Annotated in this window: 58 protein-coding genes, 7 tRNA genes and 1 pseudogene (2 of these 66 cut by a window edge); 27 read left to right on the forward strand and 39 right to left on the reverse strand. The window is 24.9% G+C overall.

The genetic code is table 11. The features are described 5' to 3' along the window. Together aroB and aroK are read right to left on the reverse strand one after the other, a co-directional pair. Nucleotides 1-42, reverse strand: partial view of a 3-dehydroquinate synthase gene (aroB, locus tag AB4W64_RS02765; protein WP_367677964.1) — the start only. The gene continues 1041 nt to the left of window position 1, outside the view; only the first 42 of its 1083 coding nucleotides appear in the window; it begins with the start codon at nt 40-42; its stop codon lies off the left edge, out of view. Between the two features lie 44 nt (nt 43-86). Next, entirely contained in the window at nt 87-608 is a 522-nt protein-coding gene (gene aroK, locus AB4W64_RS02770; RefSeq protein ID WP_367677965.1) for a shikimate kinase AroK, read from the reverse strand. A 460-nt stretch (nt 609-1068) separates the two neighbouring features. Between aroK and AB4W64_RS02775 the strand changes: the two genes are divergently transcribed. Beyond that, nucleotides 1069-1153, forward strand: a tRNA-Ser gene (locus AB4W64_RS02775). A 37-nt stretch (nt 1154-1190) separates the two neighbouring features. Here AB4W64_RS02775 and deoD read toward each other — a convergent pair. The 3 genes from deoD to AB4W64_RS02790 are packed head-to-tail and all read right to left on the reverse strand — an operon-like array spanning nt 1191 to nt 4817. Continuing rightward, entirely contained in the window at nt 1191-1901 is a 711-nt protein-coding gene (gene deoD / locus AB4W64_RS02780) for a purine-nucleoside phosphorylase (RefSeq protein WP_367677966.1), read from the reverse strand. A gap of 45 nt (nt 1902-1946) precedes the next feature. Continuing rightward, nucleotides 1947-3167 carry a phosphopentomutase gene (locus AB4W64_RS02785; protein WP_367677967.1) on the reverse strand — a complete coding sequence of 407 codons (1221 nt, stop codon included), beginning with the start codon at nt 3165-3167 and terminating at the stop codon, nt 1947-1949. Between the two features lie 54 nt (nt 3168-3221). Then, a complete protein-coding gene (locus tag AB4W64_RS02790; protein WP_367677968.1) occupies nt 3222-4817 on the reverse strand; it encodes a peptide chain release factor 3 in 1596 nt (531 codons plus the stop codon). Between the two features lie 366 nt (nt 4818-5183). Between AB4W64_RS02790 and ansA the strand changes: the two genes are divergently transcribed. Further along, nucleotides 5184-6197 carry an asparaginase gene (ansA, locus tag AB4W64_RS02795; RefSeq protein WP_367677969.1) on the forward strand — a complete coding sequence of 338 codons (1014 nt, stop codon included), beginning with the start codon at nt 5184-5186 and terminating at the stop codon, nt 6195-6197. Nucleotides 6198-6208: 11 nt separating this feature from the next. Here the strand turns inward: ansA and AB4W64_RS02800 are convergent, their stop codons facing one another. Further along, nucleotides 6209-6784, reverse strand: coding sequence for an NfuA family Fe-S biogenesis protein (locus AB4W64_RS02800; protein WP_367677970.1), 576 nt, complete (start codon nt 6782-6784; stop codon nt 6209-6211). A gap of 181 nt (nt 6785-6965) precedes the next feature. After that, nucleotides 6966-7481, reverse strand: a complete 516-nt coding sequence (gene ssb / locus AB4W64_RS02805; protein WP_367677971.1) for a single-stranded DNA-binding protein — start codon at nt 7479-7481, stop codon at nt 6966-6968. A 451-nt stretch (nt 7482-7932) separates the two neighbouring features. Here ssb and dnaB point away from each other — a divergent pair, with 451 nt between their 5' ends. The 5 genes from dnaB (at nt 7933) to hemW (ending at nt 12916) form a co-directional block, all read left to right on the forward strand. Further along, nucleotides 7933-9330, forward strand: coding sequence for a replicative DNA helicase (gene dnaB, locus AB4W64_RS02810; protein ID WP_367677972.1), 1398 nt, complete (start codon nt 7933-7935; stop codon nt 9328-9330). Nucleotides 9331-9642: 312 nt separating this feature from the next. Further along, on the forward strand, nt 9643-10602 hold the full coding sequence (gene gshB / locus AB4W64_RS02815) for a glutathione synthase (protein WP_367677973.1): 960 nt from the start codon (nt 9643-9645) through the stop codon (nt 10600-10602). Nucleotides 10603-10612: 10 nt separating this feature from the next. After that, the gene (gene ruvX, locus AB4W64_RS02820; protein ID WP_367677974.1) at nt 10613-11038 is read left to right on the forward strand and encodes a Holliday junction resolvase RuvX; all 426 of its coding nucleotides are present in this window, start codon (nt 10613-10615) and stop codon (nt 11036-11038) included. 67 nt (nt 11039-11105) lie between these two features. Next, entirely contained in the window at nt 11106-11756 is a 651-nt protein-coding gene (locus AB4W64_RS02825) for a YggS family pyridoxal phosphate-dependent enzyme (RefSeq protein ID WP_367678302.1), read from the forward strand. 29 nt (nt 11757-11785) lie between these two features. Further along, nucleotides 11786-12916, forward strand: a complete 1131-nt coding sequence (gene hemW / locus AB4W64_RS02830; protein ID WP_367677975.1) for a radical SAM family heme chaperone HemW — start codon at nt 11786-11788, stop codon at nt 12914-12916. A gap of 10 nt (nt 12917-12926) precedes the next feature. On the opposite strand, the gene trmB is transcribed toward hemW, so the two are convergent. Then, a complete protein-coding gene (trmB, locus tag AB4W64_RS02835; protein WP_367677976.1) occupies nt 12927-13646 on the reverse strand; it encodes a tRNA (guanosine(46)-N7)-methyltransferase TrmB in 720 nt (239 codons plus the stop codon). A 120-nt stretch (nt 13647-13766) separates the two neighbouring features. Here trmB and mutY point away from each other — a divergent pair, with 120 nt between their 5' ends. From mutY to murI, 3 genes are all read left to right on the forward strand, one after another. Further along, nucleotides 13767-14813, forward strand: a complete 1047-nt coding sequence (gene mutY / locus AB4W64_RS02840) for an A/G-specific adenine glycosylase (RefSeq protein WP_367677977.1) — start codon at nt 13767-13769, stop codon at nt 14811-14813. 21 nt (nt 14814-14834) lie between these two features. After that, nucleotides 14835-15068, forward strand: a complete 234-nt coding sequence (locus tag AB4W64_RS02845) for an oxidative damage protection protein (protein ID WP_367677978.1) — start codon at nt 14835-14837, stop codon at nt 15066-15068. 74 nt (nt 15069-15142) lie between these two features. Next, a complete protein-coding gene (gene murI / locus AB4W64_RS02850; protein ID WP_367677979.1) occupies nt 15143-15922 on the forward strand; it encodes a glutamate racemase in 780 nt (259 codons plus the stop codon). On the opposite strand, the gene sbcB is transcribed toward murI, so the two are convergent. Further along, nucleotides 15909-17354 carry an exodeoxyribonuclease I gene (gene sbcB / locus AB4W64_RS02855; protein WP_367677980.1) on the reverse strand — a complete coding sequence of 482 codons (1446 nt, stop codon included), beginning with the start codon at nt 17352-17354 and terminating at the stop codon, nt 15909-15911. The two genes, murI and sbcB, sit on opposite strands and share 14 nt — an antisense overlap. A gap of 70 nt (nt 17355-17424) precedes the next feature. Between sbcB and AB4W64_RS02860 the strand changes: the two genes are divergently transcribed. After that, complete coding sequence (locus tag AB4W64_RS02860) at nt 17425-17733, forward strand: DUF496 family protein (RefSeq protein WP_367677981.1); 309 nt, start codon at nt 17425-17427, stop codon at nt 17731-17733. 33 nt (nt 17734-17766) lie between these two features. Here AB4W64_RS02860 and AB4W64_RS02865 read toward each other — a convergent pair. Then, nucleotides 17767-17839 (reverse strand) — tRNA-Asn (locus tag AB4W64_RS02865). Between the two features lie 140 nt (nt 17840-17979). Between AB4W64_RS02865 and AB4W64_RS02870 the strand changes: the two genes are divergently transcribed. Further along, nucleotides 17980-18052: transfer RNA gene (locus AB4W64_RS02870), tRNA-Ile, on the forward strand. Nucleotides 18053-18193: 141 nt separating this feature from the next. Continuing rightward, nucleotides 18194-18838, forward strand: coding sequence for an orotate phosphoribosyltransferase (gene pyrE, locus AB4W64_RS02875; RefSeq protein ID WP_367677982.1), 645 nt, complete (start codon nt 18194-18196; stop codon nt 18836-18838). Here the strand turns inward: pyrE and dut are convergent. The 14 genes and pseudogenes from dut to pgi all read right to left on the reverse strand — a co-directional run bounded on the left by dut (nt 18835) and on the right by pgi (nt 35010). Next, a complete protein-coding gene (dut, locus tag AB4W64_RS02880) occupies nt 18835-19290 on the reverse strand; it encodes a dUTP diphosphatase (protein ID WP_367677983.1) in 456 nt (151 codons plus the stop codon). The two genes, pyrE and dut, sit on opposite strands and share 4 nt — an antisense overlap. 44 nt (nt 19291-19334) lie before the next feature. Then, nucleotides 19335-20081 (reverse strand): 3'(2'),5'-bisphosphate nucleotidase CysQ, encoded by a 747-nt coding sequence (gene cysQ, locus AB4W64_RS02885; RefSeq protein WP_367677984.1) that lies wholly within the window; start codon nt 20079-20081, stop codon nt 19335-19337. A gap of 43 nt (nt 20082-20124) precedes the next feature. Continuing rightward, nucleotides 20125-20577: a 50S ribosomal protein L9 gene (gene rplI / locus AB4W64_RS02890; RefSeq protein WP_367677985.1), complete on the reverse strand. Its 453-nt coding sequence runs from the start codon at nt 20575-20577 to the stop codon at nt 20125-20127. Nucleotides 20578-20624: 47 nt separating this feature from the next. Then, nucleotides 20625-20852 carry a 30S ribosomal protein S18 gene (gene rpsR, locus AB4W64_RS02895; RefSeq protein WP_367677986.1) on the reverse strand — a complete coding sequence of 76 codons (228 nt, stop codon included), beginning with the start codon at nt 20850-20852 and terminating at the stop codon, nt 20625-20627. 119 nt (nt 20853-20971) lie between these two features. Next, nucleotides 20972-21313: a 30S ribosomal protein S6 gene (gene rpsF, locus AB4W64_RS02900; RefSeq protein ID WP_367677987.1), complete on the reverse strand. Its 342-nt coding sequence runs from the start codon at nt 21311-21313 to the stop codon at nt 20972-20974. A gap of 167 nt (nt 21314-21480) precedes the next feature. Next, on the reverse strand, nt 21481-23655 hold the full coding sequence (gene rnr, locus AB4W64_RS02905; RefSeq protein WP_367677988.1) for a ribonuclease R: 2175 nt from the start codon (nt 23653-23655) through the stop codon (nt 21481-21483). 57 nt (nt 23656-23712) lie between these two features. Beyond that, nucleotides 23713-25002: an adenylosuccinate synthase gene (locus tag AB4W64_RS02910; RefSeq protein WP_367677989.1), complete on the reverse strand. Its 1290-nt coding sequence runs from the start codon at nt 25000-25002 to the stop codon at nt 23713-23715. 48 nt (nt 25003-25050) lie between these two features. Then, complete coding sequence (gene hflC / locus AB4W64_RS02915) at nt 25051-25980, reverse strand: protease modulator HflC (protein ID WP_367678303.1); 930 nt, start codon at nt 25978-25980, stop codon at nt 25051-25053. A gap of 14 nt (nt 25981-25994) precedes the next feature. Further along, entirely contained in the window at nt 25995-27203 is a 1209-nt protein-coding gene (hflK, locus tag AB4W64_RS02920) for an FtsH protease activity modulator HflK (protein ID WP_367677990.1), read from the reverse strand. 141 nt (nt 27204-27344) lie between these two features. After that, entirely contained in the window at nt 27345-28247 is a 903-nt protein-coding gene (miaA, locus tag AB4W64_RS02925) for a tRNA (adenosine(37)-N6)-dimethylallyltransferase MiaA (RefSeq protein ID WP_367678304.1), read from the reverse strand. 41 nt (nt 28248-28288) lie between these two features. Then, nucleotides 28289-30036, reverse strand: a pseudogene (gene mutL / locus AB4W64_RS02930) (DNA mismatch repair endonuclease MutL). Nucleotides 30037-30091: 55 nt separating this feature from the next. Continuing rightward, on the reverse strand, nt 30092-31252 hold the full coding sequence (locus AB4W64_RS02935) for a mannitol-1-phosphate 5-dehydrogenase (RefSeq protein ID WP_367677991.1): 1161 nt from the start codon (nt 31250-31252) through the stop codon (nt 30092-30094). Nucleotides 31253-31300: 48 nt separating this feature from the next. After that, nucleotides 31301-33211: a PTS mannitol transporter subunit IICBA gene (locus AB4W64_RS02940; protein ID WP_367677992.1), complete on the reverse strand. Its 1911-nt coding sequence runs from the start codon at nt 33209-33211 to the stop codon at nt 31301-31303. A 149-nt stretch (nt 33212-33360) separates the two neighbouring features. Next, nucleotides 33361-35010: a glucose-6-phosphate isomerase gene (gene pgi, locus AB4W64_RS02945; protein WP_367677993.1), complete on the reverse strand. Its 1650-nt coding sequence runs from the start codon at nt 35008-35010 to the stop codon at nt 33361-33363. Between the two features lie 271 nt (nt 35011-35281). Here pgi and orn point away from each other — a divergent pair, with 271 nt between their 5' ends. From orn to AB4W64_RS02960, 3 genes are all read left to right on the forward strand, one after another. Further along, entirely contained in the window at nt 35282-35836 is a 555-nt protein-coding gene (gene orn / locus AB4W64_RS02950) for an oligoribonuclease (protein WP_367677994.1), read from the forward strand. A gap of 89 nt (nt 35837-35925) precedes the next feature. Next, nucleotides 35926-36001, forward strand: a tRNA-Gly gene (locus AB4W64_RS02955). A 254-nt stretch (nt 36002-36255) separates the two neighbouring features. Beyond that, nucleotides 36256-36972 (forward strand): N-acetylmuramoyl-L-alanine amidase, encoded by a 717-nt coding sequence (locus tag AB4W64_RS02960; protein ID WP_367678305.1) that lies wholly within the window; start codon nt 36256-36258, stop codon nt 36970-36972. Nucleotides 36973-37066: 94 nt separating this feature from the next. Here AB4W64_RS02960 and rpmE read toward each other — a convergent pair whose 3' ends face one another. Next, the gene (gene rpmE / locus AB4W64_RS02965; protein WP_367677995.1) at nt 37067-37285 is read right to left on the reverse strand and encodes a 50S ribosomal protein L31; all 219 of its coding nucleotides are present in this window, start codon (nt 37283-37285) and stop codon (nt 37067-37069) included. 145 nt (nt 37286-37430) lie between these two features. Here rpmE and AB4W64_RS02970 point away from each other — a divergent pair, with 145 nt between their 5' ends. The 5 genes from AB4W64_RS02970 to AB4W64_RS02990 all read left to right on the forward strand — a co-directional run bounded on the left by AB4W64_RS02970 (nt 37431) and on the right by AB4W64_RS02990 (nt 41315). Next, nucleotides 37431-37655, forward strand: a complete 225-nt coding sequence (locus AB4W64_RS02970) for a hypothetical protein (RefSeq protein ID WP_367677996.1) — start codon at nt 37431-37433, stop codon at nt 37653-37655. A gap of 196 nt (nt 37656-37851) precedes the next feature. Next, nucleotides 37852-38382, forward strand: coding sequence for an ATP-dependent protease subunit HslV (gene hslV, locus AB4W64_RS02975; protein WP_367677997.1), 531 nt, complete (start codon nt 37852-37854; stop codon nt 38380-38382). An 11-nt stretch (nt 38383-38393) separates the two neighbouring features. After that, nucleotides 38394-39725: an HslU--HslV peptidase ATPase subunit gene (gene hslU, locus AB4W64_RS02980; protein ID WP_367677998.1), complete on the forward strand. Its 1332-nt coding sequence runs from the start codon at nt 38394-38396 to the stop codon at nt 39723-39725. Between the two features lie 219 nt (nt 39726-39944). Further along, nucleotides 39945-40436, forward strand: coding sequence for an Hsp20 family protein (locus AB4W64_RS02985; protein WP_367677999.1), 492 nt, complete (start codon nt 39945-39947; stop codon nt 40434-40436). A 114-nt stretch (nt 40437-40550) separates the two neighbouring features. After that, nucleotides 40551-41315, forward strand: a complete 765-nt coding sequence (locus AB4W64_RS02990) for a ferredoxin--NADP(+) reductase (RefSeq protein ID WP_367678000.1) — start codon at nt 40551-40553, stop codon at nt 41313-41315. 15 nt (nt 41316-41330) lie between these two features. Here AB4W64_RS02990 and epmA read toward each other — a convergent pair whose 3' ends face one another. Beyond that, nucleotides 41331-42308: an elongation factor P--(R)-beta-lysine ligase gene (gene epmA / locus AB4W64_RS02995; protein ID WP_367678001.1), complete on the reverse strand. Its 978-nt coding sequence runs from the start codon at nt 42306-42308 to the stop codon at nt 41331-41333. A 119-nt stretch (nt 42309-42427) separates the two neighbouring features. On the opposite strand from epmA, the gene coaD reads away from it, so the two are divergent. Then, nucleotides 42428-42925, forward strand: a complete 498-nt coding sequence (coaD, locus tag AB4W64_RS03000) for a pantetheine-phosphate adenylyltransferase (protein WP_367678002.1) — start codon at nt 42428-42430, stop codon at nt 42923-42925. Nucleotides 42926-43026: 101 nt separating this feature from the next. Here the strand turns inward: coaD and AB4W64_RS03005 are convergent, their stop codons facing one another. Together AB4W64_RS03005 and AB4W64_RS03010 are read right to left on the reverse strand one after the other, a co-directional pair. Then, nucleotides 43027-43596 (reverse strand): hypothetical protein, encoded by a 570-nt coding sequence (locus tag AB4W64_RS03005; RefSeq protein WP_367678003.1) that lies wholly within the window; start codon nt 43594-43596, stop codon nt 43027-43029. A 500-nt stretch (nt 43597-44096) separates the two neighbouring features. Then, complete coding sequence (locus tag AB4W64_RS03010; RefSeq protein ID WP_367678004.1) at nt 44097-44450, reverse strand: hypothetical protein; 354 nt, start codon at nt 44448-44450, stop codon at nt 44097-44099. A 224-nt stretch (nt 44451-44674) separates the two neighbouring features. Between AB4W64_RS03010 and AB4W64_RS03015 the strand changes: the two genes are divergently transcribed. Next, nucleotides 44675-45415 carry a class I SAM-dependent methyltransferase gene (locus AB4W64_RS03015; protein WP_367678005.1) on the forward strand — a complete coding sequence of 247 codons (741 nt, stop codon included), beginning with the start codon at nt 44675-44677 and terminating at the stop codon, nt 45413-45415. A gap of 81 nt (nt 45416-45496) precedes the next feature. Here the strand turns inward: AB4W64_RS03015 and AB4W64_RS03020 are convergent, their stop codons facing one another. From AB4W64_RS03020 to dapF, 3 genes are all read right to left on the reverse strand, one after another. Continuing rightward, complete coding sequence (locus tag AB4W64_RS03020; RefSeq protein WP_367678006.1) at nt 45497-46969, reverse strand: inorganic phosphate transporter; 1473 nt, start codon at nt 46967-46969, stop codon at nt 45497-45499. Nucleotides 46970-47108: 139 nt separating this feature from the next. Continuing rightward, a complete protein-coding gene (locus tag AB4W64_RS03025) occupies nt 47109-48329 on the reverse strand; it encodes an MFS transporter (RefSeq protein WP_367678007.1) in 1221 nt (406 codons plus the stop codon). A 28-nt stretch (nt 48330-48357) separates the two neighbouring features. Beyond that, on the reverse strand, nt 48358-49182 hold the full coding sequence (gene dapF, locus AB4W64_RS03030; RefSeq protein WP_367678306.1) for a diaminopimelate epimerase: 825 nt from the start codon (nt 49180-49182) through the stop codon (nt 48358-48360). 148 nt (nt 49183-49330) lie between these two features. On the opposite strand from dapF, the gene cyaY reads away from it, so the two are divergent. The 4 genes from cyaY (at nt 49331) to AB4W64_RS03050 (ending at nt 51528) form a co-directional block, all read left to right on the forward strand. Next, nucleotides 49331-49681, forward strand: a complete 351-nt coding sequence (gene cyaY / locus AB4W64_RS03035) for an iron donor protein CyaY (RefSeq protein ID WP_367678008.1) — start codon at nt 49331-49333, stop codon at nt 49679-49681. Nucleotides 49682-49796: 115 nt separating this feature from the next. Next, complete coding sequence (gene hemC, locus AB4W64_RS03040; protein WP_367678009.1) at nt 49797-50741, forward strand: hydroxymethylbilane synthase; 945 nt, start codon at nt 49797-49799, stop codon at nt 50739-50741. After that, the gene (locus AB4W64_RS03045) at nt 50738-51082 is read left to right on the forward strand and encodes a uroporphyrinogen-III synthase (RefSeq protein WP_367678010.1); all 345 of its coding nucleotides are present in this window, start codon (nt 50738-50740) and stop codon (nt 51080-51082) included. The genes hemC and AB4W64_RS03045 overlap by 4 nt, the downstream gene beginning before the upstream one ends. Beyond that, nucleotides 51076-51528: a uroporphyrinogen-III synthase gene (locus tag AB4W64_RS03050; RefSeq protein WP_367678011.1), complete on the forward strand. Its 453-nt coding sequence runs from the start codon at nt 51076-51078 to the stop codon at nt 51526-51528. Before AB4W64_RS03045 ends, AB4W64_RS03050 begins: the two co-directional genes overlap by 7 nt. Here the strand turns inward: AB4W64_RS03050 and AB4W64_RS03055 are convergent. The 8 genes from AB4W64_RS03055 to ilvD form a co-directional block, all read right to left on the reverse strand. Beyond that, a tRNA-Pro gene (locus AB4W64_RS03055) sits at nt 51507-51583 on the reverse strand. The two genes, AB4W64_RS03050 and AB4W64_RS03055, sit on opposite strands and share 22 nt — an antisense overlap. Nucleotides 51584-51599: 16 nt before the next feature. Beyond that, nucleotides 51600-51675 (reverse strand) — tRNA-His (locus AB4W64_RS03060). Nucleotides 51676-51701: 26 nt separating this feature from the next. Continuing rightward, nucleotides 51702-51775, reverse strand: a tRNA-Arg gene (locus tag AB4W64_RS03065). A gap of 161 nt (nt 51776-51936) precedes the next feature. Beyond that, nucleotides 51937-53196: a transcription termination factor Rho gene (gene rho, locus AB4W64_RS03070; protein ID WP_367678012.1), complete on the reverse strand. Its 1260-nt coding sequence runs from the start codon at nt 53194-53196 to the stop codon at nt 51937-51939. 140 nt (nt 53197-53336) lie between these two features. After that, entirely contained in the window at nt 53337-53663 is a 327-nt protein-coding gene (trxA, locus tag AB4W64_RS03075; protein ID WP_367678013.1) for a thioredoxin TrxA, read from the reverse strand. A gap of 129 nt (nt 53664-53792) precedes the next feature. After that, on the reverse strand, nt 53793-55820 hold the full coding sequence (rep, locus tag AB4W64_RS03080; RefSeq protein ID WP_367678014.1) for a DNA helicase Rep: 2028 nt from the start codon (nt 55818-55820) through the stop codon (nt 53793-53795). A gap of 63 nt (nt 55821-55883) precedes the next feature. Next, nucleotides 55884-57359 (reverse strand): ketol-acid reductoisomerase, encoded by a 1476-nt coding sequence (gene ilvC, locus AB4W64_RS03085; RefSeq protein ID WP_367678307.1) that lies wholly within the window; start codon nt 57357-57359, stop codon nt 55884-55886. Between the two features lie 17 nt (nt 57360-57376). After that, nucleotides 57377-57671, reverse strand: partial view of a dihydroxy-acid dehydratase gene (gene ilvD / locus AB4W64_RS03090; RefSeq protein WP_367678015.1) — the 3' end only. It continues 1559 nt past the right edge of the window; 295 of the gene's 1854 nt are visible here — the last part of the coding sequence; its start codon lies off the right edge, out of view; the stop codon is at nt 57377-57379.

Below are 57671 nucleotides of genomic sequence, written 5' to 3' on the forward strand. Positions count from 1 at the left end.
AGGATAACTACGTTTTCCTAGAATAACTTTTAACTGTTCCACAATTTTATTTACACTCCATTAATTGTTTATTCTAAGTAATTCATTTACATTTTTTCTAATAAACGAATTATATTAAAAGCTACAGATTTAGCATTTTGATTATCGGTCTTGACTGTAATATCTGCAATATCTTCATATAAAGGATTTCTTTCATGAGCTAGAGATTCTAATATAGTACGATTTGAAGTCATAACTTGTAATAGAGGTCTTTTTTTGTCTCTTTTAGTACGTATTAATTGTTTTTCAATTGTTGTTTCTAAATAGATAACAATACCACGAGCTGATAAACAATTACGAGTTTCTTTAAACTTAACAGATCCTCCTCCTGTAGCAAGTATAATACCTTGTTTTCTAGTTAATTCATTGATAATTTTTTGTTCTCTTAGACGAAAACCACTTTCACCTTCTACATCAAAAACCCAACTTATGTCCGCACCTGTACGTTTCTCAATCTCTTGATCAGAATCAAAAAATTCCATATTAAGTTGCTGAGATAATTGACGACCAATAGTACTTTTTCCAGCACCCATTGGCCCAACTAGAAAGATATTTCGTTTTTCTGCCATGTGTTTGTTATTAAAATCATTGGTTAATAATACCATTGCTCAGCATATTTTTGCTGGCAAGACATAAATATTAAAGTTAGAATAATATTTTTTCTAATCAATTGTATATATTTTTAAAAAATTTATTAAAAATTTTTTATACTGTGTTGAAAAATAAATTCTACATGAATACTAAAAATATATCGTAAAAATTTTTTATTATTTCATTAGTAAATTTTATCCTTTGATTAATTAAAAGTGTGATTTAATAATAAATACTTAAAAAAACATTCTATCAGAATCATAATTATTTTTTCTATCTTTCTTTTTTAAGAAAATATAAAATTTACAATTTTTTAATATTAAAAAATCTCAATAATTTATATTCAATAAACTTTCATTATATAAAACTTGACGTTTTTTCTTTTTTTAGTTTAAAATAATATCTCATAAAAATAAATTTTATTATATCATAGAATAAGGTGAGATGTCCGAGAGGCTTAAGGAACACGCCTGGAAAGCGTGTATATGGAAACGTATCAAGGGTTCGAATCCCTTTCTCACCAAAAAAATAATATAATTACATTTACTAAAAAATGTTTATTATTTTAATAAAGTTAATTGTAAAGCTATATTAATCATATTATCAAAACTTGATTCTCTATCTTTTGACGAAAGTTTTTCTTTTTTTAAAATATGATCAGAAACAGTACATATCGATAATGCTTGTGCTCTTAATTCCGCTGATACTGCATATATCCCAGAAGTCTCCATGTCCACACCTAGAATATTATATTTTTTTAAAACATCTAAAATATTTTTATCGTCACTATAAAAAGAGTCTGTAGTAAAAAAATTACCAACATAAACTTTAATATTCATTTTTTTTGCAATTTGCACTGCGTTGAAAAGCATATCGAAATCAGCAATAGCAGAAAAATCATGATTATTAAATCTTATTCTATTAACTTTTGAATCAGTAGAAGCTCCCATACTGATTACTATATCACGAAGATTAATATCTTCTCTGACAGTACCACAAGTTCCTATACGAATAATTTTTTTTACTTTATATTCAAGAATTAATTCTCTAACGTAAAGAGATGCTGATGGTATTCCTATGCCGTGACTCATAACAGAAATTTTCTTGTTATTATAAAATCCAGTATAAGCTAACATCAAACGAGTGCTGTTTATTTGAACATAATTCTCTAAATAATTCTCTGCAATATATTTTGCCCGTAAGGGATCACCTGGCATAAGCACTACATCTGAAAAATCATTTTTTTGACTATTAATGTGAGGTGTTGACACTAATTTTTTCCTTTTGAATGTAAAATGTAGTAACATGTAAAATATTTAAAGCATATTTTCACCGTATGCCATATTAGACAATAGAAAATACTTAGCAATAGTTTGTCCTATATCAGAAAAAGTTTTACGATGTCCAAGAAAGTTGGTCTTGATACCTGGCGCATAAATTAATATAGGAATATTTTCTCTAGTATGATCTGTTCCTTTCCAAGTTGGATCACAACCATGATCTGAGGTTAAAATCAATAAATCGTTTTCTTTTACTAAACTAATTATCTCTGATAATCGACTATCAAAAAATTCTAAACCTTTAGCATATCCAGAAACATCACGACGATGCCCCCAATTTGAATCAAAATCTACTAAATTAGTAAAAATTAGTGTATTATTTTTTGATGATTTTATTTCTCTAATAGTTGAATTGCAAAGTTCATTTAAACCGTTAGCTTTAATTTTTTTGCTAATTCCAACTCCAGCAAAAATATCAGAAGTTTTACCAATAGCAATTACTTCTCCTTTTTTTTCATCTATAAGTTTTTCCATTACAGTTGTTGAAAAAGGTTTTACTGAAAAATCACGCCTATTAGCTGTACGTTGAAAATTTAATGCATTTCCTATAAACGGTCTGGCAATTACTCGTGCCACTTTATATTGGTGCTTATCTAAAATAAAACGAATGCTTTCGCATAATTTATAAAGATCAGATAAATTAAAAAAATTCTCGTGACATGCTACTTGAAAAACAGAATCAGTCGAAGTATATATAATAGGTTTTCTTGTTTTAATATGTTCTTCACCTAAATTATTGATAATATCAGTTCCTGACGCATGACAATTACCAATAAAACCAGATAATTTTGATTTTTTTATAACTTCTTTTAAAATTAAATCAGGGAAACTATCATATTTTTTTTTAAAATAATACCAATCATCTAAAACTGGTACTCCTGCAATCTCCCAATGCCCTGAAGTAGTATCTTTTCCAGAAGATATTTCGCTAGCAAAACCATAACTAGCAATAATCTTTGTGTTTTTACTAAATCCTAAAGGAAATTTTCCTGTTGATTTTTTAGCTGCTTCTATTAAACCTAATTTTACTAGATTAGGGATATTTAAATTACCTTTTCTACCTACATTTGCTTGTCCTAAAAAACATTTCTCAGATATATGGCCAAATGTATCTGCACCAACATCATTAAATTGATTAGCATCAGAACTAAAACCTATACCAAAAGAATCTAGAACAATTAAAAAAACTCGTTTCATTATGACATGCCCAGAAGTTATTTTTGAAATAACTATTATTATATTTTTATAATATTACTGATCTTTCATTTTATCAAAAAAAATATCAGAATATTTGTTAACAACAATTGTTAAATTGGCATTATTTGGTGCTAAATATATTAAACTATTAGAAGCATCATATCCTAAATAAGCACTATTCTTTTTTATAAAATCACTGATACTTTTATTGTTATTGGATCTAATCCAGCGAGCAAGAACAATATTAACTTTCTTATATACAGCATTAATACCATATTCTATTCTTAAACGTTCAATAACAACATCAAATTGCAATATTCCAATAGCACCTAAAATTAAGTTATTACTGTTGATAGGACGAAATACTTGAATAGCTCCCTCTTCTGATAGCTGAATTAAACCTTTTATTAATTGTTTCTGTTGAAGAGGATTAGATAAACAAATAGAACGAAATATTTCTGGAGCAAAACTTGGAATACCAATAAATTTAAGATCTTCTCCCTGCGTAAAAGTGTCTCCAATTTTTATTGTGCCATGATTATGAATTCCTATAATATCACCCGGATAAGATTTTTTTATTGATAATCTATCTCCTGCTAAAAAAGAAAAAGCATCAGAAACAATCATATTTTTTTTAGTACGTACATGTTTTAACTTCATACCTTTTGTATATTGTCCTGAAACAATTCTCATAAAGGCTATTCGATCACGGTGTTTCAAATCCATATTAGCTTGAATTTTAAATACAAAACCTGTAAAATTTTTTTCTTTAGGTTCTACAATACGTTTATTACTTTTACGATGCAAAGGAGATGGAGCCCATTTTATTAAACTATTTAATAAATGATCAATCCCTAAATCGCCTAGTGCACTGCCAAAAAAAATAGGTGTTGAAATCCTTTTTAAAAAACTTTTATTGTTAAATTTTGAATATATGTTAATAATCAATTCTAATTCTTCATATATCTGCTTAGACAAGTCTATTCCAATATAATCGTTTAAAAATGCATTAGATGAATTAGAAAATTCTTTTAAATCTAAAAAAAAATGTTTTTTTAAATCTTTATTTTTATATAAATACATTATTTTATCATGAATATGATAAACACCTTTAAAATTTTTTCCGCAACTAATAGGCCATGTAATAGGAACACAACTCAATTCTAATTTCTGTTCAATTTCGTCTAAAATTTCTATTGGTTCTCGACTATCACGATCTAACTTATTAATAAAAGTAATAATAGGAGTATTATGAATACGTGTGACATCTATTAATTTTTTTGTTCTCTCTTCTACACCCTTAGCAGCATCAATCACAACTACACAGCAATCTACAGCAGTAAGAATACGATATGTATCTTCTGAAAAATCTTGATGGCCAGGAGTATCTAACAAATTTATTAAAATATTTTTATATGTAAATTGCATAACAGAAGTAGTAACAGAAATTCCTCGTTCTTTTTCAATATTCATCCAATCTGATTTGGCATATGTTCCGCCTCCTCTTCCTTTTATTGTTCCAGAAGCACGAATAGCATTTCCGAAAAACAACATTTTTTCAGTAATAGTAGTTTTTCCTGCATCAGGATGAGAAATGATAGCAAAAGTTCTTCTTTTTCTTAATTCCTGTTCATGATTCATATTAAACATATAGATACTCGTTAAAAATACTTTATATTTTAAATTTATAAAAAAAATTACTTGTATTAATGCGCAATAAATCTTAAAAATATATTTTAAACCATCTGATATAGATGACCTTGATTTATTTAAAAAAAATAGTAAAATTATAAAAACTTATAGCATAGATAATATCTATATTCTTCAAAACTTATCTTGAATATTTAATCAATAATTAGTTTTATTAACATCAAACTATTCATTTAAATATTTTTAAATATTAAAAAAATATATCAAATTTATTAAAAAAATTTAAACACAAATAATATTTAAAATATTATTTTAATATAGTTATTTAAAATACTATATAAACAAAATGATAAAAAGAGTTTCTGAATGAAGAAAAAATGTATATATATTGCATATACTGGTGGAACTATAGGTATGAAAAGATCAAAATATGGATATATTCCAGTTTCTGGATATCTTCAAAAACAACTTGTAAAAATGTCTGAATTTCATAATCGAGACATACCATATTTTACTATAAATGAATATCAACCATTAATTGATTCCTCTAATATGACACCAATAGAATGGCAAGTGATTGCTAACGATATTCAACAAAATTATCATAAATATGATGGTTTTGTTATTCTTCACGGAACAGATACAATGGCATATACAGCTTCTGCTCTATCATTTATATTAGAAAATTTAGAAAAGCCAGTAATTATAACAGGTTCTCAAATACCTTTATCAGAAATTCGTTCTGATGGCCGTCAAAATTTATTAAATTCTCTTTTAATGGCAGCAAATTATCCTATTAATGAGGTCACTTTATTTTTTAATAATAAATTATATAGAGGCAATAGAACGACTAAATCACATGCTGATGGTTTTGATGCTTTTTCCTCCCCTAATCTGGAACCATTATTAGAAGTAGGGGTAAATGTTCGCTATTTGTATAAAAAAAAAATAAAAAATCATGATAAAAAATTTAAAGTTTATCAAATCACACCACAACCTATTAGTATCATTACTATTTATCCAGGAATTTCTAGTAAAATTATTCAAAATTTTTTATCATATCCAGTAAAAGCATTGATTTTATGTACATACGGAATAGGAAATGCACCTCAAAATAGAGATTTTTTAAAAGAGTTGTATCTAGCATACAAAAAAAATATTATTATGATTAATTTAACTCAATGTATTTTTGGAAAAGTTAATATGCATGGATATGCAACAGGAAACTCACTTATAAAAGTTGGTGTCATTAGTGGTTTTGATTTGACAATTGAGGCAGCTTTAACTAAATTACATTTTTTATTAAGTCAAAATATTTCAAAAGAAAAAATTTGTCTTCAAATGCAAAATAATTTACGAGGCGAGCTTACACCTATTTAATTTTTTTATATCTAATAAAATGAATGTTTTCCATGTGAATGATCTGTATCATCCAATACTTTTTTTATTTCAGGAAACGTATTTAATATTTTTTTTTCTACTGTCTCTTTTAAAGTTAATCCAATCATTGAACATCCATTACAACCTCCACTAAATCGTATTTTAGCAACTTTTTTTTCGCTAACTTCGATTAATTCAATTTGTCCTCCGTGCATAGATAATTGTGGATTAATTTCTTGATTTAAAAAACACTTAATTTTATCTTCCAATGAAGATGATTTTTTAAAATTATTATTTTTAATATATGGTGCTTTTAATGTTAATTGAGAACTTATATTATCAATTAAAATGTCAATTTCTGCATTTTTTAAATATGGAATAATATCTTTATTAACATAAATAAAAAATTGATCGTATGTTAATTGAACGTCTTCTTCTTCTACCTCATTTTTTGGACAATATGCTATACCACATTCTGCACTTATTGTACCGGGATTAATAACAAATACTCGAATATGAGTACCAGAAGGTTCTTTTAATAAAAGTGATTGAAAATGTTTTTGTGCATTTTTAGAAACAGTAATCATTAGAATTATTTCAATAAAAAATATTTATTTAATAATATTACTAATTTATTTAAAATAAAACAAGATAATTTCAGAAAGATCTAAAATTAATTTTTATAAAAAAAGTTAAAAATAAAACTATCAAATATATGGCCCCATAACATGGGGGCTGTAATAAATAAAATGTTATAAAAAAAATATATTAAAATGGAATTTCATCGTCAAAATCTAATTCTGAAGAAACATCAACTGATTCTTTTCTAAAATTATTTTTTACTTTATTTTTTTCTAAATCTGTTTTATCTGTTTTTTTACTTTTAACGAAATTAATATTATTATCATTTGTTGACGATGTCTGTAAATTAGAATTTCGACTACCTAACATTTGCATAGTACCACTAATATTAACAATAATTTCTGTTGTATAACGCTCAAGACCATTTTGGTCTTGCCACTTTCTAGTCTGTAATGATCCTTCAATGTAAACTTGAGAACCTTTTCTAAGATATTCGCCTGCAATTTCAGCTAATTTACCAAATAAGACTATTCTATGCCATTCAGTTTTTTCTTTATTTTCTCCAGTATTTTTATCTTTCCAATTTTCTGAAGTTGCTAACGTCATGTTTACTACTGCATTACCATTAGGCATATAACGAACTTCAGGATCTTGTCCTAAATGCCCAATCAGAATAACTTTATTAACGCCTCTACTAGCCATAGTAAAACTCCACTTCTAAAATATTATATGAAGAAATAATAATATGTTTTATAAGATATTATAATACGTTGTAAATATTTTATTTAGTATGATCTAAACTATAAAAAATGCTATATTATTTTAAAAAAACGTCATGGTTCAAACCATTAAAAACTCTTGTTCAAAATTTATACTTACTATCAAAATATATAAAATACAATTATATTTAAAAAAATATAAAAAAACAGATAAAAAATAAACAATTAAAAAAATTATATCCTATTAAATACGATAAAAATAAATTCGAATAATCTATATATGAAATTTAATCATTAAATACATATGATAATTTTTACTTTCATGTTACAGATAGAAAAAGATAAAAACAATTAAAAAGAACTTAAATAGATTAATCCGTAGATAGTGTGTTATTGCAATATTACGATATAATTTTATAGAAATTAACTAAATAATGGTATATGCAATAAATATGGCTAAAAATAAATTATATTTAAATCAAATTAACAGATTAAAGATTCCACCGCATTCTTTAGAAGCAGAACAATCTGTATTAGGCGGTTTAATGCTAGATAATGAACAATGGGATACTGTTTCAGAACATGTTGTCGCAGACGATTTTTTCAGCAAACCACATCGTTTAATATTTCAAGAAATGCAAAAACTTCTTGACTTGGGATATCCAATCGATTTAATTACTTTATCTGAATCTTTAGAACAAAAAGGAAAATTAGAAAGTGTAGGTAGATTTTCTTATTTAGCTGAACTTTCAAAAAACACTCCTAGTACAGCAAATATTACTGCATATGCCGATATAGTTCGAGAACGCGCAATAGTAAGAGAAATGATATTAGTAGCAAATAAAATAGCAAATGCTGGATATGATACACAAGGTCGAAAAAGTGAAGAATTATTAGATTATGCAGAATCAAGCGTATTTAAAATCGCAGAAAAACGCTTTAAAAAAGATTCAGGACCAAAAAATGTTGAACAAATTCTTGATGAAACTGTGTCTAGTATTGAAAAATTATTTTTATCACCTCACGATGGAGTTACAGGAATTAATACAGGATATCAAGATTTAAATAAAAAAACATCAGGTTTACAACCTTCTGAACTAATTATCATTGCTGCAAGACCATCTATGGGAAAAACAACATTTGCAATGAATTTATGTGAAAATGCTGCTATGCTATATGATAAACCAGTTCTTATTTTTAGTTTAGAAATGCCTGGAGAACAAATTATGATGCGCATGTTAGCATCTTTATCTAGAGTTAATCAAGCACGAATTCGAACTGGACAGTTAAACGATGAAGATTGGTCACGTATGTCTGGAACAATTAACGTACTTCTTAAAAAAAAGAATATCTATATTGATGATTCTTCAGCATTAACTCCTAACGAAGTTCGTTCTAGAGCCCGTCGTATTTATCGTGAAAATAATGGATTAACTTTAATTATGGTAGATTATTTACAACTAATGCGAGTACCATCTCTTTCTGATAACAGAACTCTAGAAATTGCAGAAATATCCAGAACACTAAAAGCCTTAGCAAAAGAACTACAAGTTCCAGTTATAGCACTTTCGCAACTTAATCGATCTTTAGAACAAAGATCTGATAAAAGACCAGTAAATTCAGATTTACGTGAATCAGGCTCTTTAGAACAAGATGCAGATTTAATAATGTTCATATACCGTGACGAAATTTACCATGAAAATAGCGATTTTAAAGGAATAGCAGAAATTATAATAGGAAAACAAAGAAATGGTCCTATTGGAACTGTATGCTTAACTTTTAATGGACACTGGTCTAGATTTGATAATTATTCTGGTCATAAATATGATTAAATATTAAAAACATCTGTAGTGTTTTTAATCAACATTTTTATATTTCAGTTATTTAAAAAAAAATATAAATTATAATGATTAAAAAATATTTTTTTAATTATTTAATAATAAAAAAAATTGATTTTTTTTAAATAAATCCTTTAAATTTTATAAAACTACTGTTTATTAAAATAAGTTCATTAATATATTTTTAAAAAAATAAAAAAGTAATTAAAATAATATTATTTTAATATTAAATATATGACTACTTTAAATAAAATAAGAAACATCATCGCGTTATAAAAAAATTGTTCAATTAACAAGACTAAATATATGCATAATAAAAAAAGAATAAAAATTGGAATATTAATGGATTCTATTGAATCTATTAATATTAATAAAGATTCAAGCTTTGCAATTTTGTTAGAAGCACAAAAAAGAAATCATATAATTTATTATATGGAAATGAATGATCTTTATTTAAAGAAAGGAGATGCATATGCACGAACTCGTTTAATTAAATTAAAAAAAAATATAAAAGAATGGTATAACATTATTGAGGAAAAAAATGTTTTATTAAGTCAATTAGATGTAATTTTAATGCGCAAAGATCCTCCGTTTAATATCGAATTTATTTATGCAACATATATTTTAGAGCGAGCAGAAAACACCGGAGTATTGGTTATCAATAAACCTCAAAGCTTAAGAGACTGTAATGAAAAAATGTTTATATCATGGTTTCCTGAGCTAACTGTAAATACTTTAGTAACAAGAAATTTTTTAAAAATACGCAAATTTTGGGAAACATATCAAGACATTATAATAAAACCATTAGATGGAATGGGGGGTACTAGTGTTTTTCGTATTAAAAGAAACGATCCTAATTTTTCAGTAATTATCGAAACAATAACAGATTATGAAAAAAAATATTGCATGGTTCAGACTTATTTACCTGATATTAAAAATGGTGACAAAAGAATTTTAGTTGTAAATGGTAAAGCTATACCTTGGTGTTTAGCTAGAATTCCAGCAATTGGAGAAACAAGAGCTAACTTAGCTGCTGGAGGAAAAGGTAAAGTACAACCGCTTAGTCCAACAGATTGGAAAATCGTAAATCATTTATCTCCTATTTTAAAGAAAAAAGGATTGATTTTTGTCGGATTAGATATAATAGGAGATAAATTAACAGAAATAAATGTTACAAGTCCAACATGTATTTGTGAAATTGAAGCACAAAAAAAAATTTCTATTACAAGTTTATTATTGGATTATATTGAGAGAAAAATATTATAGAGATGATACAATGATAGTTATAGCATTTGATTATGGAATAAAAAATATTGGAGTAGCTGTTGGAGAAAACATAACAAGAAAGGGAAGACCTCTCAATATTTTAAAAACAAATGGTGGAAAACCAAATTGGAATGGCGTCAAAAATTTATTAAAATGTTGGGAACCTAAAATTATAATTGTTGGACTTCCATTGAATATAGATGGTACAAAACAAAACACAACAAAACAATCAGAAAAATTTGCTTACTTATTAAAATGTAAATTTAATATTTTAGTAACAATGCATGATGAACGTTTAACTACTGTGGAAGCTAAATCAATAATGTTTAATCAAGGTGGTTTCAAAGCACTATTAAAAAAAGAAAAAATTCATTCATTAGCTGCGGTAATTATACTAGAAAGTTGGTTAAGTCAAAATCTACTTAATATTCATTAAAATTAATAAAATAAAAAAGAAAAAAAATGAAAGATATTTATTTAAAATTTATTTTAATAAAAAAAAAATACAAAATATTATTGAAGAAAACAATCTTCCTTTAAAAAATATTAGAATCATAGCAGTAACTAAAAATCAAAATATTAATGTGATTAAAGAAGCAATATCAATAGGAATTAAAGAATTTGGAGAAAATTACATACAAGAAAGCATTATAAAAATACAAAAATTAAAAAATTATAAGAATATTACTTGGCATTTTATTGGTAAAATACAATCTAAAAAAACTAAATTAATTGCCCAAAACTTTCATTGGTGTCAAACAATTGATCGCAAAAAAATAGCAATTTTATTAAATAAACATAGACCTAAAAATTTACCTCGACTGAATGTATTAATACAAATTAATAGTTCTCAAGAAAAAAATAAAAATGGAGTATGTATAAAAGATTATAAACAATTAGCAGAAGAAATTTATTTAATGCCTCATCTTAATTTAAGAGGAATTATGGCAATGCCTTCAATTAATAATGATCCTATCATAAATAAAGTAGAATATAAGAAAATAAAAATTGCTTTTCAAGAACTAAAAAAACAATATATATCAGTAGATACTTTATCATTAGGAACTAGTTTTGATATAAAACAATCGTTACTTTCTACTAGTAATATGATAAGAATTGGACGCTGTATTTTTAATAAAGAAAAATCATTCTAATCTATATTAACTTTTAAAAAAATATTATTATGTGTAAATTGCCGCCTATTAGTCTATATATCCATATTCCTTGGTGCTCAAAAAAATGTGGATACTGTGATTTTAATTCATATGTAAGCAAAGAAATTATTCCTGAAAAAAAATATATTGAACATTTATTAAAAGATTTTGAAAAAGATTTACTTTTAATTTCAAAAAGAGAAATTAATACTATTTTTATTGGTGGTGGGACACCTAGTTTATTAAAAAGTTCATCTATAAACAAATTAATTATTGGAATTAAAGAAAGAGCATCAATTTCTCATACTGCAGAAATCAGCATCGAAGCCAATCCTAAAACAATGGAATATAAACGTTTTATCGATTATAAAAATTCTGGTATTAATCGTTTCTCTTTAGGTATTCAAACATTTAATTCACATTTATTAAAAAAAATAGAACGAACATATGATTCAAAAGAAGCAATAGATGCAATCAAAGAAACTAAAAAAATTATTGATAATATTAATTTAGATCTAATGTATGGTTTACCTGGTCAACGACTAGAAGATGCATTATTAGATTTAAAAAATACCATTCAACATAATCCATCGCATATATCATGGTATCAACTTGGCATCGAACCTAATACCGTATTTTATTCTAAAAAAATTCAACTTCCTCATGAAGATTTAATCTTTAAAATGTTAGTACAAGGAGAAAAATTATTAAAACAATCAGGATATCAAAGATACGAAATATCTTCATATTCAAAACCAAATTATCAATGTCAGCATAATTTGAATTATTGGAATTTTGGCGATTATATAGGAATAGGTTGCGGTGCTCACGGTAAAATTACTCAAAAAAATGGAAAAATGTTCAGAACAGTTAAAAACAAAAATATTAATGATTTTTTAGATGGAAATTATCTTAATTCTATAAATCAAGTTCTTAAAAAAGATCAAATTTTTGAATATTTTATGAATGTTTTTAGATTATATCAACCAGTTTTTAAAAAACATTTTAGAGAAAAAATAAATATAAATGAAATGATTATTGAAAAAAAAATTGCAATAGCCATAAAAAAAGGATTTTTAATTAACAAAATGAATTACTGGAATACAACAAAAAAAGGAAAATTTTTTTTAAATTATTTATTAGAAATTTTCTTAGACTAAAGACAATCTCTTAGTATTGTAACTGAAACATTAAATCAAAAATCTTATTACCTTGATCGCATCCTCTTCTTTCAAACTTAGTTATTATACGTGAAACAGGTCGTACGATAAAATTGTTTTGTTTTGATAAATTAATATAATTTGTAATATTTTTTATTTTTTCTAATATGTAAAAAGCATAATCTTCTGAATCAGTAGCAATATGTAATCTACCGCCAATAATCAATTTTTTAGATAAAGACCTTAAAAAATTGCTTTGTAATAGTCTTCTTTTATGATGACGTTTTTTTTTCCAAGGATCTGGAAAAAAAATTTGGACTGTTGATAAAGTTCGATTCATAATCATATTATCGATAACTTCAACCACATCATAATAAATAATTCTTAAATTTTTAATTTTAGAAATATAAGCAAAATTTAAACAAGATCCTATTCCTGATTTATATACTTCTATCCCCAAAAAATTTTTATTAGGAAAATTTTTTGCAGTTTGAACTAAAGACTCTCCTGAACCAAAACCAATCTCCAATACAATCGGAGCTGAACAATTGAAAATAGACAAAAAATTTAATTCCTTTAATTGAAAATCAATTCCAATAAAAGACCAATATTTTTCAATTGATTTCATTTGACATTTAGTAATACGACCTTTACGACAAACAAAACTACGAATTTGACGTAAAAAAGTACCATTTTGATCATATTGAGGTGTTATAATATTATTTTTCATATCTAATTACTGTTTTTATTTTAATTAAATTAATTTTTATTTAATTATACTAGAAAAGTATTAATATTTTATTTTTTTTAAGCTTAACTGTAAATTTTTACAAAAAATGGTTTTATTATAATGACAATATACTCTTTTTCACAATTAGTTATAAACTGGTACCATGAAAACGGTAGAAAAAATTTACCATGGCAAAAAAATAAAACATTATATATTGTCTGGATATCTGAAATCATGTTACAACAAACTACAGTAAAATCTGTTATTCCATATTTTAAAAAATTTATATCAACTTTTCCAAATATAAAATCTCTCAATAATAGCACATTAGATGAAGTTTTATATTTATGGAGTGGTCTTGGATATTATAGTAGAGCTAGAAATATTTACAAATCAGCTCAAATTATTACTAATAAATATGAAGGAATTTTTCCTAGTAATTTTTCAGATGTTATCAAACTACCAGGAATAGGGAGATCTACAGCAGGAGCAATTTTATCATTATCATTAAATTTTTTTTACCCTATCTTAGATGGTAATGTAAAAAGAGTTTTAATTCGATATTATGGCATAACAGGATCTGTAAAAGATAAAAAAATAGAAAAAAAGTTATGGTCTATAATAGAAACGATCGCACCAGTACATAATACCGGAACATTTAATCAGGCGATGATGGATATAGGTGCATTAATTTGTCTTCATAAAAATCCAAAATGTGGTATTTGTCCATTAAGTAAAAGATGTATTGCAAAAATAAAAGAACAATGGGAACATTATCCTTTAAAAAATACTAAAAAAATATTTACTATAAAAACATCTTGGTTTATTTTAATAAAATTTAACGATACATTTTGGATGGAAAAAAACACAAAAAAAGAAATTTGGAAAAATTTATTTTGTTTTCCAAATTTTGATACTAAAGAAATTGCACTAAATTGGTTAAAAGAAAATAAAATTAATACAAATAAATATGAAAAAATGACACCTTTTTTTCATAAATTCAGTCATTTTATTTTATATATTTATCCTATTTTAATTCAATTATCTTCTTTAAAATTTTATAAAAAAAATAAGATTGGCCTTTGGTATAATGTAAAAAAACCTCAACGTATAGGTTTACCGAAACCTGTGCAAACAATACTACACAATCTTATGAAAAATATTTAAAAAAAGGAATATAAAAAAATCATGTGTCGTATAATTTTTTGTACATTTCTAAAAGAAAAATCTGAAGGTCAAGATTTTCAAGTTTACCCAGGAACATTAGGAAAAAAAATATATAATGAAATTTCTAAAAAAGCATGGGAAAAATGGATAGTTCAACAAACAATTTTAATAAATGAAAACAAACTGAATATGTTTAACTTAGAAGATCGTAAAAAAATAGAAAAACATATGACGCTGTTTTTATTTAAGAAATAAATTTATACTGTATAAAATGATTATTTTTTTATATTTTATATAAAACTCTTCATCTATTAAAAAAATAAAAAAAAGTGCTTATATTTGATTCTGGTATAGGTGGTTTATCTATATTAAACCATATAAAAAAAATATTACCAAATATGAATTATATTTACATGTTAGATAATCAAGCTTTTCCTTATGGAAATAAAAAAAAATCTTTCATCATTGAAAGAAGTATAACAATTATTCAGACAATAAAAAAAAAATATCCTATTAAAATGGTCATAATTGCATGTAACACAGCAAGTACTATAGGATTATCTATTTTAAGGAAAAAATTTACTTTTCCTATTATCGGAATATTTCCTGATATTAAATCTGCCAAACAACTAACTAAAAATAAAATTATTGGTTTAATAGCAACAAGAGCAACTATTCATTCTTATTATACTAAGAACATAGTCTATCATAATGATGATAATTTTATTAAAATAATAGCTACAAATAAATTAGCTTTAATAGCAGAAAAAAAAATAAGAGGTGTCGTTGCTAAAAAAAAAGAATTACAAAAAATATTTAAAATATGGACTACTCTTTCGGTACAACCTGATACAATTATATTAGGTTGCACCCATTTTTTATTTTTAAAAAAAGAAATTAAAGAAATTTTATATAAATCTATCTATTTTATCGATTCAACAGAAAAAATGGTATGTGAAATTAAAAAATGTTTAAAACAATTAAATATAAAACAAAATATAAAAGAAAATATCATTTTTTATTCAAAAAAAAATGATAATTTTAAACAATTATTGTCTTGTTTAAAAAAATATTGCTTTCAAAAAATAAAATATATTAATTTAAATTAGAATATTTATCCAATAAATCCTTATACTTATCTAGACTATATTTCAATAAACAATTAAGCAAAATAATTTTTTCTGAATTAAAACAATATTTTTTTAATAAATCTTCAATTTTATTTTGATAGTTTTTTAATGAAACCGGTTGTATAATTTCAAAACAATGTTTTAACCATATCTTTTTTTCATCATTATTTAATAATTCAAAAAAATTACGAGCACGATAACGAAAAAACAAAATTTTTAAACGAGAATCATGAAAATCAAAATTAATATTTTTTAAAAAAATCGGTTCAGTCTCTCTAACAATTTTTATATTTTTTTTATCAGATAAATTAAAAAAAGAATCATAGATTTGCAAATCTACGTTTAAAGATTGTTTATTATTAATTTCTTGCGAAAAAATAATTTGTATCTTTTTAATAAAACCTTTATTTTCTTTTAAATATTTAATTTTTCTATGATATAAATCGATATTTATTTTTAATCTATTACAATCTTCTTTACGAAGAACTGTCATAGGTGCTAAAACAGGACAACGATTAAGATATAGTAATACTATACCTAAATTAAATAAATGTTTAATATTATTGTATTTGTAAGTTATTTTTTTACAGAATAATATTATTTTCTCTATATCTTTGAATAAATCAATAGAAATTAATATATTTCTATTATTTTTATGCCAAATTATAGGAATAATACAAGTCATATTATGACGCACAGAACCGAAATAACTAGAAACATACACTATTGGTTGATTATTTTTTAAATTAATTAATTTATATAATTCATTTTTTTTTCTATTTTTGAAAAAAAAATCGAATAATTTCGGTTGATTTTTTTTTATAAGTTTTGCTATTTTAATAGTAGCATGTACATCTGATAGGGCATCATGTGCATTTATATGTCTAATATTATTAATCTGTGTTAAATTAGAAAGTTTGAAGTTAGGTAGTCCTAATTCATTTTTAGGCCATTTTATACCATTTGGTCTTAAAGCATAACATGCTCGTATTAGGTTTAATAGATCCCAACGAGAATTACCATTCTTCCAACTCCATTCATAGGGATCAAAAAAATTTCTATAAAATATATTTCTTGTAATTTCATCATCAAAATTAATATTATTATAACCGATAACACAAGTATTCGGAACTGTTAAAATATCGTATATTTTTTTAGAAAAATAATATTCATTAGTCCCATATTTTTGTGTATATTGAGGAGTAATTTTAGTAATTAAAACAGAAATAGGATCGGGTAAATAATCATCTGACGGAAAACAATAAAAACACTCTGGATAATCAATTACATTTAAATTAATATCTGTTCTAATACATGCAAATTGAGCTGGTTTATCTAGTGATGTATCTATTCCAAAAGTCTCATAATCGTAAAACAAAAAAGTAGGTTCTTTTTCTTTAAAAAGTATCATTAGTTTTTTATTTTATTAAGTATAAATATCAAAATTTTAAAATTTAAAATAAACATAAAAGGTTTATAAAATGGCAGATACAAAAAAATCGTTTAAAAATGTGTTAGAATTTGTTCATAAATTTAGAAGAAAAAATAAAATTAAAAGAGAAATATGTGATATCGAAAAAAAAATTAGAGATAATCAAAAAAGAATATTACTTTTAGATAATCTTAGTCAATACATTACATCAGAAATGAATTATGATGAAATTAAAAAAATAATTTTTATGATGAAAAACGATTATGAAGATAGAGTAGATGACTATATTGTTAAAAGCGCAGAATTGTCAAAAGAAAAAAGAAATCTATCAAAAGATTTAAAAATGATTATTGATTAAAAATATATACAAATTTTAAAAAAATATTTTTTTCTCCCCTGACTGGACTCGAACCAGTGACATACGGATTAACAGTCCGCCGTTCTACCAACTGAACTACAGAGGAATATAAATATATATATCAAAATTTTATATACCTGTCAAACATATATATGAAAAATATTTTTTTTTAAAAAAAGTATAAAATTTTAAAAAGAACTGTAGATTATTAGAAAAAATTGATTTATAGTAAAGATAATAAAAAATGGCCCTTTAGCTCAGTGGTAAGAGCAGGCGACTCATAATCGCTTGGTCGCTGGTTCAAATCCAGCAAGGGCCATAATAATAAAATAAATAAAATAAAACTTAATTTCTACATGATATTATCTAATAAATATCATGGTATTTTAAATATCAATTAAAATATTAATATTTAGAATAACATTCTAAATTTTTTATGATGAATTAGGACTTAATTTTTATGGACTGGAAAAAAGAATTTATTGATTTTTCTTTTAAAAAACAAGCATTAAAATTTGGAGCATTTACATTAAAGTCTGGACGAAAAAGCCCTTATTTTTTTAATTCAGGATTACTTTCTACAGGTAAAGATATTATTAAAATTGGTGTATTTTATGCTCATTCAATTATAGAATCAAAAATAAAATTTGATATGCTGTTTGGAGCAGCATATAAAGGCATTCCAATTGTCGTAGCAACTTCTATAGCATTAAAAAATTACTATAATTTAAATATTTCATATTCTTTTAATAGAAAAGAACAAAAAAATTATGGAGAAAAAGGAGATTTGATTGGAAAAAATATTCAAAATAAAAAGATTATTATTTTAGATGATGTGATAACATCAGGTACAGCAATACGTCATTCGATTGATATAATTGAAAGAAAAGGAGCACATATATCTTCTATATTTGTACTTTTAGATCGCAAAGAAAAAGGAAAAAGAAATTTACATACTATCAATCATCTTACAAACAAAACAAGTTATAAAATTACTTCAATAATTACTATTGAAGATCTAATCTCTTATTTATTAGAAGATAAAAAATTAAAAAAACATATACCTGGATTAATAAAATATCGTGAAAAGTATGGTATTTATTAAGTAAGACCAGAATGACCAAAACCTTTTTTCGCACGCGATGTTTTATTAAATTTTTCTACTAAAGAAAAAGATGGCTTGATAATTGGAACAAATACTATTTGTGCCACTCTATCGTCCGGGTTAATATAAAAATCTTTTTTACTACGATTCCATAGAGATATCATTAATTGCCCCTGGTAGTCAGAATCAATTAAACCAATTAAATTTCCTAATACAATACCTTTTTCATGACCTAATCCAGAACGCGGTAAAATAAAAGCTGTAATATTAGGATTTTCAATATATATTGCTATTCCAGTTGGAACTAAAATAGTTTTGTACGCTCGTAATCTAGTCTTTTTTTCTAAACACGCCCTAAGATCTAAACCAGAAGATCCTGAAGTTGCATAAGTAGGAAACGAAAAATTTTTTTTTGTACGTAAATTTAAAATCTGTATTTGAATTTTATTCATAAAAAATTATATATTTCTTATTAAAAAAAGTTTCATAATAGTAATTATGCAGACGCATAAAAACCGGGATTCAGAAAAGAAGAACGAGAAGACAAACAATAATTTAAATCTGAACCTTTCCATGTCTTTACTATTCCACCAGATGCAACAACAAGAGCATGACCAGCAGCAGTATCCCAAATATAAGTTTCTCCAAATCGTGGATAAATTTGTGCTGTTCCTTCTGCAACTAAACAAAATTTCAATGAAGAACCTAAACGTTTGATTTTATAACTTTCAACACCATCTAAATAATTTTTTAATTCTTTATCAGGATGTGAACGACTAGTAATGAACGTCGAAATCTTAGATTTAGACACCTTAATATTTTCTTTAAAACCTAACTTTTTTTCCTTCCAAGACTCTTTATGATAAGAAGAATACAAAACGTCAAAAAAAGGAGCATATATTACTCCTAATACAGGCATCCCATCTTTAATCAAGCTAATATTAACGGTAAATTCACCATTTTTTTTTAGAAACTCTTTTGTTCCATCTAATGGATCAATCAACCAATAATCATTCCAATGACGACAGATATCAAAATTATATATTTCTTCTTCAGAAATAATAGGAATTTGAGGAGTAATTGAAAGAAGTTCTTTTTTAATAATGTTATTGGCTTCACAATCAACATTGGTTATAGGAGTGTTATCGGATTTATAAGAAACATCTATTAATTTTTCAGCATGATAAAATTTCATAATCACACTACCAGCAAGACGTGCTATTTGACAAATTTGATTTAACATTTTAAATTATACTTTAATGAATAACAACAGATTTTTTAAACAATTAATTTTTTGAAATTATGTTAACTATAAATTCTATTTGCACCTCATTATGTGGTTGAAATATTACTTTATGCTCTCCAATTTGACGTAATAAACCATTGGGTAAACGAATTTCTTTTTTATTTATTTTAACACCTAATGACGTCATTTCTTTTATAATATTTCTCACACCTATTGAACCAAATATTTTACCTTCTTTCCCTACTTTAGATGATATTATTATTGATCTGATTTTTTGAATTTTTTCAGCACGTGATTTTGCTATCAGCAATTTACTAATATTTTCTTTTTCTATTTTAATACGCTGTGCTTGAAAAGATTCAACGTTTTCTTTATTAGCTAAAATAGCTTTTCCTTTTGGAATTAAAAAATTTCTTGCATAACCCGATTTTACATTAATAATTGAGCCAGAATCACCTAGTTTATGAATTTTAGATAGAAGAATGATTTGCATTATTTTTTAATCTCTCTTGTGTGATAACATATAATATATAAAATATATTAACGATGTTGATCAGTATATGGTAATAAAGCAAGATAACGTGCTCTTTTAATCGCTTTAGATAATTGGCGTTGATATTTCGCTCTAGTACCAGTAATACGGCTAGGAACAATTTTACCACTTTCTGTGATATAATTTTTTAAAACAGTAATATCTTTATAATCTATTTCTTGTACTTTTTCTGCAGTAAAACGACAAAATTTGCGACGACGAAAATAACGTACCATTATATTACACCTCTAAAAATGGCAAATGTTATATTAAATTTATGTAATAGAAAAAATTAAAAATATATAGTTTCTGAATAAGAGTCTTTAAATATAAACACATTATCTATAAACAGATGTTATTTTTTTTCTTTTTTATCATCCTTTAGCTTCATGATAGGAGATAATTCAGTTATTTCTTTTTTCGTACTCATAATCATATTTCTAAGAATCATATTATTAAAACGAAACTCTGTTTCTAAAATATTAATAATTTTAGGATCAACTTCTATATTCATTAATACATAATGTGCTTTATGTAATTTATTAATTGAATAAGATAATTGACGTCTACCCCAATCTTCTAATCGATGTATTGTACCAGAATTTTCGTGAATAATTTTTTTACATTTTTCTATTATTAATGACACTTTATCACTTTGATCAGGATGAATCATCAATATTATTTCATAATGACGCATTTATAGTGCTCCTTTTGGATTTTTTAGCTTCCTTATCAAATAATATAGCTATTTCCCAAGGAAGCAAGGAACTTTTTTTAAATTATAGCTAATTTTTTATATATTATTTTACTTTTTAATAAAAATCAATATAATTTGATTATTTAATGATAAAAAAATACAAGTTTCTACATCAAAGATAATTCTATTTTTCTTTCATTTAAATTAACAGCACTAACTTTAACTTGTAAAGTATCACCAAGACAATAAGTATTTTTACTAGACTTACCTATTAGTTTAAGCCCTAAAGAATCAAAATAATAATCATCTTCTAAAGAAGCTATATGAACTAATCCTTCAATGAAAAATTTATTTAAACGAACAAAAAATCCAAATGAAGTTACATTAGAAATAACACCAGTTAATATATGACCAATTTTTTTATACATAAAATCACATTTTAACCAATCAACAACATTCCTAGTTGCCTGATCTGCACGTCTTTCAGTCATAGAGCAATGCATTCCTATTTTTTTCATTTCATTTGTATTGTAGAAAAAAGAATTAGAATTTTTTAAAGTAATTATTTTTTGTTTTGATAATAAATGTTTAATAACTCTATGTAGAACAAGATCAGGATAACGTCTAATAGGAGAAGTAAAATGAACATAACTAGGTAAAGACAAGCCAAAATGACCACAATTGTCTGGTGAATATACTGCTTGCTGCATAGAACGTAACAATATTGTTTGAATCATTTCATATTCAGGACGATTATAAATTCTTTTTAATAGATCCGAATAATGAATAGATTCTGGGTTTTCCCCTCCTGGTAATGTTAAACCTAATTTTTTTAAAAATGAACGAAAAGCAACAACATGATCTTTTTTAGGACGGCTATGATTACGAAACAAGACAGAATATTTATGTCGTTCTACAAAAGAAGCTGAAGCTATATTTGCTAATATCATGCATGATTCAATAAACTTATGAGCATCATTTCTAATGTTTGGATAAATATTTTTAATTCTTAAATTAGAGTCTAAAACAAATTTAGGAGCTATATTTTCAAAATAAATACCCTTTTTAGAAATATTATCTTTATCAAATATTTTTTGTAAACATGATAAATTTTTAATATCTTTTAAAAACTTTTTATATTTAGAGCATAAAAAAATATCATTGTTCCAAATTTTAAAAATTTCATTATATGTAAATCGTCCATGAGAACATATAATTGCTTCATAATGTTTATAACTAATTAATTCTCCTTTATTTGACAAACTCATTTCACATATTAAGCATAAACGCTCTTCATTAGGATTTAAAGAACACAAATCTGTAGAAATTTTTTCTGGTAACATAGGGATTACTAATGAAGGAAAATATATAGACGTACCTCTTTCTAATGCAGCTTTATCTAATGCAGTATTGGGTTGAATATAGTAACTTACATCTGAAATCGCGACCCATAAATTCCAACCTTCTTCGAAGTTTATTTTTTTTTTACAAAAAATCGCATCGTCAAAATCACAAGCATCTTCATCATCAATAGTAAAAAAAGGAAGATGCCTTAAATCAATGCGATTATTTCGATCACATAGATGTATTTTATTATTTATCATACATAATTGTTTTTCTACTTCTTTAGGCCATGAAAATGGAATAGAATATGTACGTAATGCTATATCTATGGCTAAATTAGTGCCCATTTCTTTTCCAAGAACTTCTACTATTAATCCTTTTATCTTATTGCTTCTTATAGGATGTTTTTTTAACTTTACAACTACAATAGATCCTATTGCAATACTTTCTTTAATAGATGAAGTGATAAGAATTTTAAAATTAAAACGAGTATCGTCTGGAATAACAAATTGTTTTTTATCATCAACATGATATCTACCAACAATTAAAGAAGCATTAGGTTTTAATATTTTTAAAAATCTTGCTGCACTGCGTCCTTTTCTATCTGAATTTATAACATGAGCTAAAATAACATCACCATGGATACAAGATTTCATTTGTTCTGATGATAACCAAAGATCATCCTGTAATGTTTCTGATCTAAGAAAACCATAACCATCTCTATGACCTATTACTTTTCCTTGAACTACTTGTAAATTTTCAGGAGTAATATAACAACGATTTCGAGTATATATAATTTGACCATCTCGTTCCATTGCTCTTAACCTTCGACGCAATGCTTTTTTTTCTTCCTGATTAATAATACCAAATTTTTTTTCTAAATTTTTCTGACTAATTAAATCTGTACATTTTTTTAACCAAGATATGATATATTCTCTACTAGGAATAGGATTTTTATATTTTTTAGATTCTCTTTTGTGGTAGGGATCTACTACCATATTTACTTCTCCATTTATATTATTTCATATTAATTAAATTATTTTAATTTATAATATTTATATTTTATTTTTAATAAAAATAATATCAGAACGATCAGGACCTGTAGAAATTAAATCAACAGGAATTTGTGTTATTTCTTCTATACGACTAATATAATTGCGCGCTGCATAAGGCAAATGTTCTAATTTTTTAATACCTAATGTTTGTTTGTTCCATCCTGGATGAGTTTCATATATTGGTGTTATATTTTCCCAATCATCTGAATCAGGAAATGTTATAATTTCTAAAGTTTTATTATTTTTATATGATGTGCAAATTTTTATTTCATTTAAACCATCTAATACATCTAGTTTTGTTATACATAAACCAGATAAAGAATTAATTTTGACAGCTCGACATAAAGATACTGTATCTAACCAACCAGTACGCCTTTTTCTACCTGTAGTAGAACCGAATTCATTACCTTTCTTAGAAAGATGTGCATCTATGCTATCAAAAAGTTCACTAGGGAAAGGGCCATAACCTACTCTTGTTGAGTACGATTTAGTTATACCTAGTATATAGTCTAAATTTTTAGGACCTACTCCTGTACCTGTAACAACACCGCCTACAGTAGTATTTGAAGAAGTAACATATGGATATGTTCCATGATCAATATCTAGAAAACTACCTTGAGCCCCTTCAAAAATAATCTTTTTATTTTCTTTAATAGCTTGATGTAAAATACAAGTAGTATCTTGAATCATATCATAAATTAAATCTATTGTTGGCAACAAGTTTCTTAAGACAACTTTATAATCAATAGATTTTTGTTTATAAAAAGATACTAATTGATGATTGTAATAATCTACTATCTTTTCTAATCGTATTGCCAATTTTTTTTCATCTTTTAAATCACCGAGACGTAAAGCTCGACGTGCTATTTTATCTTCATATGCTGGTCCAATACCTCTACCTGTAGTACCTAGTGCGTTAATACCTAATTTTTTTTCACGTGCTATATCCATAGCAATATGATATTCTAAAATTAAAGGAGAAGCATTAGAAAGAATAAGTCGCTTATTAACAATAATATTACGATATTCCAACATTTTTATTTCTTTTACCAATTCTAAAGGAGAAACCACTACACCATTAGCAATAATTCCAATGACATGACTATGTAAAATGCCCGATGGAATTAAATGAAGAATAATCTTTTCTCCATTTACAACTAAAGTATGACCTGCATTGTGACCTCCTTGATATCTTACGACATATGAACTATCCAGGGTTAAACAATCCACTATTTTTCCTTTTCCTTCATCACCCCACTGCATACCTAATATTACAATATTTTTATTCATTTTTAATCATACCTATTATATATCTTTGTATCTTAATATTAAGAAATCTTATTTTTCAATAGAAATTACTTTATTTATATATTTAAAAAATTCATTATCTGAACTAATCAACATAATATTTCCATTATTTTTAAAACTATTTTCGTAAGCACGTAAACTACGAATAAAATAATAAAAATCAGGTTCATTACTAAAATTTTCTGCAAATAATTTTGTTACTGCCGCTTCCCCTTGACCTTTAATAACTAAAGCTTCTTTTTGCGCTTTTGATAGTATTATAGATGATTTATAATCTGCTACTGCACGTAATTTCTCAGCTTTTTCTTGTCCTTGAGAACGTTGGCTTCTAGCAACAGCTTCTCTTTCTGCTCTCATGCGATTATATATTGCATCAGAAACCTCAAAAGGCAAATTAATTTGCTTAATACGAACATCTACAACCTGAATCCCTAACGCATTCATACTATTAACATTAATTAAAGATGCTTTCTCTGAATTAATAGTACCTTTATTTAAAGAATTTAACACATCTGTCGTTAATCTACCTCGAGAATCTGTAACAATTTCTTTTACATTAAGACAACCTATTTCAGAGCGTAATCGATCACTAAATTTTCTTTTTAATAAAACTTCAGCTTGAAAAATGTCCCCACCTCCAGTTGCAAGATAATAACGACTAAAATCATTAATACGCCATTTTATATAAGAGTCAACAATAAGGTCTTTTTTTTCTTTTGTAACAAATCGATCAGCCTGATTATCCATAGTGTGAATTCGTCCATCTAACATTTTAACCGTCTCTAAAAATGGAATTTTAAAATGTAATCCAGGATTATATACTAAAGTTTTTTGTTCATGATTCCGTAAAACTCGACCAAATTGAAGAACAATTCCACGCTCTCCTTCTTTAACAACAAAAAAAGAAGAAGAAAATAAAAGAATTAAAATACTTGATAGACAAATAAAAGCTTTATTCATATTCATTTTCTCTCTCAATTTTTAACAATACTTCGTATTGAATCAATACGACGTTGTTCTAAAATGCCGTTAGGAGATAATGAAGAAAAGTAATCAACATGTTTACCTTCTTTGGAAGCATAAGGATTATTTTTAATAAAATTAATGTTTCTTGAAACATTTTTATCTATTGATTTTATATTAGAAAAAAAATTATCTAAAGATAGAAAAAACATTGGATGATGTTGTCTATCAATTAATATTTTTTTATTTTTAGCCAATAATCTTTCCATTGATTCTATGTAAAGACGTTTTAAAGTTATTTTTTTAGCTTTTCTATATTCAGGTAAAATTTGACAAAAACGAGCTACTTCTCCTTGTGCTTCTAAAATTATACGTGATGAATATGCTCGGGCCTCTTCTAAAATTCTTTGTGCTTTACCATTAGCTTTAGGCTGAACTTCATTTGAATATGCTTCAGCTTCACGTACATATTGCTCACGATTTTCACGAGCTGCAATTGCATCATCAAAAGCAGCTTTAACTTCTTCCGGAGGTCTTGCTGTTTGAAAATTTACATCTAATATAGTTATACCCATTTTATATGGCTTAATTGTTTCTTCAATTTCTTTTTGAGTATCACTGCGTACTAAAGTCCTCCCTTCTGTTAATACTCGATCCATAGTTGAATGACCAATAACTCCTCGTAATGCACTATCCGTTGCTTGACGTAAACTATCATCAGGATAAATAACCGAAAAAAGATAATCAGCAGGATTAGTTATTTTATATTGTACATTCATTTCTACATGCACTACATTTTCATCTGAAGTAAGCATTACTCCTGAAGTTGCTAATTCACGTACACTTTCAACATTCACAGCTTTTACTTCATTGATAAAAACTGGTCTCCAATTTAATCCCGGCTGAACTAAATGACTAAATCTACCGAAACTAGTAATAACACCACGTTCAGCTTCTTTAATAGTATAAAAACCACTAATAGACCAAATGAAAAAACTTATAAATATTATTATTACACAAGAATGAATTGTTTTTTTAGATTGATTCGAAGAACTAGTTTGTTTAATAAAAACATTTTTTATACTGTATAAAAAATTTTTGATATCTAATAAAATTTTCTTTTTTTTATTCTTACTGTCTGGACAGTTTTTTTTATCACTGTTTTTATCCCCCCATGGATCAAGTTCAGGTTTATTATCATCGGGTTTGTTCCAGACCATCTTATACCTCATTTATTAGTTTTTTATATAATTATCTATTAAAAACATTGTTTTAAAAAATTACTTTTTTTTAAAAAAAAAAGTTAAAAAAAATAAATTCAAATAATATTTTTTCTATTCATTTTACTACATTTAAATACATTATTGATTTTTTTCTTGAAGTAAATTCAATACTTTTTGAACTAAAACATCAATAGGAGAGTCAGATAGCATTCTATTAACATTTTTCCATTTTTTTAACCATGTCAATTGATTTTTAGCAAGTTTTCTTGTTGCATAAATTATCTTATCAAACATTTCTTTGTAACTAGTTTTGTATTCAAGATATTCCCACATTTGACGATATCCTATGCATCGCATGGCAGGTAAGTTTATATGTAAATCTCCTCTAAAAAAAAGATTTTCTACTTCTTCTTGAAAACCTAAAGTCAACATTTTTTTGACACGACATTCGATTTTATTATTTAACCATTCTTTATTCGGGGGTATAATAGCAAACTGTAAAATATTATATGGTAATTTATAGTTATTGTTTTTTTTTAATTCTGTTACATTCTTTCCAGAAAGATAAAATATTTCTAAAGCTCTTAATAATCTTTGAAAATCATTTTTATGAATTCGTATGGCAGAGGCAGGATCTATCAACTCTAATTTTTTATATAAGAAATTTTTTCTATGATTGTTTTGGAGCAAATATTCACGAATTTTTATACTAGCTGGTGGCAAAATAGATAGTCCATTTAATAATACATTGTAATAAAACATTGTTCCACCTACAAGACAAGGTATTTTACCCAAATTAATAATTTTATCAATTTCTTTAAGAGCATCTTTTTGAAATTCTACAGCTGAATAATTTTCACTAGGATCTCTAATATTTAACAAACGATGGGGATGACGATATAAATCAAAAAGACTTGGTTTGGCTGTGCCAATATTCATTTCACGATAAATTAAAGCAGAATCTACACTAATCAACTCTATTGGTAAGTATTTTCTAAGATGAATAGCAAATTGACTTTTTCCACATGCAGTTGGTCCCATTAAAAATAAAACTAGAGGGATTTTTTTTCGGTTTTTAAAATTCATACTTTTAACATACATAACGCTGTATTAATATTAATTTTTTGTAACAATTTAGGTGGAGGATTTTTTAAAAATAAAGGAAAAAAATATTCAAGATCTAATAAAACTGACATGCCATCTGCATAATTCCAGTTTTTTAATTCCATAAAAATATGCTTATAAAACCAATTTATGATATCTGAAATTAACACTGTTTCTTTAAACAATAAGAATACAAAAAATTTTGATATCAATATATTAATATTATTTTTTTTAAAAAAACAAGGGATTGAACTTAAAATAATATATTTTTTTTTAAAAATTAAATTAAATCCAAATTTCCACAATACTACTTTGTTTTTAAAAAATATGCTGTATTCTTTAGAGGTAAGATTAATTTTAATATTAGTCAAGATATATTTAGGTATTATTTTTTCATTGATATTTATTTCTAATTGATGCTTTTTCACAATTCCTTGAGCAAAAGGAAATGAAATTAATGAAAAGTTATCATCATGAACAATTAAACCATAATACTTATGAACAACTATTAATAAGTTTCCAAAAGAAAAACAATCTTTTTGTTTATATTTTTTAGATATAAAACTATTATCTTTTTTTTTATTCCATTATTATTTTGAGATAAAACATATTTTTTAGAAAAATGTAAAGACATTAATGTAAGAAATTTCAAATAAAACGATTCTAAACATTTTTTTTTATTTTTTTCTAAATTATTCGTTTCAAATAAAAAATAACTTAAAAAATATTTTTCTTTAGATTGTTTTAGATGAAACAAAATAGCTTCATAAATAAAAATGTAAATCTTATTAGACTCATGAAAGTTAATTTCGTTTTTAGTAGGATGGATGTTAATATCAATTTTATTAGGAGGTATTTTTAAATACAATACAAATGATATATTTTTATATTCTTTTATTTTTTGATAAGCAGAACGAATAGAATTTATAATATTATTGTTACGAATATATCTTTTATTAACATAAAAATATCTAATATTATTTAAATTTTGAAGAGATTGAGGATGTGATATCCATCCAAATAATGAAATATCATCTATTTTTGATTCTACCTGTATCAGATTACTGATATTAAAAGTACTGAATACGTCTTTTAATCTATTTTTTTTATACTTTACAGCATTATATTGTAAAACTACATTCTTATTATGTTTTAATGAAAAATTTATGTCACAATAAGACAAAGCTATTTTTTTAATTATTTCAAAAATCTTTAAAAGTTCTAATTTTTCATTTTGTATAAATTTAAGACGAACTGGAATATTATAAAACAAGTTTTCCACTATAATAGTAGTGCCTTTAGGATGCGCTATTGGTTCTAATATAACATCTTTATCATACATAAAACCTTCTGAATATATCTTCCAACCGATGTTATTTGAAGAATTACAGGATATTAAAGTTAATCTTGAAATAGCTCTAATACTAGCTAAAGCTTCTCCTCGAAATCCAAAAGTACTGATTACCTCTAAATCTGATAATGCATTAATTTTACTAGTAGCATGTCTAGTAATTGCAAGCAATAATTCTTTTTTATTAATACCACAACCGTCATCTTTTAAAAGAATAGACTGAAATCCACTTTTATTAATTTCAATATTAATATTTTTTGAACCAGCATCTATGCTATTTTCTATGATTTCTTTAATAACTGAAGCTGGCCGTTCAATAATTTCTCCAGAAGAAATTTGATTTGATAAATCAAGTGGTAATACATGAATAGTCATTACCTAGCTCTCTAAATTAATATAATGATATAAAATATATTTATAAATAGTCCGTCTACATAATTGTTTTTAAAATTGATGTGTATTCTAAAAAAATAGAATACAATTCTTTACTATCTATAGATAAATTGCAAATTTCTACTAGACTATTCTTAATCCCTTGTTTTTTTATTAATGATGAAATTTTCATTGATTCAAAATCATTTTTATTTTTATAATGAAATGCCGCTGCAATACCTTTTGCTAAATTAGTGTAAGGAAGTCCATATTCAATGCTACCTAAAAGAGGTTTGATTAAACGTTCATTTTTTCCTAATTTTTGTAAAGGATTTCGCCCTATACGCTCAAGAGTATCGGATATAAATGGATTCTCAAAGCGAATTAAAATATTATCGATATAAGATAAATGATCTTTTTTATTAAAATTATAACGTTTAACTAATACTTCCCCACTTTCTATCATGGCACACCGCACAATGTGACTTATTTTTTTATCTAACATAGCATCTTTTATAGTTTTATATTTTTTTATTAAACCTAAATATGCAGCTATAGCATGACCGGTATTTAACGTGAATAATTTCCTTTCTATAAAAGCATTTAAATTATTACTTAATTGCATATCAATAATTTTAGGTATTATTCCTTTAAATTGATTCATGTTAACAATCCATTCTTTAAAATCTTCAACAATTAAGGATGAAAAATTTTTATTATCATGAATTATGGGGATAATAGTATCGATACTGCAATCTACAAAACCAACATATTGATTTAAATAATCATAATACTTTGAAGGTAATTGTTCAAGAACAGCTTTTCTTAAGAAAGAACTTGCTTTAATTTTATTTTCACAAGCAATAATATTTAATGGTTGAGTAGATTTTATTTTAATTTTTAATATAATTCCATGTGTAATAATTAAAGCAATTTTATCTAACGCAAAGGGACCAACTGCGGTTGTAATTAGATTAACTGAAGTAATCATTTCTATAATTTTTGGATTATTAGCATGAATAGCGCTAACGTTTTCAATTCTTACAGTCTTGTCTTTATTTTTTCCAATTATTCTAACGAAATATCCTTGATCTTTATTGATAAAATCTATCAGAGATTGATCTATATCAGAAAAAACCACATTAAAACCTGATTCTAACAATGTTTTTCCAATAAAACCACGTCCAATATTTCCTGCTCCAAAATGGAGTGCTTTCATAATTAGTTCCAAAAAAATATATTCAGAGTTAATAGAAAATTAAAATTTTTAAACACTTAAAATAGATAAAACTTCTTCTACATTACTTGTTTTAGATAGTTTTTTAATTGTATCTTTGTTATCTAGCGCGTTAGTAATACTACTTACCACCATAATATGCTCATTGTTCTTAGCTGCAATTCCAATTACAAGATAAGCAATATCATCAATTTCTTCTCCAAAATGAACACCCTGCGGAAATTGACAAAAAATTATTCCTGTTTTTAAAACAGAATTTTTTCCTTCGATAGTACCATGAGGTAATGCTATTGATTCTCCTAACCAAGTGGAAGATATTTTTTCTCTTTCTATCATCGAATAAATATAATCATATTTAACATATCCTTGTTTGAACAAATGATTTCCAACAATATTAATAGCTTCTTCTTTATTTTTTGCATGCTGATTTAAAAAAATATTTTTTTTAGTTAACTGAAACAAATTCTCTGATACATTTTTGTTATTAATATTATTGTTATCCTGAAAAGAACTAGTATGGTTACTATCTAAAGAAACTATATTATTCTTTAATTTTTTTATTAAATTATCATAAAAGTTATTATTAAGAAAGTTCTTTAAAGATATATGTTGAGCATAAGGAGCATATTTTTTTGCACGATGAGTTAAATTTTGATGTGTAATTACTAAATCGGCATTTTTTGGCAACAAATTAATTGCCATATTCAATACAGAAATATCATTTAAATTAGCATTTTTTATTTTTTTACGTAAAATACTTGCACCCATTGCGCTTGAACCCATTCCTGCATCACAAGCAACAATAATAGTTTTAATTCGACCACACGAAGAAAATGTACAGATATTATGATCATCTTGTAATATTTTTGAATCTAAAATATTTTTTTTTATTTTGATGTTTTTATAATTTTTTATTTCATTTGTGTAAAAATTAAATTTTAATAATAAAGAAGCACTAATAAAAGAAACTACAAAAGAACAAAAAATAGCAATAATATTAGACAAATAAAAACCTTTAGGTGTCATAGTTAAAATAGATAAAATAGAACCAGGTGATACTGCAGAAATTAAACCACCTTTTAATAATACAAGCATAAAAATACCGGACATACCACCTAAAATTAAAGCAACAATTAATTTTGGTTTTATCAATACATAGGGAAAATAAATTTCATGAATCCCTCCTAAGAATTCAATTATTGCAGCCCCTCCTGAAGACTTGCATAATTCTCCTTTTCCAAAAAAAAACCATGCTATTAATACACCTAATCCTGGACCTGGATTAGACTCGATTAAAAAAAAGATAGATCGATGATTTTCTGATACATCTTGAATACCTAATGGAGAAAAAATACCATGGTTAATCGCATTATTTAAAAAAAATATTTTAGCTGGCTCGATTATAATAGAAATAAAAGGCAATAAATTATAAGATACTATTATTTTTATCAAACTTCCTAAAAAATAAGATATCCATTCAATAAATGGACCAATAGTAAAAAATGAAATTATTGCTAATAACATTCCAAATATAGCAACAGAAAAGTTATTAACTAACATTTCAAAACCGTTTTTTATTCTATTTTCTATTATTTTATCAAAACGTTTTATAATCCAACCACCTAATGGACCTGAAATCATTGCACCTAGAAACATAGGCATATTCGTACTAGTAATTACTCCTATCGTAGTTATGCTTCCTACTAATCCTCCTCTATCACCAGAAACTAAACGACCTCCAGTGTATCCAATTAAAATAGGCAAAAGATAAAAAATAATTGGTGATATTAACTGCTCTAAAATTTTATTAGGATACCATCCGAATGGTATAAACAAAGCAGTCATGATTCCCCATGTAATAAAAATACTTATATTAGGCATTATCATATTACTTAAAAATTGACCAAAATTTTGTATTTTTAATTTAATAAATAAAAGCATAATAATCACCTATATTCTATAAAATTAGAATCATAAAATAATTGTGTAATAACATATTTATAGTTTTCTAATTTAATTTTATAAAAAATTAATTTTTTGATTGACTTTTTTATTTTATACATGTTTCTATTTTTAAAATATTAACATTTTTATCTTATAAAAGATTGATAAAAATGAATTAACCCTTCAGTAGAAGAATCATAACGTTTATCTTGAATATTATTTTTTAAATAATTATAAATATTTTGTGATAATTTTTTTCCTATTTCTACCCCCCATTGATCAAAACTAAAAATATTTAATATATAACCCTGAACAAAAATTTTATGCTCATATAAAGAAATTAACGCCCCTAATGTATAAGGAGTAATTTTTCGAATGAAAAATGAATTTGTAGGTTGGTTTCCTTTACATACATGAAAAGGCAAAATTTTATTAATACTACTTCTATCTTTTGAGGATAATATTAATTCTTTTAAAACATCATCTTCAGATTTGCCAAATGCCAGTGCTTGAGTTTGAGCTAAAAAATTAGATACTAATTTTGTATGATGATGACCTATATTATTATGTGACAATACTGGAGCAATAAAATCACAAGGAATTAATTTAGTTCCCTGATGTATTAATTGATAAAATGCATGTTGACCATTAGTGCCAGGTTCACCCCAAATAATAGGACCTGTTTGATAAGATATTTTTTCTCCGTTTCTACTAATTGATTTTCCATTAGATTCCATATTAGACTGTTGAAAATATGCAGAAAAACGATGCATATACTGATCATATGGCAATATAGCTTCTGTTTCTGAACCAAAAAAATTAGCATACCAAATGCTAATTAGAGCTAACAATATCGGAATGTTTTTACTATAATCAGTATCACGAAAATGATTATCCATATCATGAGCACCATCTAAGAATCTCTCAAAGTTATTAAATCCGATTGATAATATAATAGATAAACCTGCTGCAGACCATAAAGAAAAACGACCACCAACCCAATCCCAAAATTTAAAAATATTATTAATATGAATTCCAAAATTCAAAGCATTTTTTACATTAGCTGATAAAGCAAAAAAATGTTTTTCCAAAGTACTAATATCTTTTGTATAACGCAAAAACCATGTTTTTGCGCTATGAGCATTAGTTATGGTTTCATCTGTTGTAAATGTTTTAGACGCTATCAAGAATAGTGTTTTTTCCGGATCAATTTTTTTTAAAACCTCAGTAATATGAGTACCATCCATATTTGATATATAATGTATATTTAAATGATTTTTATATATTCGCAATGCTTCAGTTACCATATAAGGCCCTAAATCCGATCCACCAATACCAATATTAACGATATCAGAAATGGTTTTTCCAGTATAACCCTTCCATTTTCCATCAATGACACAATTTGAAAAATGTCTCATTTTTTCAAGTTCATTGTTAATTTCGAGCATAATATTAGAATTATTTACTATAATAGGAGAATTACTTCTATTACGTAGTGCAATATGTAATACAGAACGATCTTCTGTCTTATTGATTTTAAATCCAGAAAACATTTCTTTTATAATAGATTTTACATCAGTTTCTCTAGCCAAATTTAATAAATACATTAAAGTATCATCATTAATACGATTTTTTGAAAAATCAATTAATATTTCTTTTTTAAATAAAATAGAAAATTTTTTAAATCGATTTATGTCAGATGAAAAAAGATCTTTTAAATGAATATTTTTCATTGTTCTAAAATGATTTTTTAGATCTTGGTAAGCTTTAGTATGATCAAAATTAATGTTTTTCATAAAAAATTTATCTCTCTTGAATATATAATAAATATAGTGCTATATTACAAATAAGAATTTTATATTAAGAAATAATTTAAAAAAATATTGTCTAGCAATTTGTAATTATTTTATTCAAATTTGTATAAATAAAAACATTCTTAATAGCAATATTTTTTCTATAAATATATGTAATAAAAATAAAACCCATATTAAAAAATTATTAACTAATAGTAAAAAAACAAGTTAGACACGTAAAAAATAAAAACATTTAGGTTACATAAAAAATAACATGAATTTTAGTAAAAAAAATCTTATTTGGATCGACTTAGAAATGACTGGACTAAATCCAAAAATACATCGTATTATTGAAATTGCAACATTAATTACAGATTGTGACTTAAATATAATTTCAGAAGGTCCAGTAATTCCTATAAAACAAAAAAAAGAAGATATTTTAAAAATGGATAAATGGAACACTGTTATTCATACAAATAGTGGATTAATTAAAAAAGTTGAAAATAGTTTATATAATGAACATCAAGCAGAAATAGAAACCATTCTCTTTTTAAAAAAATGGGTACCCATTCAATCATCTCCAATATGTGGAAATAGTGTTGGTCAAGATCGAAGATTTTTATTTCAATATATGCCTAAACTAGAAAATTATTTTCATTATCGATGTATAGATGTTAGTACTCTCAAAGAATTAGCTATTCGTTGGAATCCCACCATTTTTAATAAATTTAAAAAAAAGAACAATCATAGAGCGTTACAAGATATTCATGAATCTATAATGGAATTAGATTTTTATAGAAAAAATTTTATAAAATCTCTAAAAAAATAACTTTTTTTATAAAAGAAAGCTTGAAAAATATATTTTATATATATAAAATATATTCACATTAAAACTATTAATTATCACTTATAAAATTTGCGGGAATAGCTCAGTTGGTAGAGTACAACCTTGCCAAGGTTGGGGTCGCGAGTTCGAATCTCGTTTCCCGCTCCAATCACATCATTAAATAATTGCATTTTAATAAAAAAATTTATTTTATAAAATTAAAAAAAAAATAATTTTCAAGAGAAATATATAAAAATAAAAAATAAAAGGAAAAAATATGAATTGTTATAATTCCTACAAGTGGATAATATTTTTTATTTTTTTAGTCGCATTGCCAATTCAAGCTAATAATAAAAAAAATATTTTATTAAAAAACAATTCAAAAAAACTGTTTATTTTTAAAAAAAAATAAATTTAATAAAATACATAAGAATAATTTATTAAAAAAAATTATTATAGCAATAGATGCAGGACATGGAGGACAAGATCCAGGCGCTATTGGTCATAAAGGATTACAAGAAAAAAAAGTTAATATTGAAATCGCACTTCAAATTAAGAAATTGCTAAACAATAATAAAATGTTTCATGCAATTCTAACACGTAATAATGACTATTATCTTTCACTTAAAAAAAGAAGACAATTTCTTACAAATAATCAAATAAATTTATTAATTTCTATTCACGCAGACTCTTCTAAAAAACAATATATATCAGGAGCATCTGTATGGATAATTTCCAATGCTAGAATGAATCGTGAAATTAATAATTATTTAAAAAATAACAAATCCATAGTATCTTTTTCTAAAAATATTCAAAATATATTTAACCAAAATAAATACGATATATTTTTAAAAAAAACTATTCTTGATTTACAGTTTAATAATTTTCGAAAAATAGAGTTAGATTTATCTAAACATATACTTGAACAACTAAAAAAAAATATAAAACTACACAAAATACATCCAAATTATGCTAGTTTAGGAATATTAAGTTGTATTAATATACCTTCTATATTAATTGAAACTGGTTTTATTACAAATTTTGTAGAAGAAAAAAAACTAAGAACAACAGATTACCAAAACAAAATTGCTCAATCTATTTACTTAGCTTTAAGAAATTATTTTTCAAATTCGACTTAACTGTTAAGTATAAAACTGTTTTTTTTGAAAAAAAAAATATTTATCATTTTTAAGCATCTAAAAATATGTATATTAGATGCTTAAATAAAAAAATTTATATTATTTTTTTTTTAGTAAGTTTAAAACGTTTTTTAAATCTTTCAACACGACCTCCAGTATCAATAACTCTTTGCTTTCCTGTATAGAATGGATGACATTTTGCGCATATATCTAAATTTAAATTATGACTGATAGTAGAAAAAACTTCAACTATGTTTCCACAAGAACAAGTAGCTGTTATCTTAGAATAATGAGGATGGATTTTTTTTTTCATAAAAAATTTTTCCTAAATTGATTATAATGTCTACTCTATTATACAATTATTAGTATATTAATAGTAAAAAATTAGTAATATATATTCTTATAGACCAATAATATATATAAAATATATGTATGATGATAAAAATAAAATTAATTCCATGTATTTTAAAAAATACAAAAAAAATAAAAAAAATATAAAATTAAACACATATATACTTTGCATATTAATATCAATATTTATTTCTTTAATTCATTTAAATGTAAATGTTAAACGTTTATCTAAAAAAGATCATCATTTAACGCAACATAGTAAAAATGAAAATTTATTACCTCCTAAGCCAAAAGAAAAATGGAAATATATTAAAAAATTAGAAAATTTATAAAGCATGATCTTTAAAAAATAAATTTAATTAAATAATTAAAAAATATTTCTTTTACATGATTTATTTGAAAAGTAAAAATTAACAATAATTTACTATGTAAAATAAAAATAGCAAATTATATTTTATATAATATATTTTTTATGCAAAATTAGAAATGTGTAAAAAATAAAAACGTTATGTTAAAGAGGCTTCTCTTGTGACCACAATATTAAGTGTAAGATTAAAAAATAAAGTAGTAATTGGAGGTGATGGGCAAGCAACTTTAGGCAACACCATTATGAAAAGTAATGTTAAAAAAATTAGATCTCTTTATCGTGGGAAAGTTATTGCTGGTTTTGCAGGAGGAACTGCAGATGCATTTACTTTATTTGAAATGTTTGAAAAAAAATTGTCGTTATATCAAGGTCAATTACAACGCGCAGCTATTGAATTAGCAAAAGATTGGCGATCTGATAGAATGCTGCGAAAACTTGAAGCATTATTAGCAGTAGCAGATAAAGAAACATCATTAATTATTACAGGTAATGGAGATGTCATACAACCAGAAGATGACTTAATAGCTATAGGATCAGGTGGTTCTTATGCTCAATCTTCTGCTCGAGCATTAATAGACAATACAGATTTAAATGCAAACGAAATTGTAGAAAAATCATTGAATATTGCAGCAAATATTTGCATTTATACAAATCATACTTTTACTATAAAAGAACTATTTTCAGAAAAATAAGGAATATCTCTATGTCTGAAATGACTCCTCCTCAAATTGTTTCTGAACTTGATAAGTTTATTATTGGTCAAGAAAAAGCAAAAAGAGCTGTGTCTATCGCATTAAGAAATCGTTGGCGTCGAATGCAATTAAATAGTGAGCTACGACATGAAATTACACCTAAAAATATTTTAATGATTGGTCCTACAGGAGTAGGAAAAACAGAAATCGCAAGACGTTTAGCTAAGTTAGCTAATTCTCCTTTTATTAAAGTAGAGGCAACTAAATTTACTGAAGTAGGATATGTAGGAAAAGAAGTAGATTCAATCATTCGCGATTTAACTGATGCTGCAATAAAAATGATACGCATAAAAAATATTGAAAAAAATAAAATACGCGTTGAAGAAATTGTAGAAGAAAGAATATTAGATGTATTAGTTCCTAGACCTAATAAAAATTGGACAGAAAATGAAAAAAATGAAAGTTTATTAAATACTATTCAAACATTTCGAAAAAAATTAAGAGAAGGAGTGTTAGATGAAAAAGAAATAGAAATTAACGTATTAACAACAACTATGGGCGTTGAAATCATGGCTCCGCCAGGAATGGAAGAATTAACCAGTCAATTGCAATCTTTATTTCAAAATTTAGGAGGACACAAAAAGAATAATCGACGTCTTAAAATTAAAGATGCTATTAAATTATTAACAGAAGAAGAAGCTGCTAAATTAATTAATCAAGAAGAGATAAAAAAAGAAGCAATTAATGCAGTAGAACAAAATGGTATAGTTTTTATTGATGAAATCGATAAAATATGCAAAAGAGGTGATTCTTCTGGCCCAGACATTTCACGAGAAGGTGTTCAAAGAGATTTACTTCCATTAGTTGAAGGTTGTACTGTGTCTACTAAACATGGAATGGTTAAAACAGATCATATTTTATTTATCGCATCTGGTGCTTTTCAAACATCTACTCCTTCTGATTTAATTCCTGAATTACAAGGACGGCTTCCAATAAAAGTAGAATTACAAGCATTGACTATTGATGATTTTGAAAAAATTTTAACTGAACCTAAAGCATCTATTACCGTACAATATCAAGCACTTATGAAAACAGAAGGTGTTCATATAAAATTTACAAAAGAAGGAATACGTAATATTGCAGAAGCTGCTTGGAAAGTTAATGAATCTATGGAAAATATTGGTGCTCGTCGATTACATACTGTATTAGAAAAGTTAATGGAAGACATATCTTTTAATGCAACTGAAAATCAAGGTAATACTATTACAGTTGATTCAAAATATGTAGGACAGCATTTAGATCAATTGATATCTAATGAAGATCTTAGTCGTTTTATTTTATAATTAATTTTTTTAAAATATTTATCCATTATAACATCAATCTAAAATGGATGAATATTTTGATAAAAAATGAATTTAATATATCAATAAATAATTAAAAAAATAGTATTGAAAAAAAAAAATAAGACCTTATATGAAATAAGACAATGTTTTTATCTTTAGAACAAGTTACTTAAAAATTCAATCTTTTTATAATTAAATATAATTAAGAGGAGTATTTTTATGTCTTATCGCTCTCTTTCATTCATTCCAAATTTTAATGATCATGATATTTTTTCAAATAGATTCAATCAAATAGACAAAATGTTTAGTACGTTAACAGGAGAAAAACCTATATCTGATACACCAGCATATAATCTTTATCAAATAAATGAAGTAGAATATGAATTAACACTCAATATTCCTGGATATGAAGAAAAAGAATTAGATATATCTGTACATAATAATCAATTATCTATTCAAGGAAGAAAAGAAAACCAAAAAGAAAATATTAACAATGACAAAAAAGAAATTAGTAAATGGTTGCATAAAGGAATAATATTTAATAATTTTTCTCTAAACTTTAATTTAGATCATAAAATTAAGGTAAAAAAAGCAGAGTTAAATTTAGGCTTGTTAAAACTACATTTTGAATGCAATATTCCAGAAGAAGAAAAACCTAAAAAAATCTCTATTAATATACCAAACGATACTAAAAAAATTGATAAAAAATAAAATAAAAAATAATGTTACAAACATATCACCATTCTTATTAAAAAAAATCATTGTACTTATTTTTATATGAGTACAATGATCTGAAAATATTACTATTATTGAGAATAATAAAAAATGAATTCTTGGATTAATGCAGATGTTATAAAAATAAAGAAATGGACGAATAAAAACTTATTTAGTCTTATTTTAAGAGCCCCTATTGAACCGTTTCATGCAGGACAGTTTACTAAATTAGCTCTATATGATAATAATACTGATATTTTTCGAAAAAAAATTCAAAGAGCATACTCATATGTTAATGCTCCTAGCGATAAAAATTTAGAAATTTATATTGTTCGTGTTTTAGATGGAAAATTAAGTAATTTATTATACCATCTTCAAGATGGTGACAATGTTTTTATTAAAAAAAAATCATTTGGTTTTTTTACTATAGATGAAATACCTGATTCTGAAACTTTATGGATGTTTGCTACAGGAACTGCTATAGGTCCATATTGTTCTATTTTAAAAGAAGGTAAAAATCTTGATAGATTTAATAATATTGTACTAATACATGCAGTACGATATCAAAATGAATTAAATTATCTTCCTCTTATGAAAAGCCTTTCTCAAAAGTACAATGGAAAATTAAAAATACAAACTGTTATTAGTCGAGAGGAAAATAAAAATTCTTTAACTGGTAGAATTCCTTTTTTGATAAATAGTAAAATACTAGAAAAAAAAATTGGTTTATCAATAAATCCTGAAACTTCGCATGTCATGTTATGTGGAAATCCTTTTATGGTAAAAGATACATATTTATATCTTAAAAATAATAGAAATATGAAAAAACATTTACGTTGTAAAAAAGGTAATATAACAATGGAAAGTTATTGGTAAATTATTTCATCAAATTCAACAACGATCTAGCGGAAAAGATATTACTTCGTTAATGTTGTTTTGATCTAAAGCAAGCATGATCAGTCGATCTAAACCTATTGCCACACCGGAACACGGAGGTAATCCATAAGATAAAGCCTTCAAAAAATAATCATCTATTTTCCGAACAGGTAGATTCATAGCGATTCGATTTTTATTATCTTTTAAAAAACGATTCTTCTGTTCATTAACATCTGTTAGTTCATAAAAACCATTTCCTAATTCTATTCCTTTAAAAAATAATTCAAATCTTTCTGAAATACGAGAATCTTTTACATTAATTGCAGCAAGAGATGCTTGTTCTGCAGGAAAATGATAGACAAATAAAGGTTTTTTTTTACCAAGATTAGGTTCTATATGTAATGTAAATAATAATTGTATTAATTTGTTTAAATCCTGTTCTAAATGGGTTAAATGATCTAATTTTAATTTTTTAGATAATTTTTTTAATTCTATCAAGCTAGTATCTAAAGGATCTATTTTAAAAAATTTTATAAATACATTTTGATATGAAATTTTATCTGATTTTGGATATTTTAAAACTTTTTGAAGCAAATCATTGATCTCTCTCATTAATTTAGTTATAGAATAAAATGGTTGATACCATTCTAAAATAGTAAATTCTGGATTATGATATTTACCTAATTCTTCGTTCCTAAAACTATGACAAATTTGATATATAGGTCCACTTTCTGCTGCTAATAAACGTTTCATATGATATTCTGGACTAGTCATTAACCATAATGTCAACTTATCAACATGATTTAATGAAAAATAATCTGTTTTAAAAGGTACTAAATTCACATCAGTAACTGTTGAACGAGATAAAACAGGTGTTTCTACTTCTAGAATATTACGTTCTAAAAAAAATAAACGAATATTAGAAATTATTTTTGATCTTTTTATTAAGTTTTTAATTGAAGCACTAGGTTTCCAAATATTTTTTAAGTTCATATCAATTTTCTTTAAAAAATTTATTATTAAACAATGAAAAACATAAGATTTTATCTAATAAAAAAGTTATATATTTAAAAATAAGATTTAAATAAACTAGTGAAAAAATAGAATAAATGATGAATAAAACTGCAATATATCCCGGTACATTTGATCCTATTACATATGGACATTTAGATATTATAACACGTGCAACAAAAATATTTGATAGTATAACTATTGCAATTTCTAATAATTTGAAAAAAAAACCTATTTTTAATTTAAAAGAACGAATCGAATTAACTCGAATAGCTACATTACATCTTAAAAACGTAAAAAAAATACTTGGATTTAATGATTTATTAGCTAATCTAGCAAAAAAAGAAAAGACTAATGTTTTAATTAGAGGAGTACGCACAATATTTGATTTTGATTATGAAATAAAATTAGCAGCTATCAATAAACAAATTTATCCAGATTTAGATAGTATTTTCTTACTATCTTCTAAAGAAGTCTCTTTTATATCTTCTTCTTTTGTTAAAGAAATAGCAAAATATAAAGGTAATACAAAACCATATCTTCCAAAAGAAGTACATTTTGCATTATTAAAAAAACTTAAAAATGTTTCTATAAAGTAATATGTTTTTATATAAGACAATAGAGTGTAATCATACACTCTATTGTATAGATAAAAAAAATTATATATTTACTTATTTATTTTATATAAAAAATATAACATTTATTTTTTCAAAAAATGCGAATATTTCATGACTGGTGCATCTTTTAGAGGGATAACAACAGTTGCACGTATTCCAAAAGATTTATATTTTGCAATATTATTATTATTTTTTATATCTAAATCAGATAAATTAGTGGCAACTAATTTAATCGAACCATCATCTAGTTGATCTATTTTATAAATATTTCTAGAGTTTTTGATTTGATATTCATTAATTTCTGGATTTTCAGAAACTAATTGAAGATAAGATTGATATAAAAATTTTTGATTCGCATATGTAGAAATTAATTTTTGAAAATTAGATTCTGGTATGATTTTTTGAAAATCTTGAATCATTTGTGTTCTATTATTTAAATTAATAAAATTGTCATTTATAATAAAAAGAAATGGATGAGAATCATTCATAAACTGATTATCTAATTCATTAGATAATTTTAAATTTTCATAATGTTTTTGAAAATTTTTAATTGTAAATGAAATATTTTCTAAAGAATTCAATTGATCTGAAACTTGCCATAAATCATGATTAACAAAGTTATTATAATAAGATTCTTGAACACTTTTATTCATTCTTTCTTTAAAAGTTTTATCTATCTTTAAAATATTTTTTCTTCCTTCTAAATCAAAATTCTCATCGAATCTTGTCGTAGAATAGAAATTATTTTTATTATCGTGAGTTTTAGCTGGAGCATTGAGAAGATCAGGAAATGAACTTTGATATTCAGGATGTGTTGGATTATTATTTAATTGATTAATAATTTTTATTTTGCCTTGAGAACGAATTTTATCAATGATGGCTTTTATAAAAATTTTTGATGATTCGATAGTTTTTTTAAGGTCTTCAATATTTTTTTTTAAAGATTCAATTGACTCTTGATTAGAGTCTGATTTTACATCTTGAAAAAATAGTTTTTTAATAGTTTTTCCATTAAATAAATCTATAGTTTCTGTTTTTACAGTTTCATAAGTTGTGACAACAGTGTTTTTTATTGTCTCAAGAATATCTTCAGTAATCTTTAAAATATCAAAATCAAAGAATTTTTTATTAAAAAAATATGGAGAGAAATTATTTAGAATTTTTTTTTCATCAACATATCTTGAACGATATAACTTTTTTTATTATCATTAATTATTTTTTGTGAATCTTTTTCTAAAAAAAAATTATCTTTTATATTATATTTCTTAAGTATGTTGTCTTGAGCATTTTGTTCTAAAATTTTTAATAAAATTAAAGAATCTTCATAATATGTTTTTTCTAAATTTGTTGAATGTTTTTTATCTTGGAATACTTCAAAATTTTTATTTTTTTTAATTTCTTGCTGTTTGTTGAATATTTTTTCAAGAATTTTAGGATCAAAATCTATTTTATTTCTAGATTTTTTATTTGTCGGATCTATTGAAGTAATTAAGAAATTAGATGACATAATTTTTGTCCTTTTTTAATTTACTATTTTTAATTGAATAAATTTTTATATAAATGTAAATTGAATCTATATAAAAAAATTAATAATGTGAATTTTTTATATGAAACTTCAAAAAATTATTTTTAATACATTATTTACATTAAATATATAAAAAATTACCAAATTATATTTTAATTAAATTTCTTCAAAAGTCAATTATTAATTTAAAAAAAAAAGAAAAAAATATGAAAGTATACTTGTCATTTAAATACTATAATCAAAGAATATGTAATTTAATTAATGTACTTGATTTAAAACATGATGAACATTGTTCAATAGGTTTAATAATTAATTCTAATTCTTTGGAATTATATGATCGAAACAATATTGAACAAAAATCTATAAAAGTTGATTTCACTTCAAAAAAAAATAATTATAGATGTAATTTTTTTAGAAAAAAAAATGAAATTTTATATAAAGCTGTAGGAATAAAAAAATCTTATTTTCCTATTGTTTTAGATGCAACTGCAGGATTAGGAAACGATGCTTTTATACTTGCTTTTCTTGGATGTCAAGTAATTATGATAGAACGTCATCCAATAATTGCTGCTTTATTACAAGACGGTTTACAAAGAGGTTATCAAGATAAAAAAATAGGGAACTGGTTAAAAAAAAGATTACATTTAATTTTAAATGATAGTTTTAATATATTGAACACACCTTTTATACAACCAGATGTCATTTATTTAGACCCTATGTATCCTTTAAATAAAAAAAAATCTTTGCCAAAAAAAAATATGCAAATTTTTAGAAATTTAATAGGACAAGACGAAGATGCTGAAGAATTATTAAATCTTGCTCAAAAAAAAGCGAAAAAAAGAGTAGTTGTAAAACGTCCTTGTTATGCAAAATCTTTATCTCAAGACAAACTAAGTTTTATTGTATTAGGGAAAAAGCATCGTTTCGATATCTATAATACTTTTTAAATAAAAAAAACAGGAGTACATATTTTTTACACGTACCCCTATTGAAAAAAATATTATTAATAATTTTACTAAAATTAATACTTATATTAAAAATAATGCAATCCAATATAAAAAACTAGATAAAAAAATTGACACTGGTAAAGTTAATATCCATGCTAAAGCAATATTTTTAATAGTCTTAATTTGAATTCCATCACCATCTATTAGCATTGTACCTGCTACAGAAGATGAAAGAATATGAGTAGTGGAAACTGGTATACCTGTATAACTTGCTATTCCAATAGATAAAGAAGCTGTTATTTGAGCAGACATAGCTTGAGCATATGTCATTCTTTTTTTACCTATTTTTTCACCAATAGTAATAACAATTCTCTTCCATCCTATCATTGTCCCTATTGATAAAGATAAAGCAACAATTAATATAATCCACATTGGTGCATACTCAATAGTTTGTAGTATATCTTTTTTACTTTTAATCAAAAAATATTTATCTTCAGAATTAATTTCAGAAGTATTGATAGTTTGCTCAATTATCTCAGAAATACATAACAAAAAGTGACGTAATTCAAATCTTTTCTTAATATTTAATGTATTGTAATCTGAAGTATTTTCTAGTAACAATTTAGATTGTTGAATGTTTTTTATAATATTAGAATAGGAATAATGAATATTTAAATCATTAACAATATTTTTATTGTCTATTTTTTTCAAAGTATTTTTATCATATTTTAAATAGTATTTTTCTAAATTATTAATTGTGTTTTTTGTACAAATAATTTCATATTTATTAGCATTTAAATTAACTAAAAAAGAAGACGGTATAATTCCTATTAAGACTAACATTATTAATCCAATCCCTTTTTGACCATCGTTTGCACCATGGGCATAACTCACTCCAATAGACGATAAAATTAATGCTGTTCGTATTAATAATGGCGGATTTTTTTTTCCATCTATTTTTTCACGTTCTAATGGTGTCATATGAATACGAAAAAACATTTTATTATTTTTCAAATAAAATCGTAATAAAAAAATTAAAGTTCCAGCTACTATTAATCCAACAATAGGAGAAAAAATAAGAGATAAAAACACGTTTGTCATTTTTGGAACATTTAATGCATTTACTAAAGATGCACCAGTAACCATTGCGTTAGTTAGACCTATTCCAATAATTGCTCCGATAAGGGAATGTGAACTAGATGCAGGCAAACAGAAATACCAAGTAAATAAATTCCATAGTATTGCTGCTAATAGCATGGAAAAAACCATAGCTAGAGCGTTTTTTGAAGTTGTATTTAATAATAAATCATTTGGTAATAAATGCACAATAGCATAAGCAACAGTTAAACCTCCAAGTAAAACACCTAAAAAATTAAATACACCAGACATTATAACTGCAATATTTGCAGACATTGCTCGCGTATAAATTAAAGTAGATACTGCATTGGCTGTATCATGAAAACCATTAATAGCTTCATAAAATAAAACAAAAAATAAAGCTAAAAAAATAAATAAACTATGATTCAAATCAGAATAAGAAAATAAATATAGCATAATCTTTAAGCCATTTTGATGAATTGAATTAAGCTTATTATCTGTGAGAAACTATGTTTGAGGAAAGTAAAATATGAATATTATTTATATCAAATTATTTATAATAATATTTTTATGTAAAAACATAAAAAATTTATTATCAAATGTTATTTTTTTTTAATTTATAAGATAGAAAAATACCTAAAAATAACATGATTAAAATAAAAATTGAAATTCCAGACCATTTAAAATGGTACCAAAAAAATCCACCAAATGTGCCAAATACACTAGAACCTAAATAATAAAAAAATAAATATAAAGATGTAGCTTGAACTTTAGCAATTTTTGTATAAGAACCAACCCAACTACTGGCAATAGAATGCGATGCAAAAAAACCACCAGAAAATATGATTAAACCTAAAATTATTATTAATAATTGATCAAATTGTGTAATAAAGATACCTGTTACCATCAAAAGTAATGATATAAAAAGAATATCATTACGATGATATTTATTAATTAATATACCAGCTTTAGGAGAACTATATACTCCTGTCAAATAGATAATAGATAACAATCCTATACTAGATTGGCATAAAAAAAATGGTTTTAATATTAATCGATAACCAATATAATTAAAAATAGTAACAAAGCTTCCCATTAATATAAAACCTATTACAAAAAGTACAAATAATGCTGGATTCTTTAATTGTAGATAAAAACGATTTAAAAATTGAGAAAAATTAATAGAAACAGAATAAAAATTTTTAGATTGAGGTAAGAAATATAAAAAAAAACAAGAGGATATTAAAGAAATTATTCCAATTATCATTAACGCAATATTCCATGAAAATTTTTCAGATAAAATACTACTCATTAATCTTCCAGAACATCCACCTATAGTATTTCCACTAATATATAGCCCCATACAAAAAGATAAAGAATTAGGATGTATTTCTTCGCTAATATATGTCATAGCAACAGCAACAACACCGCTTAATGCCAAACCAGTTAACGCTCGTAATAAAACAATAGCAGTCCAGCTGGTCATCGTTGAACATATTATTGTTAATATTGCAGCTATAAATAAAGAGACGGACATGATAGACTTTCTGCCAATAACATCAGATAACGGTCCAGTAAAAATCATTCCTACAGCCATCATGCCAGTTGCAGCAGAAAGAGAAAAACTACTTTCTGCGGGAGTTAAATAAAATTGTTTAGAAAATATCGGTAAAATTGATTGTACACAATACAAGATAGAAAAAGTAGAAAAACCACCTGAAAAAAGAGCTATAAAAACTTGATTAAATTTTTTTGTATTTTTTTTTATGTATTCTTTTTTTTCTAATTTCTTTTTTGTTTTTTTTAAAAATGTCAAAATATAACTCCTTTTTGAATAAAAAATTTTAGATATATATATATCCATCATAAACATGTTGTGCAGGTCCTATCATATAAAGAGGATTTCCAAAACCTTTCCATTCTATAAATAATTTTCCACCTGGTAAATCTACTTCAACATTGTTGAAAAGTAAATTTTTTACAATGCCAACTGCAACTGCAGCGCAGGCACCAGTTCCACATGACTGTGTTTCACCTACATCACGTTCATAAACCCTTAATTTAATATGATTTTTATTAACGATTTCCATAAAACCTATATTTACGCCCTGTAAAAAAATTGAGTTGTTTTCTATAGCTTGACTAATAAGGTTTACAGGAGCTGTTTTAATGTTTTGTACTTGAATAACACAATGCGGATTTCCAGTAGATACTATACTGCATTTTAAACTATCATTTAAAATATTCACTGAAAAATTTTTACATAAAATATTTTTTGACAACTCTATATTATCTAGTTTAAAATCTGGTTCTTCCATATTAACTTTAATCATGTTTTTTTCTATAAAATGAATAAATAAATGTCGTTTTTTAGTACTAACGGAAATAGTTTTTTTATTAGTTAATTTTTTTAATAAAAGAAAAAGGCCAAAACATCGAGCACCATTTCCACATTGTTCAACTTCATTTCCATTAGAATTAAAAATTCGATAATTAAAGTCAAACAAAGAATCATATGACTTATCTACAAGTAATAACTGATCAAAACCAATGCCAGTATATCGATTAGATAATTCTTTTATCATTTCAGATGATGGATTAAATGTCTGATTAAGACAATCTACAATCATAAAATCATTACTTAAACCATGCATTTTAGAAAAATAAATTTTTTTTTTGTAATTACCATATGAAAACATATTATCACCTATAAATAATTTAATATTTTTTGTAAAAATAAAATGATTTTTTAATGATACAAAAAGTTTTTTTATATTTTAAACTTATTTCAAAAAAATTAAAAAAATGGTTATCCTTATGAAACGAAAAATAATTCTAAAAAAAAATGTCAACAATTTTTATATATTAATAGACGAGTTATTTTTAAAAATTGAAGATAATTTAAATTTCTATTCTAATAATATTGATATTGATTACGAAATCCAAGATTATGTTATGACTATTACTTTTGCAAATAAAAGTGTTATTATTATTAATAAACAGGAATCATTGCAACAAATATGGTTAGCTACAACAGTAAATGGATATCATTTTAATTATAAAGAAAATAAATGGATTTGTAATCGTAGTAATAAAGATTTTTGGGAAATATTAGAATATTCGTGTTCTATTCAATCAAATAAAAATATTATTTTTTATAAAAAATAATTTTAATAAAATACAAAAAAATTTTATATAAAAATAAAAAAATATGATAAGGTTTTGTATCTTTTTTAAAATTAAAATATATAAAAAATATATCTATATTAAAATAAATAGTAATATGCAAAATAAAACATTAAGAATTGCTACTAGAAAAAGTCCTTTAGCATTGCAACAAACAGAATATGTTCAAAAAAAAATACTGTCTTTATATCCAGATTTAAATATAAAATTAGTACCTATCGTTACTCATGGAGATAATATTTTAAAAAAATCTCTTTCAAAAATTGGAGGAAAGGGATTATTTATAAAAGAATTAGAACTTGCACTTCTTGAAAATAAAGCAGATATTGCCATTCATTCTATGAAAGATCTTCCAGTTAATATTACAAAAGAACTATGTTTAGTTAGTATATGTAAAAGAGGAAATGCTTTAGATACACTAGTATCTAATCATTATCAATCTATTAATCAATTACCTCCAGGTGCAATAGTTGGAACATCTAGTTTAAGAAGACAATGTCAATTAATTACTTATAGACCAGATTTAATTATTTCCCCTGTAAGGGGCAATGTAGAAACAAGAATAGCTAAGTTAGATGAAGGCAAGTATGATGCGATCATTCTTGCTACTGAAGGGTTAAATAGATTAAGCTTAAAACATCGTATAACTCAAATTATACCAGCTGAACTGTCTCTTCCTTCTTGTGGTCAAGGTGCAATTGGAATTCAATCTAGATTACATGATAAAAAAGTATTATTTTTTTTATCTCGTCTTAATCATATAAATACTTTTATTGAAATTAATGCAGAACGTGCTTTTTGTAGAAAGTTAGAATCGGGATGTCAAATTCCTATTGGAAGCTATGCTATTCTAAAAAAAAACAAAATTTGGTTAAGAGGACTGATAGGCTCACCTAATGGAAAAATAATATTAAAAGGGGAAAGGATAGGTTATTATAATACAGGAGAAAAAATGGGATATTCACTTGCTGATGAATTACTTAGCAATGGTGCGCAAAAAATTTTAAATGACCTTCATATAAAACAATCTTATTGTATATGAAAATACTAGTCATGCGTCCTTCACCTACAGGAGAAGAATTAGTAAAAAATCTTAATGAAATAGGAATATCTTCTTTTCATTTTTCTTTATTTGATTTTTTTCCTAGTACGAGCTTAATAAGCTTATCACAAAAAATTAATACACTATATCAATCTAATGTAATCCTTGTTTTTTCAAAAAAATCTATTTTTTATACAAATTTATATTTAAAAAAATATAATTTGCAATGGCCATTACATGCAAAATATTATGCTATTGGAGAAAGTACTGCTGCTTTTCTTTACAAATATGTTAAAAAAAAATTATTTTTCCTAAAAAGGAAAACAGTGAAAATTTGTTAAAAATTTTATATAGGGATATTTTAAAAAATGATCAAATAGTTTTATTAAAAGGAGAAAATGGACGAGAATTTATAGAAAATAATTTAAAAAAAGAGGGATTTAAAATTTGTGTTATAGAATGTTATAAAAGAGTTTTAAAAAATTTAGATGGTATGACAGAAGGAAAAAAATGGCGTTTATATAAAATAGATACTTTAGTAGCAACAAGTGGTGAAATTTTATATCAATTAAAAAATATTATTTCTGATATAGATCAGAAAAAGTGGTTATTTCAATGTCAAGTTTTTGTAGTAAGTAAAAGATTGTCAAATATAGCAAAAGATTTAGGATGGAAAAATATTATAATATCTAAACGTGCTGATAATAAATCTTTATTAAAAACAATTAAATTTGAATATTTAAAAAAAAATATTTTTTTTTCTTTTGGTCGGCGAAAGAGGATTTGAACCTCTGACCTACTGGTCCCAAACCAGTTGCGCTACCAAGCTGCGCTATTCGCCGAATTTTTAATTTTTTTTGGGGTGGCTAATGGGATTTGAACCCATGACCGCTGGAATCACAATCCAGAGCTCTACCAACTGAGCTATAGCCACCAGTTAAAAATGTTTTATAAAAAAAATGCGCTCGACAGGATTTGAACCTGACACCTCTACCTTCGGAAGGTAGTGCTCTATCCAAATGAGCTACGAGCGCTCATCTATATAAAATAAAATTAGATTTTAAAGTGAATAATCTTTATTGTCCAGCTTTTTTTACAAAAAAAAATTAGATAAAAAATAAGGGAATGCATATAACAATATTTTATGTATATAAAATAAGTTTTATTTATATATAAATTTATAGCTCTTTAATATTTATGAACGTTTCATCATATCAAAAAACTCATCATTAGTTTTGGTCATAGACAATTTGTTTAATAAAAATTCCATTGCATCTATTTCACTCATAGGATGAATAATTTTTCTTAAAATCCACATTTTTTGAAGCTCTTCTGGCAAAGTCAATAACTCTTCTTTTCTAGTTCCGGAACGATTATAATCAATTGCTGGAAATACACGTTTTTCTGCTATTTTTCTAGATAATGGAAGTTCCATGTTACCTGTTCCTTTAAATTCTTCATAAATAACTTCATCCATTTTTGAACCGGTATCAACTAATGCAGTAGCAATAATAGTTAAACTACCTCCTTCTTCTACATTTCGTGCAGCACCAAAAAATCGTTTAGGTCTATGTAAAGCATTAGCATCAACACCTCCAGTTAAAACTTTTCCAGATGCTGGTACTACTGTGTTATAAGCTCGAGCTAAACGGGTAATTGAATCAAGCAAAATAATAACATCTTTTTTATGTTCTACAAGTCTTTTTGCTTTTTCAATAACCATTTCAGCTACTTGAACATGTCTTGATGCAGGTTCATCAAAAGTAGAAGCAACAACCTCGCCTTTAACTAATCTTTGCATTTCCGTGACTTCTTCTGGTCGTTCATCAATTAACAAAACCATTAACACACAGTCTGGATGATTATAAGCAATACTTTGTGCAATATTTTGAAGTAATATTGTTTTTCCAGCTTTTGGAGGAGCTACAATTAAACCACGTTGACCTCGTCCAATAGGAGATGCTAAATCTAATACTCTTGCTGTTAGATCCTCAGTGGATCCGTTTCCACGTTCCATTCTTAATCTCGAATTGGCATGTAATGGTGTTAAATTTTCAAATAATATTTTACTTCTTGCATTTTCAGGTTTATCGTAGTTTACCTCATTTACTTTTAGTAAAGCGAAATATCTTTCACCTTCTTTTGGCGGTCTTATTTTTCCAGAAATAGTATCACCAGTACGTAAATTGAACCTACGTATTTGACTCGGTGAAACATAAATGTCATCAGGACCAGCTAAATAAGAACTATCAGCAGAACGTAGAAAACCAAATCCATCTTGTAGTATTTCTAAAACTCCGTCTCCAAATATATCTTCTCCGCTTTTTGCATGTTGTTTTAGGATGGCAAAAATAATATCTTGTTTACGCATACGCGCTAAATTTTCCAACCCCATTTTTTCACCAAGAGTAATTAATTCAGAAACTGGCATATTTTTAAGTGCGGTAAGATTCATAATGGTGGGTTCTTAGTAAAATCGGGGTAAATCTCGAAATAAAAATTATGACATAATATTAAAATTTACTGATATTTATTAATAAATTTTAAATGAAATTGAATTTTTAACATTTTTTTGATTAACTATTTTAAATAATATTAGTTAATGTGTTCATCTAAAAATTCTTTAAGTTGTAATTTAGAAAGTGCACCAACTTTAGTCGAAAGCACTTGTCCATTCTTAAATAATAATAATGTAGGAATGCTTCTAATAGAATATATGGGAGCAGTATTGGGATTTTCTTCAATATTTAATTTTCCAAAAATAATACTATTGTGATATTCTTTTGAAATTTCTTCTAAAATAGGCGCTAAAATTTTACAAGGATTACACCATGGAGCCCAAAAATCAACTAGCATAAAACCTGTTTTATTTAAGACTATTTCTTGAAAATTTTTATCTGTTAGTTCGATTATTTTATTCATTTTTTATACATTTACTCAATATTAAGGAAGTTTGAAATAAATAAAATTTAAATTTTTATAATTTAAAAGTATATAGAATAATAGTATCATTTTAAAGACTTTTTTAAAACTAAAATTGAAAAAAATATTTTAATTTTTTACATTTTTATATTTTTTCAAAATTTTTTGTAAACGATATATTGTTAGTGTGTTTTTTTGTGTATTTTGTAAGAACTTTTCTGAAGAAATATTTCTATTCCATAGTAAATCTTCCTCTGGTAATTCAAATAAAAATCTACTAGGTGACATATATAAAATTTGACCATATTGAATACGCTTAGAACAATAAGTTAAAAACAACTGTTTTTTTGCTCGAGTTATTCCGACATAAGTTAATCTTCTTTCCTCTTCTATATTATCATTATTAATACTTTTATGATTAGGCAAAATACCTTCAGCCATACCGATCATGAATACTGATGGAAATTCTAGTCCTTTAGAAGCATGTAATGTCATCAGTTGTACTCGATCTTGTTGATTTTCTTTAACATGTTTATTAGATATATCACGTAGTGTCATTTGTGCAACAATTTCTGACAAAGCCATAGGTTTTTCAAATGCATTTCCTTCAAGCATAGTTTTAATCCATTGTGATAAAGTATGGATATTATTGACACTTTTTTTAATTTGATTAGGCTCTTTTAAAATTTTTGACAACCATACTTCATATTCAATATCGTTAATAATCTTATCTAAAATATTAGATGGTTCTAAATAAGATAACTGAATAATTTTCTTTATCCAAAAAATAAATTTATGTATTTTATTTTTTGTGTTTTCTGTTAAAAAATTTTTGTTTTTTATATTACTACTTACTTGAAAAAGACTTTTTTTTTCTTTACTTGCAAACTTTTCTAATTTATTTAATGTAATTAACCCTATTTTTCGAGAAGGAACATTTATTATTCTCATAAAAGCATAATCATCATCTGGATTAATTATAATACGTAAATAACTTAATAAATCTTTAATTTCAGGGCGAGAAAAAAATGATGAATTTTCTGAAATATTATATGGTATATTCTTTTTTATTAAAACTTTTTCAAGAATTCTAGATTGATAATTTCCTCGATATAAAATAGCATAATCTTGATATTTTGATTTTTTTGTAGAATATTGATGTATAATTTTTTGAGCTATTTTTTCTGCTTCATTTTCTTCATCTTCACCTATTATAACTCTTACCAAGTCTCCATATTCTAAATTAGAAAATAATTTTTTTTTTAAAAGATGTATGTTATTAGCAATGAGGCTATTTGCAACTTTTAATATTCTTCCTGAAGAGCGATAATTATGCTCCATTTTTATCACTTTTAAATTCGGAAAATCTTTTTTTAATAAAAAAATATTCTGAGGATTTGCTCCTCGCCAAGAATAAATAGATTGGTCATCATCTCCAACCAATGTAAAATTAGAATCATTTTTAGTAAGCATTTTTATAAATTCATATTGACTATTATTTGTATCTTGATATTCATCTACTAATAGATAAGAAATTTTTTTTTGCCAATAATTTTTTATTTTTTGATTTTTTTTTAATAATAAAGTAGGTATACAAATTAAATCATCAAAATCTAATATATTAGATTCGTGAAGATAATCATTGTATATTTTATAAACATATGCGATTTTTTTTTCAAACTCCGACTGTGCTGATGATTCAGCTTGCAAGGGAGTGTAAAATTTATTTTTCCAATTAGAAATCATAAAATTTATTTTTTTCAATGATCTAATATCATTTTTTGTATCTTTTTTGCATATTTTTTTTAATAACATTATTTGATCTTTTTCATCAAAAAGAGTAAAATTTTTATTAAATTGCAATGAATTAATTTCTTTTTTAATAATTTCCAATCCTAATGAATGAAAGGTTGAAATAATCATTTTTTTTATTTCTAAAACATTTAAATATTTTGAAAGACGCATTTTCATTTCGCAAGCTGATTTATTAGTAAAAGTTACAGCTGTAATATTATCTGCTTTATATTTACAATGATTAATCAAATAAATTATTTTATTAATAATAACTTTTGTTTTACCAGAACCAGCCCCTGCTAATATTAAACAGGGACCATTAATAAATTCAATAGCTTTTTTTTGAGCATAGTTAAGAGACATAAAAATATCAACAATGTTTAATGAATGAAATGTATGATTTATTTTTTTAAATAATCAGTATTTTTACTGTGCTACTGTTATTGTTTTCATTTTTGTCATGTAGGATCTTAGTTTACGCCCAATAATTTCTATTGGATGATTACGAATACTTTCATTTGTTTTATGTAGTTCTAGATTGTCTACTACATTTCTGGCAAGCGAACAACCCAGATCACTTTTCTCAAGATTTTTAATAAAATCTTTTAAAATAGGATATGCAGATTCAGAAAAAAGATAACTGCCATATTCAGCTGTATCTGAAATCACCATATTCATTTCATATAATTTTTTTCTTGCAATTGTATTAGCGATTAGTGGTAATTCATGTAATGATTCATAGTAAGCAGATTCTTCTATAATACCTGTGTCTACCATTTTCTCAAAAGCTAATTCGATACCAGCTTTTAATATTGCTATCATTAATATACCATGATCATAATATTCTTGTTCTGATATTTTACCTTTATAAAAAGGTGCTTGTTCAAACGCGGTATTTTTATTTTGATTTCTCCAATTTAACAAATTTTTATCTTTATTTTTCCAATCTTGAATCATGTCTGCAGAAAATTTACCTGATATAATATCATCCATATGTTTTTGAAATAATGATGATAATATTTTTTTGATAACTTTAGATAAATAATGAGCTCTTATTTTTGATGAATTTGATAGTCGATCCATCATTAAAGTAATTCCACCATGTTTAAGAGATTCTGTGATAGTTTCCCATCCGCATTGTATTAATTTTCCAGCGTAATCTGGATTATATTTTTCTTGAATTAATTTTTCATAACATATTATTGAAGCTGTTTGAAGCATACCACATAAAATTGTTTGTTCACCCATTAAATCAGATTTTACTTCAGCTACAAATGATGATTCTAAAACACCTGCACGATGTCCTCCAGTAGAAAAAGCCCATGCTTTTGCTATTTCTATACCTATTTTTTTAGGGTCGTTTTCATAATGTACTGCAATTAATGTAGGAACACCAAATCCTCTTTTATATTCTTCGCGTACTTCTGTTCCTGGACATTTTGGAGCAACCATAATTACAGTAATATCTTTTCTAATTTTTTCTCCAATTTCTACAATGTTAAAACCATGTGAATAACCTAAACAAGAATTCTTTTTCATTAAGGTTTGTAATTCTTTTACAACATTACTATGTTGTTTATCAGGAGTTAAATTAATCACCAAGTCAGCATTTGGTATAAGTTTTTCATAAGTATCTACTATAAAGTTATTTTTAGTTGCATTGATCCAAGATTGATTTTTATTTAAAATACTATTTTTTTTAAGTGCATAAGAAATATTTAATCCCGAATCTCTCATATTCAAACCTTGGTTCAAACCTTGAGCTCCACAACCAACAATAACTATGTTTTTATTTTTTAAAATTTCATTTTTTTTATTAAACTCTTCTTTTTGCATAAAACGACATTTTTTTATTTGATTAATTTTTTGATTAAAATTTAATGTGTTAAAATAATTCATAATAAAACATCCTTATAGTTTTAAAAATTAGACAATTTATTTTTATCTCTTACTGCACCTTGATCAGCACTTGTTGCAAAAAATGCATATGTTTTTAATGCAGAAGAGATATGTCTTTTTCGATTGTAAGGTTTATAAGATAAAGATTTTTTTGATTCTTCTTGTAAAATACGATTAGATAATTCTTGTTCTGTAATATTCAAATGAATACTTCTTTCAAAAATATTGATATTAATTACATCACCATTTTTTACTAAAGCAATTACACCTTGATTCGCTGCTTCTGGCGAAATATGTCCTATAGAAAGCCCTGAA

Origin of the sequence: Buchnera aphidicola (Brachycaudus tragopogonis), from assembly GCF_964059175.1 — a bacterium.
Classification (GTDB): Bacteria; Pseudomonadota; Gammaproteobacteria; order Enterobacterales; family Enterobacteriaceae; genus Buchnera; species Buchnera aphidicola_BM.

Excerpts from the sequence above, each read along its gene's own strand:
- aroK (WP_367677965.1), bottom strand. The coding sequence starts at position 608 with ATGGCAGAAAAACGAAATATCTTTCTAGTTGGGCCAATGGGTGCTGGA.
- AB4W64_RS02785 (WP_367677967.1), bottom strand. The coding sequence starts at position 3,167 with ATGAAACGAGTTTTTTTAATTGTTCTAGATTCTTTTGGTATAGGTTTT.
- AB4W64_RS02790 (WP_367677968.1), bottom strand. The coding sequence starts at position 4,817 with ATGTTTAATATGAATCATGAACAGGAATTAAGAAAAAGAAGAACTTTT.
- ansA (WP_367677969.1), top strand. The coding sequence starts at position 5,184 with ATGAAGAAAAAATGTATATATATTGCATATACTGGTGGAACTATAGGT.
- AB4W64_RS02800 (WP_367677970.1), bottom strand. The coding sequence starts at position 6,784 with ATGATTACTGTTTCTAAAAATGCACAAAAACATTTTCAATCACTTTTA.
- ssb (WP_367677971.1), bottom strand. The coding sequence starts at position 7,481 with ATGGCTAGTAGAGGCGTTAATAAAGTTATTCTGATTGGGCATTTAGGA.
- dnaB (WP_367677972.1), top strand. The coding sequence starts at position 7,933 with ATGGTATATGCAATAAATATGGCTAAAAATAAATTATATTTAAATCAA.
- gshB (WP_367677973.1), top strand. The coding sequence starts at position 9,643 with ATGCATAATAAAAAAAGAATAAAAATTGGAATATTAATGGATTCTATT.
- ruvX (WP_367677974.1), top strand. The coding sequence starts at position 10,613 with ATGATAGTTATAGCATTTGATTATGGAATAAAAAATATTGGAGTAGCT.
- hemW (WP_367677975.1), top strand. The coding sequence starts at position 11,786 with ATGTGTAAATTGCCGCCTATTAGTCTATATATCCATATTCCTTGGTGC.
- trmB (WP_367677976.1), bottom strand. The coding sequence starts at position 13,646 with ATGAAAAATAATATTATAACACCTCAATATGATCAAAATGGTACTTTT.
- mutY (WP_367677977.1), top strand. The coding sequence starts at position 13,767 with ATGACAATATACTCTTTTTCACAATTAGTTATAAACTGGTACCATGAA.
- AB4W64_RS02845 (WP_367677978.1), top strand. The coding sequence starts at position 14,835 with ATGTGTCGTATAATTTTTTGTACATTTCTAAAAGAAAAATCTGAAGGT.
- sbcB (WP_367677980.1), bottom strand. The coding sequence starts at position 17,354 with ATGATACTTTTTAAAGAAAAAGAACCTACTTTTTTGTTTTACGATTAT.
- AB4W64_RS02860 (WP_367677981.1), top strand. The coding sequence starts at position 17,425 with ATGGCAGATACAAAAAAATCGTTTAAAAATGTGTTAGAATTTGTTCAT.
- pyrE (WP_367677982.1), top strand. The coding sequence starts at position 18,194 with ATGGACTGGAAAAAAGAATTTATTGATTTTTCTTTTAAAAAACAAGCA.
- dut (WP_367677983.1), bottom strand. The coding sequence starts at position 19,290 with ATGAATAAAATTCAAATACAGATTTTAAATTTACGTACAAAAAAAAAT.
- cysQ (WP_367677984.1), bottom strand. The coding sequence starts at position 20,081 with ATGTTAAATCAAATTTGTCAAATAGCACGTCTTGCTGGTAGTGTGATT.
- rplI (WP_367677985.1), bottom strand. The coding sequence starts at position 20,577 with ATGCAAATCATTCTTCTATCTAAAATTCATAAACTAGGTGATTCTGGC.
- rpsR (WP_367677986.1), bottom strand. The coding sequence starts at position 20,852 with ATGGTACGTTATTTTCGTCGTCGCAAATTTTGTCGTTTTACTGCAGAA.
- rpsF (WP_367677987.1), bottom strand. The coding sequence starts at position 21,313 with ATGCGTCATTATGAAATAATATTGATGATTCATCCTGATCAAAGTGAT.
- rnr (WP_367677988.1), bottom strand. The coding sequence starts at position 23,655 with ATGGTAGTAGATCCCTACCACAAAAGAGAATCTAAAAAATATAAAAAT.
- AB4W64_RS02910 (WP_367677989.1), bottom strand. The coding sequence starts at position 25,002 with ATGAATAAAAATATTGTAATATTAGGTATGCAGTGGGGTGATGAAGGA.
- hflC (WP_367678303.1), bottom strand. The coding sequence starts at position 25,980 with ATGAATAAAGCTTTTATTTGTCTATCAAGTATTTTAATTCTTTTATTT.
- hflK (WP_367677990.1), bottom strand. The coding sequence starts at position 27,203 with ATGGTCTGGAACAAACCCGATGATAATAAACCTGAACTTGATCCATGG.
- miaA (WP_367678304.1), bottom strand. The coding sequence starts at position 28,247 with ATGGGACCAACTGCATGTGGAAAAAGTCAATTTGCTATTCATCTTAGA.
- AB4W64_RS02935 (WP_367677991.1), bottom strand. The coding sequence starts at position 31,252 with ATGAAAGCACTCCATTTTGGAGCAGGAAATATTGGACGTGGTTTTATT.
- AB4W64_RS02940 (WP_367677992.1), bottom strand. The coding sequence starts at position 33,211 with ATGCTTTTATTTATTAAATTAAAAATACAAAATTTTGGTCAATTTTTA.
- pgi (WP_367677993.1), bottom strand. The coding sequence starts at position 35,010 with ATGAAAAACATTAATTTTGATCATACTAAAGCTTACCAAGATCTAAAA.
- orn (WP_367677994.1), top strand. The coding sequence starts at position 35,282 with ATGAATTTTAGTAAAAAAAATCTTATTTGGATCGACTTAGAAATGACT.
- rpmE (WP_367677995.1), bottom strand. The coding sequence starts at position 37,285 with ATGAAAAAAAAAATCCATCCTCATTATTCTAAGATAACAGCTACTTGT.
- AB4W64_RS02970 (WP_367677996.1), top strand. The coding sequence starts at position 37,431 with ATGTATTTTAAAAAATACAAAAAAAATAAAAAAAATATAAAATTAAAC.
- hslU (WP_367677998.1), top strand. The coding sequence starts at position 38,394 with ATGTCTGAAATGACTCCTCCTCAAATTGTTTCTGAACTTGATAAGTTT.
- AB4W64_RS02985 (WP_367677999.1), top strand. The coding sequence starts at position 39,945 with ATGTCTTATCGCTCTCTTTCATTCATTCCAAATTTTAATGATCATGAT.
- AB4W64_RS02990 (WP_367678000.1), top strand. The coding sequence starts at position 40,551 with ATGAATTCTTGGATTAATGCAGATGTTATAAAAATAAAGAAATGGACG.
- epmA (WP_367678001.1), bottom strand. The coding sequence starts at position 42,308 with ATGAACTTAAAAAATATTTGGAAACCTAGTGCTTCAATTAAAAACTTA.
- coaD (WP_367678002.1), top strand. The coding sequence starts at position 42,428 with ATGAATAAAACTGCAATATATCCCGGTACATTTGATCCTATTACATAT.
- AB4W64_RS03005 (WP_367678003.1), bottom strand. The coding sequence starts at position 43,596 with ATGAATAAAAGTGTTCAAGAATCTTATTATAATAACTTTGTTAATCAT.
- AB4W64_RS03010 (WP_367678004.1), bottom strand. The coding sequence starts at position 44,450 with ATGTCATCTAATTTCTTAATTACTTCAATAGATCCGACAAATAAAAAA.
- AB4W64_RS03015 (WP_367678005.1), top strand. The coding sequence starts at position 44,675 with ATGAAAGTATACTTGTCATTTAAATACTATAATCAAAGAATATGTAAT.
- AB4W64_RS03020 (WP_367678006.1), bottom strand. The coding sequence starts at position 46,969 with ATGCTATATTTATTTTCTTATTCTGATTTGAATCATAGTTTATTTATT.
- cyaY (WP_367678008.1), top strand. The coding sequence starts at position 49,331 with ATGAAACGAAAAATAATTCTAAAAAAAAATGTCAACAATTTTTATATA.
- hemC (WP_367678009.1), top strand. The coding sequence starts at position 49,797 with ATGCAAAATAAAACATTAAGAATTGCTACTAGAAAAAGTCCTTTAGCA.
- AB4W64_RS03045 (WP_367678010.1), top strand. The coding sequence starts at position 50,738 with ATGAAAATACTAGTCATGCGTCCTTCACCTACAGGAGAAGAATTAGTA.
- rho (WP_367678012.1), bottom strand. The coding sequence starts at position 53,196 with ATGAATCTTACCGCACTTAAAAATATGCCAGTTTCTGAATTAATTACT.
- trxA (WP_367678013.1), bottom strand. The coding sequence starts at position 53,663 with ATGAATAAAATAATCGAACTAACAGATAAAAATTTTCAAGAAATAGTC.
- rep (WP_367678014.1), bottom strand. The coding sequence starts at position 55,820 with ATGTCTCTTAACTATGCTCAAAAAAAAGCTATTGAATTTATTAATGGT.